Genomic DNA, 56514 nt, shown 5'->3' with positions numbered 1-56514 from the left:
GATGGCCAGCCGCTGCTTCATGCCGAGGGAGTAGGACTTGTAGCGGTCCTTGTCACGGCCGGTGAGGCCAACGGTCTCGACCGCGGCGTCGACCCGCGTGGTGGGCGCACCGATCGAGCGGGCCAGCAATGTGAGGTTCTGGCGGCCGGTGAAGTTCGGGGAGAACTTCGGGCTCTCGACAACAGCGCCGATCCGGTCGATCACGGCGGGCAGCCGCCGGGGGACCTCCTCACCGAACAGCCGCATGCTGCCCGCGCTCGCGCGGGCCAGGCCCAGCAGCATCCGGATCGTCGTGGTCTTGCCCGACCCGTTCGGCCCCAGGAACCCGTGCACCCCGCCCCGTGGGACGGCCAGGTCCAGGTCCTGGACCGCCACCCGCCGTCCGCGGCGAGTGCGGAACTCCTTGCGCAGGCCCGTGGCCTCGATCACCAGCTCGCTCAAAACCGACCCCCGAAATCGTCGTACTGCGTCTGCTGTTCGACGATCCAAGCAGGCATCAGGTTGCGCGCCGCCGGGGCGCGCCGGGAAGCCGGGCCTACGGCGTGAGGATCTCGATGCGCGGGTGCTTGGCCGGGTCGGGGCGCGCGTCGTAGTCGGGCGTAGGGACGTACGGCGCCCACCCGAGGAACTCGGTCAGGTGCCGCTCCACCACCGGGGTCACCTCGGAGACCGTCACGTCACGTCCGAGCTCACGGCTCAGGGACGTCACACCTGCGTCCGCGATGCCGCAGGGGACGAACCGGTCGTACCACCCCAGGTCGACGTCGCAGTTGAGGGCGAAGCCGTGCATGGTCACGCCGCGGCTCACCCGGATGCCGAGCGCGGCCACCTTGCGCTCCGGGCCACGGTCGTCGGCCCGGAGCCAGACGCCGCTGCGGCCGGGCACGCGCGCGGTGGTGACGCCGAGGTCGGCACACACCTGGATCAGCGCCTCCTCGACCCGGCGCACGTAGTCGACGACCTTGACGTGGTCAGGCAGCGTGACGATCGGGTAGCCGACCAGCTGGCCTGGTCCGTGGAACGTGATCTTGCCGCCGCGGTCGACGTCGATGACCGGCGCGCCGCCTGGGTCGGCCGGCCGCTCGTGGGGCTCGGTGCGCTTGCCGGCGGTGAACACCGGTGGGTGTTCGAGGAACAGCACCGTGTCCGGCTGCGCCCCGTCCGCGACCCGCGTGTGGACCTCGCGCTGGAGGTCCCACGCCGCGACGTACTCGACGAGCCCGACGTCTTGGAAGATCACGCGCTCGAGCCTACTGCGGTCCCCAGGAAGGCCAGCTGGTCAGGCAGCATGCGCCGCCAGTACGCCGTGTCGTGGGCGCCCGGCTCGAACGTGCTCGTCACGTGCGCGTCGTCGGGGAAGCCCGCCACGTAGTCCTGCACGTCGCGATAGAGCGGGTCGCCGGTGCCGCAGTCGACCCGGACGGGGATGGCCTCGAGGTCCCTCTGGTGGCCCACCACCGTGAACCTCTCGTACTCCGCGGCGTCCGCGAATCCCGACCGGGACGCCTCGTCGGGGTCGCTCCAGATCGCCGGGCTCGAGGCGACCACGCCGCTGACCCGGCTGGCGCCGAGGAGGCCGCCCAGCCGAAGGGCGCCGTACCCGCCCATCGACCAGCCGATCAAGCCGATGCGGTCGGTCGTCGCGGCGCGCAGGCCCTGTCGCGCCAGGAGCGGCAGCAGCTCGTCGACGACCATGGCACCCGCGTCCTCGCCGTCGGGTCGCGGGTGCCAGTAGGACGTGCCACCGTCGGCGGCGGCGATCGCGAACGGGGCGACGCCGGCCGCCGACGCGGCGGCCAGGTAGCGGTCGAGCCCGAACGACGGACCGATGAGGGTCGCGGCCTTCTCGTGCAGCCCGTGGAGCGCGACCACGACCGGCAGGTCGGAGCCGGCGCCCGGCGGCCGGATCACGCACCAGCCCACCTCGGCGCCGAGGCGGTGCTCGGACACGAAGCTGCCGGTGGTGACCCGCCCGGGCGCGACATCGGGCACCACGCCCGCCTCGCCGTTGAGGCCGAGGTGGGCCTGCAGCCAGGGCCGGCCGGGCAGCACGCCCTGCTCGACTCCCACGCCGCCGGCGGCGACCGCCGCGACGGCGACGCCAGCTCCACCGAGCAGCACCCCGCGACGGCTCAGCACCCGGCCATCCTCCCAGGCCTGTGGATGACGCACGGCCCGGCACGCCCGGGTGGGTAGGAGTCGGCGATGACGTTCCTGTCCTTGCTGCTGGCGGCCGTGCTCGGCCTGTCGCCGGCCGCCACGCCCGCGACCTCCGCGGAGGTGCTGCACCACTGGGATGCGCGTCGTGCCGCGGTGTGGGCGGCCGGCGACCCCGGCGCCCTGCGGCGGCTCTACACGCCCGGGAGCAGGGCTGGGGACGCCGACGTGGCGATGCTGCAGACCTGGCGGCAGCGCGGTCTGCGGGTCGAGCACCTGCGGATGCAGCTGCTCTCGGTCGAGACGCGGCGGCGTACGCCGGGCCGGCTCGTGCTCGTGGTCAGCGACCGGGTCGCCTCGGCCGTCGCGGTCGGCGACGGCGTGCGCCGCAGGCTGCCACGCGACGCCGTTTCGACCCGCCGGCTGGTGTTGGTCCGACTGGCAGGGGAGTGGCGGGTCAGGTCGGTGGGAGATATTGACAGTGACTATCAGTTCGGTCATCATCAAACCTGACAGTGACTATCACAATCTTGGAGGCCGCCATGCCCACACCGATCCAGCAGTCACCCCGCCGGTGGTGGGCGCTCCTCTCCTTGGTGCCTGCGGTGCTCGCGGTCGGTCTGGACGGCACGGTCCTCAGCGTCGCGCTCCCCACGCTCGGTGGCGAGTTCGACGCGACCACCGGGCAGTTGCAGTGGTTCGTCACCGCGTACTCGCTCGCGTTCGCCGCCGCGATGATCCCCGCGGGGATGATGGGCGACCGGTGGGGCCGTCGCCGGATCCTGTTGGCCGCACTCGGTGTCTTCGGCCTCGGCTCCGTGGGGTGCGCCGTCGCGACTGGACCGACGACGTTCATCGTGGCCCGCGTGGTCCTGGGTCTGGGTGCCGCCGCGATCCTGCCGATGGCGCTGGCCGCGGCGCCGTACCTCTTCACCGAGGAGGAGCGTCCCCGCGCCCTGGGGGTGCTGATGTCGGTGACGATGCTCGGCTTCCCCCTCGGCCCGCTCCTGGGCGGCTGGCTGCTCAGCCACGCCTGGTGGGGCTGGGTCTTCCTCATCAACGTGCCCGTCGTGGCGATCGGTCTGCTCGCCGTGCGTGCGCTGATGCCGGAGTCGCGCGGCTCGGCCACCGGCCGCGTCGACCTGGGCGGGGTGTTCCTGTCGGCCGCGTCGCTGTCCGTGCTCAGCTACGGCGTGATCGAGGCGGGGGACCACGGGTGGACCGACGGGCGCTCCATGCTCCTCGTGCTCGCCGGCCTCGCACTCGTCGCGGTCTTCGTGTGGTGGCAGCGCCGCGCCGCCGTCCCGCTGGTCGACCTGCGGCTGTTCGCGGACCGCGCGTTCTCCGGTGGTGCGGTCGTGGCGACGGTGGTCTCCTTCGTGATGATGGGTCTGCTGTTCACCCTCCCGCTCTACACGCAGGCCGTGCACGGCCTGGACGCCGAGGGCAGCGGCGTCCGGCTGCTGCCGCTGATCGGGGGCATGCTGCTCACCGCACTGCCTTCGGGGGTGCTCGCCCAGCGGATCGGCCAGCGGTGGACGGTCGCCGCGGGCATGGTCGTGCTCGCGACCGGGCTGGCCTGGGGAGCCACCACCGCCGTCGGCGACGGCAGCTGGGCGGCCCTAGGGTGGACCGTCGTGTGTGGCGCCGGGCTCGGGCTCTCGCTGCCCACGGCCATGGACGCCGCCCTCGGCGTGCTTCCCCCGGACGCCGAGGGCGTCGGGTCCGCGGTGCTTCAGGCGCTCCGCATGGTCGGCAGCTCGTTCGGTGCGGCGATCCTCGGCTCGGTCCTCAACTCGGGCTACCGAGGCCAGCTCGCGACCGACGCGCCGCCGCTGAGGGACCTCAGTCCTGACCTGGCGGCGGCCGCGCGGGACAGCGTGGTGGCAGCGACCGGGATCGCCCACCGGCTCGGGTCGGCGGACCTGCTGCACGCGGCCCGGTCGGCCTTCGTGCACGGCATGGACCTGACGCTGTGGGTCTCCTCGATCTTGGCGCTCGCCGGCGCCGCGCTCGCCGTGCTCGCGCTGGCGGGTCGCGAGAACGCAGCGTCGACGGTCAGGGCAGACTCGGTCCATGAGCACGACCCGATCGGCTGAGGACCGGACCCCGCGCACGCCCGGCCTGCGCGAGCGCAAGAAGGCCCGCACCCGGTTCGAGATCCAGCAGCGCGCCCTGGTGCTGTTCGAGCAGAAGGGCTACGCCGCGACGACGGTCGAGCAGATCGCCGAGGCCGCCGAGGTCTCGCCGAGCACGTTCTTCCGCTACTTCCCGACCAAGGCGTCCCTCGTGCTCACCGACGACTTCGACCCGGTGTTCATCGCGAACTTCCGCGCTCAACCGGCCGAGCTCGGCGTGGTGGCGGCGATGCGTACGGCGGTGCGCTCGACGTTCGGAGACATCCCGTCCGACCAGGAGGAGGCGGCCATCCAGCGCAACGCCCTCCTGCGTTCCGAGCCGGAGCTGCGAGGGGCGTTCGCGGAGTTCCTCATCGACTCCACCCAGCAGCTGATCGAGCTCGTGGCCGAGCGCACCGCGCGGCCTCTGGACGACCCGGAGTCGGTCGCCGTCAGCGGCGCCATCATGGGGGTGATGCTCTCGTCGCTGGCGCTCTCCGGGCTGTCGTTGCGCGAGCAGATCGAGGTCCTCGACCAGCAGCTGGGGCACCTGGAGACCGGGTTCAGGCTGTGATCCCCAGGCCGGCTGCGACCACGTCGTCGACCGTGCGGTCGCGGAAGCGGTAGCCCGCCTCCTCCAACGCGGCCGGGCGCAGGTTGATCGATCCCAGGGCCTCCGGGGCGAGGTCGCCGGCGCCTGCTCGGATCGCCAGCCGCGGTACGGCGAGCAACGCCTTGCGGTGCACCGCGCGGGCGAGCGCCTGGGTGAACTCGGCGTTGGTCGGGGTCTGGGGACAGCAGATGTTGAACGGGCCGCTGGCGGTCTCGTGCTCGACCAGGAAGGCCACCGCGCCGACCCAGTCGCGCAGCGAGACCATGGCCATCCGCTGGCGCCCGTCGCCCAGGCGCGCTCCCAGCCCGAGCCGGGTCACCAGCTGCAGCTGCTTGAGCGGGGCAGCCCGTCGATCCATCACCGGCGGGGTGCGCAGCAGGCACAGGCGCGCGCCCGCGTCGGCTGCTGGCGTGGCGGCGTCCTGCCACTCGCGGGTGACCCGGGTGAGGAGGCTGTTGCCGACGCTCTCGCTCTCCTCGGTCACGACCTGCTCGCCGTGGTCGCCGTACCAGGCGATCGCGTTGCCCGCGAGGAACGCGGGCTTGTGCGCGCTGTCCGCGATGGCGCGCGCCAGGACGCGGGTCGTCGTCACCCGGCTCTCGCGCAGCTCGCGGGCCCACTTAGCGGAGTGAGGGTTGCCGACGGTCGGCGCGCCGGCCAGGTTGACCACCACGTCGGCCGCCTCGATGACCGTGCGGTCGTAGACCGCGGCGTACGGGTCCCACGTCGACTCATCCGGACCGGATGCGGGCCGACGCACCAGCGCGACGACCGAGTGGCCGCGCTCGCGCAGCTCGGCGCTCAGGTGGGTGCCCAGGAAGCCGGACGCACCGGCGATCACGACGTTCAGCGGCATGCGGTCAGCCTGTCACGGGGCCGCAAATGCCGTGTCGGGCTCTCGGGCTGGATGTGTGGTGGGTCGGTGTCCTCCCGGTGGCGCCATTGTCCGTCCTCCACCAGGCGCCTCAAGGCCGCTCTGGGCCGGCCGCCAGACGGTGTGGTTGCGGTCGGCACGCGAGCTGCGGGCCCCCGGGACGTCATACGTTCTGAGCAGCAGGGCAACAGGACACACCATCCGTATGACGTCCCGCGACGACCAGACCTCGGAGGCCGCCGACCGCCACCCGAAATGCCGAGTCGGCGCAGTCTGAGGCTCAGACTGCGCCGACTCGGCATGGATCAGGGGTCACACCTCGAACTGGCCCGACTCCAGACGCTGCTTGACGTCGGTCAGGAACCGGCCCGCGTCGGCGCCGTCGACCAGCTGGTGGTCGTAGGTCAGCGCCAGGTAGACCATGTAGCGCACCGCGATCGTCTCGCCGAGGTTCGGGTCGTCGATGACGACCGGACGCTTGACGACCGCGCCCGGGCCGAGGATCGCGACCTGCGGCTTGTTCACGATCGGGGTGTCCCACAGCGCGCCCACGCTGCCGAGGTTGGTGATCGTGAACGTGCCGCCCGAGAGCTCGTCGGGGCCGATCTTGTTGGTGCGCGTGCGCTGGGCGACGTCGCCGATCTTCTTCGCCAGACCCGCGATGGACAGGTCGCCGGCGTCCTTGATTACCGGGGTGATCAGGCCCTTCTCGGTGTCCACGGCGATCGCGAGGTTCTCGCGGTCGTAGTAGGTGACCTCGCCGGCCTCGGTGTCGATCGTCGCGTTCAGCGCCGGGTGGGTCTTGAGCGCGTCGATCGCCGCCTTGGCGAAGAACGGCAGGTACGACAGCTTCACGCCCTCGCGGGCGAGGAAGTCCTGCTTCACGCTGTCGCGCAGCCGCGCGATGTTGGTGACGTCGACCTCGACGACCTGGGTGAGCTGGGCGGAGGTCTGCAGCGACTCGACCATCCGGGACGCGATGATCTTGCGCAGCCGCGACATCTTCACGGTCGTGCCGCGCAGCGGCGACGGCGTGCCCGACGGTGCCGCCGGAGCAGCGGACGATGCGGCGGGCGCGGCCGCAGCGGCGGGGGCCGGCTGCGCGGCCTGCTGCTGGGCGACCTCCTGGGCGCGCGCGGCGTCCAGGACGTCCTGCTTGCGGATCCGGCCACCCACACCGGTGCCGGCGACCTGGGAGAGGTCGACGCCGTGCTGGGCGGCCATCTTTCGCACCAGCGGGGTCACGTAGCCAGGACCGTCGCCGGACGCGGCAGGCGCGGCCGAGGGCTGGGCTGCGGGCTTCGGGGCCTCCGCGGCCGGACGCACGGGCTCGGCCTGGGGTGCCGATGCCGGCGGCGGGGTCTGCTCCTGCTTCGCGGGCTCCGGCTCGGGCTCCGGCTCGGGCTCCGGCTCGGGCTCGGGCTCGGGCTCGGGAGCCGACTGAGCGGGCTGCCCGGACCCGATGACCGCGAGCTCGGCGCCGACCTCGACGGTCTCGTCCTCGGCGACCTTGATCTCCAGGAGCGTGCCGGCGACCGGCGAGGGGATCTCGGTGTCGACCTTGTCGGTGGAGACCTCCAGCAGCGGCTCGTCGACGGCGACGTCGTCGCCCACCGACTTCAGCCAGCGGGTGACGGTGCCCTCCGTCACCGACTCCCCGAGAGCGGGCAGCGTGATCGACGTGCCGGCGCCACCGGACGGCTTGGTCTCGGCGGCCGGCTTCTCGGCCTCCTCGGCGGCGGGCGCCGGCTCGGCGGCGGCCGCCGGCTCCTTGGCCTTCTGCTCCTCGGGCTCCGGCTGGGCCTCGGGCTGCGCCTCGGGCTGGCCGCCGGACTCGCCGGCACCGGAGTCGGCCGAGGACTCGTTCGCGTCGCCGATCACCGCGAGGACCGCGCCGACCTCGACGGTGTCGTCCTCGTTGGCCCGGATCTCCAGCAGCGTGCCCGCGATGGGGGAGGGGATCTCGGTGTCGACCTTGTCCGTGGAGACCTCCAGCAGCGGCTCGTCGACCGCGACCGTGTCACCGACCTGCTTGAGCCAGCGGGTGACGGTGCCTTCGGTGACGGACTCGCCGAGTGCCGGCAGGTTGACTTCGGTGGCCATGGACTTCCTTCGCTTGCGTGTCGGGGAGATGCTGGTGGATCGGTCAGGAGTGAGCGTGGAGTGGCTTGCCGGCCAGGGCGAGGTGGGCCTCGCCGAGGGCCTCGTTCTGCGTGGGGTGTGCGTGGACGAGCGGCGCGACGTCCTCCGGGTACCCCTCCCAGTTGTAGATCATCTGGGCCTCGCCGATGAGCTCGCCCACCCGGTCGCCGACCATGTGGACGCCCACGATCGGGCCGTCCTTGCGGCGCACGAGCTTGACGAAGCCCTGGGTCTTGAGGATCTGGCTCTTGCCGTTGCCGCCGAGGTCGTAGGTCAGCGTCTCGATGCCGTCGGCGCCATAGGCCTCGGCCGCATGGGACTCGTTGAGCCCGACCGAGGCGACCTCGGGGTGGGAGTAGGTGACCCGCGGGATGCCGGACTCGTCGATGGGACTCGGGTCGAGGCCGGCGATGTCCTCGGCCACGAAGATGCCCTGCTGGAAGCCGCGGTGGGCGAGCTGGAGGCCCGGCACGATGTCGCCGACGGCGTACACGCCCTCGAGGTTGGTGCGGCAGCGCTCGTCGGTGAGGACGAACCCCCGGTCCATGGTGATGCCCTGCTCGTCGTAGCCGAGGCCCTCGGTGACCGGCCCGCGGCCGACGGCGACGAGCAGCAGGTCCGCCTCGATGGTGTCGCCGCCCTCGACGGTCACGACCACGCCGGTGTCGGAGTGCTTGACGCTCTGGAACGGCGTGGAGGTCAAGAACTTGATGCCGCGCTTGCGGAACGCACGCTCGAGCGCCTTCGACGACGCCTCGTCCTCGACCGCGACCAGGCGCGGCAGCGCCTCGACGATCGTGACCTCGGCGCCGAAGCTGCGCCACACGCTGGCGAACTCGCAGCCGATCACGCCGCCGCCGAGCACGACGACGGAGGCAGGCACCCGGTCGAGGCGCAGCGCGTGGTCGGAGGTGATCACCCGTTCGCCGTCGATCTCGAGGCCGGGGAGCGAACGGGCGTAGGAGCCCGAGGCGAGCACCACGTGCCGCCCGGAGTACGTCGTGTCGCCGACCGTGACGGTGCGGGGACCGGTGAGCTTGCCGGCGCCCTCGATCACCGTGATGCCCCGGCCCTTGATGAGCCCGGTCAGCCCCTTGAACAGCCGGGAGACCACGCCGTCCTTGTAGGCGTTGACCCCCGCCATGTCGATGCCCTCGAGGGTGGCGCGGACGCCGAACGACTCGGCCTCACGCGCCTGGTCGGCGACCTCGGCGGCATGCAGGAGAGCCTTCGTCGGGATGCAGCCGATGTGCAGGCAGGTGCCGCCCAGGTTGGCCTTCTCGACCAGACCCACCGTCAGGCCCAGCTGTGCCGCGCGGAGTGCGCAGGCGTAACCACCCGAGCCTGCACCGAGGATGAGTACGTCGAAGTCGGCGTCGGCCACTCGCCCATCCTTGCACTTGTGCCCAATGTGTCCACACCGGCCTCCAGGGTTGCGGACGGCATGCCAGGGGCTACTGGAGAGTCACATCCCGGCGATCCGTCGCGGGCTTCGCCCGGGTTGTTGGCACACTGGACGCCATGTCATGGATGGACCGGTTCCGACGAGGCCCGGGAACGAAGATGCGGCGGCCGGCGCGTGACGCGTTCCGCACCGGGTCGACCCGGGTGCGCGCCTCGGACTCGGTCGACCAGGAGCACCTGCACGCCTGGGTCGCCGAGCGTCGTGGGGTCGAGGGCTTCGTCGAGCCGCGCACCGCGGTCAGCGACGTGACGCTCCTGCTCGTGGCGCACGACGGCGAGTGGACCCGGCGCCGCGTGCCGTCGGTCGCCTGGGCGCACGACTTCTGCAACGGCCACCAGGTGCCGTCGTACGACGCCGCCGTGGTCGGCATCCCGCAGCGGATGCGCGACTACAACCGGCGAAAGAAGCTCGAGGGCGGGCTCTGACGCGTCAGGCTAGCGCCCGGACGTAGTCGACCAGGGTCGCGACGGCGACGCCGGTGCCGCCGGGGGTGACGTGGCCCCACGCACCACCGGAGTTGAACGACGGCCCGGCGATGTCGAGGTGGGCCCAGGGCAGGCCCCCGGTGAACTCGCGCAGGAAGGCCGCGGCGTACAGCCCGCCGCCCCACCGGATCCAGTCGTGCTGGGAGAGGTCGGCGATCCGGCTCGAGGTGATCCGCTCGCGCATCACCTCGGGGATCGGCATCGGCCACATCTCCTCGCCGGCGGTGGCCGCGGCCGCGAGCACGTCGTCCACGACCTCCGGTGAGCCCATCACGCCGCCGACCCGGTCGCCGAGCGCGACCACCATGTGCCCGGTCAGCGTCGCCACGTCGAGGATCACGTCGGGCTCCGCCTCGGTCGCGCGGACCAGGGCGTCGGCGAGGATCAGCCGGCCCTCGGCGTCGGTGTTGAGCACCTCGACGGTCGTGCCGCCATAGATCGTGAGGACGTCACCCGGTCGCATCGCCGCGCCCGACAGCATGTTCTCGGCCATCGGCACGTACGTCGAGATCCGCACGGGCAGGCCGAGCCGGGCGATCGCGAACGTCGCCTGCACGACCGCGGCCGCGCCGGCCATGTCGGACTTCATCTCGCCCATGCTCTGCGCAGGCTTGATCGTCAGACCGCCGGAGTCGAAGGTGATGCCCTTGCCGACGAGCGCGACGTGGCGCTCGGCGTCCTTCGGGGCATAGCTGAGCTCGACGAGCCGCGGCGGTGCCGCCGAGCCCGCCCCCACGCCGAGGATGCCGCCGCAACCGAGCTCGGCCAGCTCGGCCTCGTCGAGAACGCGGATCGAGACCTGGGGCGCTCCGCGACCGTGGGTGAGCTCCTTGGTGGCCGCGGCCACCGCGTCGGCGAAGGCCGGGGGAGTCAGGTCGACCGGCGGGGTGTTCACCCAGTCGCGCGTCGTCGCGATCGCAGCGGTCACGATGCGGGCCTCCTCGAAGGCCGCGACCACCTCCTTCTTGCGGGCGGCCGGGCTGAGCACGATCACGTCGGCGGGCGCATCGGCCTTCTCCGAGTCGCGGGACTTCTTGTACGTCGTGAACGTGTAGCCGCCCAGCTCGTAGCCCTCGGCGACGGCCCGGACGAGCTCGGGGGTGCCGGCGGGCAGCGCGATCGCCACCGAGGCCGCGTTGGTCACGGCTCGAGCGGCGACGCCGGCGGCCCGGCGTACGGCGTCGGTGTCCGGGGTGCCGCCGAGCCCGACCAGCACGAGCAGGGGAGTGGTCAGCGCTCCGCCGGTGGGCACCTTGGTCACCTCGCCCGCCTTGCCCTTGACCCCGAGCGTCGCGAGCAGCGGCCGCAGCTTGCGCCCGTAGGCGGCTGCGACGTCCTCGGCGCCCTCGGCCAGCTCCGGGCCCTTGGCACCTTGCACGACCCCCACCACCACGGCCTCGCTGCGGGTCTTGGCGGGGCTGGCGCTGCGCAGGGTGTACGACGTCACCGGGGAAGGATAGTCCCGTCGTTCGTGCGCGAGGCTGCGGTAGGTTCGCGCCATGGTGGACCCCCAGGACGGCGACCAGAACCACGAGCTGCACTCCCCGCTCCACGCCCGGCACGAGGCCCTCGGGGCCAAGTTCGCTGCCTTCGGCGGCTGGTCGATGCCGCTGGAGTACTCGACCGGGGTGGTCAAGGAGCACACCGCGGTCCGTGAGTCCGTCGGCATCTTCGACGTCAGCCACCTCGGCAAGGCCACGGTGGAGGGCCCGGGTGCGGCGGCGTTCGTCAACAGCACCCTCACCAACGACCTGGGCCGGATCGGGCCGGGTCAGGCGCAGTACACGCTGTGCTGCGACGAGGAGACCGGTGGCGTGGTCGACGACCTGATCGTCTACCTCCACGACGACGACCGGGTGCTGCTCGTGCCCAACGCCGCCAACACCGCCGAGGTCGTACGCCGGCTGTCCGCGGCCGCCCCCGACGGGGTGACCGTGACCAACCGGCACCGCGACTTCGTCGTGCTCGCCGTGCAGGGCACCCGCTCGGACGAGGTGCTGGCGAAGGTCGGACTGCCCACCGGGCACGACTACATGTCCTTCGCCGAGCAGACCTTCGCCGACGAGACCGTCGTCGTGTGCCGCACCGGCTACACCGGCGAACGTGGCTACGAGCTGATCGCCCCCAACGCGGTCGCCGAGCCGCTCTGGGACGCCCTGCTCGCCGCGGGCGAGGAGTTCGGGATGCTGGCCTGCGGGCTCGGGGCCCGCGACACCCTGCGCACCGAGATGGGCTACCCGCTGCACGGTCAGGACATCTCGCTCGCCGTGACCCCCAACGAGGCGCGCCTGGGCTGGGCCGTCGGCTGGTCCAAGGATGCGTTCTGGGGTCGTGAGATCCTCACCGCCGAGCGGGCGGCCGGTCCGCAGCGCCAGCTCCGCGGCCTGGTCGCCACGGGGCGCGGCATCCCGCGCCCGCACATGAGCGTCAGCCTCACCCCCGACGTACTCCTGGGCGAGGTCACTTCCGGCACGTTCTCCCCGACCTTGCGCAAGGGGATCGGCCTGGCGCTGGTGCCGTCGTTCGTCGCCCCGGACGCCGAGGTCGGGGTCGACATCCGGGGCCGCCGGGAGGTCTTCCAGCTCGTGAAGCCGCCCTTCGTCGACCCGTCCGTGCGGGAGGCCTGAGATGAACCTGCCCGACCAGCCGCCGACGTTCCGGCCGCCGTCGCCCGCCGAGCGCCCGTGGTGGTGGCGCCTCGAGAACGCCTCGGGCGAGGAGGTGAGCGTCGGTCCGGACCTCGCGGAGGAGCGGTTCGCCAGCCAGGCCGACGCCGAGTCGTGGGTGGGCGAGGTCTGGCCGGACCTGGCCGCCGAGGGCGTCGACGCGGTCACCCTGTTCGAGCAGGAGCGCCGGGTCTACGGCCCCATGTCGCTGCACGCGTAGGCGGCCAGCCGGGCCGCGAGCGCCCAGCAACGTCATACGGAAGGAGCAGGCGGACACACCATCCGTATGACGTCCCTGGTGCCGCAGCCCGCGCGCCCACCGCAACCACACCGTCTGGAGTCCGAGCCAAGAGCGATCCCGCGAGACGCGGGCTTTCTGCCCTGGCCGGTCGCGCCGGGGAGGAGAAAGATGGTGTCATGCGGAACGACGCCGACTTCGTCGCCTACATGGCGGCGCGCTGGCCGTTCCTCGTTCGCGCGCTGGTGCTCCTCGGGAGCCCCCGGCCCGAGGCGGAGTCCGTCGCCCGGACGGGACTGGCGCGTTGCTACGCCGCCTGGGACACCGTGCTCGAGGCCGACGACGTCGACGTCTGCGTCTACCGCGTGGTGCTGGAGTGCTGGCACAGGAGCCGGCAGGGCCGCCGGTGGGTCCACCGGCGGGGCGAGACCGCGGACGCCGTCGCGCCGGACCCGGAGGCCGGCCCTGCCGCCCCCGGCGACGCGCTGCTGCTGCGCCGCGCGCTCGAGGCGGACCTGGACCGGCTCGCCCCGGAGCAGCGCGAGGTGCTGGTGCTGCGGTTCGTCGCCGACCTGTCGGAGGCACAGGTCGCCGACGTGCTGGAGGTGACGAACGGCGTGATCAGGGGCCGGACGGCCCAGGCGCTCGCGCACATCGACCTCGCCGCCCTGCGCGAGATGACCGGGCGGTGACCCGGCGATGAGCGAGCTCGCGGCGGCCGAGGTGTTCCGACTCGCGCGGGAGTCGATCGAGGTCCTGCCGCCACCCTTCGACGACGTCGTCGCCGAGTCCCGTGCACAGCTGCGCCGGCACCGCCGGGTCGTGGCTGCCTCGGTCGCCGCTGCGGTGGCCGCCGTGGGTGCGGTCGGGTGGCTGGCGACCCGCCCGGCTCCGGAGTCCTCCGACCTGCGCTGGACCGTCGTACGTCAGCACAACCCCGTGGACGTCGCGTGGTACGCCGGAGGCCGCCTGCACCTGACCTGGGTCACCGTCGAGATGCCCGCGATCGAGCAGCTGGTCGCGGTCGGTGACGGAGCGGTGGTCACCGACGCCGCGGGGAAGGTGATCTTCGTGGCCGGCGACGGGAAGGCGACCGATCTCGGACGCACCGGCGTCGACGGCACCGTGGCCGCGGCGGACCAGACCGACTGGGTCGCGTGGATCGACCCGACCGGCGCCGTACCTCGCCTGGTCGTCCACAACCTCGTCTCCCACCGGGACTTCGCGACCCGCGAGCTGCCCGTCGGCTCGACCCTGATCGCGGTGGACCAGGCGCGGGTCTTCTACGCGACGCCGGAGGGCGAGTTCGAGTGGGAGCCCGGTCAGGACCCGCAGGAGCTCCAGCAGCCGCACCTCCTCGCCGTCGAGTCCGGGTCGCAGGCCTACGCGGTGCCGGGCGGCATCGAGGTGACGGAAGCGGTCTACAGCCTCTCGTTCCACCGGCCGGGGACCGGCGCGGAGATCTCGCCGGGCGCCGGCTTCGTGCTGACCCGAGCCGGCGACGGCGGCGTGCCCTTCCGGCCGGTGGTGTACGACGTCCGCTCGGGCAGACGGGTGCACTCCGGGCTCGACCATGGGGAGCTCGCCCTGGACGCGGCGTTCGGGCCCAACCACACGATCAGCTATCTGGTCGTCCCGATCGCCGACCTCGCGTCCGGTCCGGACCTCGACGGCAACACCGCGCCGCTGGTCGTGCTGCGCACCTGCGACCTGGACCCGATGGTCTGCCACGACGTGATCCCGCTGGCGCGCGCGGGGGAGCGGCCCCTCCTCGCGCACTGAGCCCGCACTGCCACAATCCGCGCATGCGCTTCAGCCAGGTCGACGTGTTCTCCAGCGAGCCCCTGCTCGGCAACCCCGTCGCGGTCGTCCACGACGCCGACGGCGTGACCGACGACCAGATGGCGGCCTTCGCCCGCTGGACGAACCTGTCCGAGACCACGTTCCTGCTCTCCCCGACGCTGCCGGGCGCCGACTATCGCCTGCGGATCTGGACCCCGGGCGGCGAGCTGCCCTTCGCCGGCCACCCCACGCTCGGCAGCGCGCACGCGTGGCTCGAGGCCGGTGGGATCCCCGCCGCCGAGGGCGTCGTGGTTCAGGAGTGTGGTGCCGGGCTCGTGCAGGTGCGCACGGGCGCCCGGCTGTCCTTCGCCGCGCCACCGCTGACCCGGTCCGGTCCGGTCGACGAGGCCGACCTGGGCCGGATCGCGGCGGTGCTCGGGGTCTCGCGGGAGGACCTCCGCGATGCCGCGTGGATCGACAACGGCCCCGGGTGGGTGGGCGTGCTGCTCCCCGACGCGGAGGCCGTGCTCGCCCTCGAGCCGGACCTCGCGGCGTTCGGCGACCTCAAGATCGGCGTCGTGGGTGAATACGCCCGGGGACCGGCCGCCGTCGAGGTGCGGGCGTTCTGCCCCGGCTACGGCATGCCCGAGGACCCGGTCACCGGCAGCCTCAACGCCGGGGTCGGCCAGTGGCTGGCGGGGCGCCGGCTGCCCGCGTCGTACGTCGCCTCGCAGGGGACCGTCCTGGGGCGCGCCGGCCGCGTGCACGTCGAGACCGTCGACGGCCAGATCTGGGTAGGCGGGGACACCCGCACCACTGTCTCAGGATCCGTGGATCTGTGAGTCCGGCCCACTAGGCTCACCTTCGTGCGGGCCTACCTCGATCTCCTCCAGCGCATCCTCGACGAGGGCGTGCCCAAGGACGACCGCACCGGCACCGGGACGCTGAGCGTCTTCGGCCACCAGATGCGGTTCGACCTGGCCGAGGGCTTCCCGCTGGTGACCACGAAGAAGGTGCACACCCGCTCGGTGTTCGGCGAGCTGCTGTGGTTCCTGCGCGGCGACACCAACGTGAAGTGGCTCCAGGACCGTGGCATCACGATCTGGGACGAGTGGGCCGACGACAACGGCGACCTGGGGCCGGTCTACGGCTACCAGTGGCGGTCGTGGCCGACCCCCGACGGTCGGCACGTCGACCAGATCGCCCAGGTGATCGAGCAGATCCGCGACAACCCGGACTCCAGGCGGCACATCGTGTCGGCGTGGAACGTCGCCGACGTGCCCGAGATGGCTCTCGCTCCGTGCCACACGATGTTCCAGTTCTACGTGGCCCCGCAGGCATCCGGCCCCGGCCGGCTCAGCTGCCAGCTCTACCAGCGGTCCGCGGACGTGTTCCTGGGCGTGCCGTTCAACATCGCGTCGTACGCCCTGCTCACCCACATGGTCGCCCAGGTCACCGGGCTCGAGGTCGGGGACTTCGTGCACACGCTCGGCGACGCGCACCTCTACACCAACCACCTCGACCAGGCGCGCCTCCAGCTGACCCGCGACCCGCGGCCGCTCCCGCGGCTGGTGCTCGACCCGTCAGTCACCGAGATCGACGCGTTCGACCTCGAGCACATCGCGGTCGAGGGCTACGACCCGCACCCCGGGATCAAGGCCCCCATTGCGGTCTGAGCGCTGGTTGACCTCCGGATGACTCCCGGTGGCAAGCGCGTGGTGATGGTCGCCGCCGTTGCGCGCAACGGCGTGATCGGCAACGGCCCCGACATCCCCTGGCAGCTGCCGGGTGAGCAGCGGCTCTTCAAGGGGCTGACCTGGGGCCACACGCTGGTGATGGGCCGCGCGACGTACGAGTCGATCGGCCGGCCGCTGCCCGGCCGCACCACGATCGTGCTGACCCGCACCGCCGGCTGGTCGGCCGACGGGGTGCTCGTCGCCCACGGCGTCGCCGAGGCGCTCGCGCTCGCCGACACCTTCGACGGTCAGGTCATGGTCGCCGGCGGTGGCCAGGTCTACGCGTCGGCGCTGCCGTACGCCGACGAGCAGGTGCTCAGCGAGGTCGACCTCGAGCCCGCCGGCGACGCGTTCTACCCGGCGTTCGACCGCACCGAGTGGCGCGAGACCACCCGCGAGCAGCACGAGGGGTACGCCCGCGTGGTGCTTGTGCGCGCCTGACAGGCTGTCGCCATGGAGCTGCGCGTCTTCACCGAACCCCAGCAGGGAGCCACCTACAACGACCTGGTCCGGGTCGCCCAGGAGGCCGAGCGACTCGGCTTCGGGGCGTTCTTCCGGTCCGACCACTACCTGGGCATGGGCACCGACGGCCTGCCCGGGCCGAGCGACGCCTGGGTGACGCTGGCGGGTCTCGCCCGCGAGACGAGCACGATCCGGCTCGGCACGATGATGACGAGCGCGACGTTCCGCCACCCCGGCCCGCTCGCGATCTCGGTCGCGAACGTCGACCAGATGAGCGGCGGCCGGGTCGAGCTCGGCATCGGGGCGGGCTGGTTCGAGGCGGAGCACACGGCGTACGGCATCCCGTTCCCGAGCACCGCCGAGCGCTTCGACCGGTTCGAGGAACAGCTCGCGGTGATCACCGGGCTGTGGGCGACGCCGGTTGGGGAGCGGTTCGACTTCGCGGGCACCCACTACCAGCTGGAGGGGTCGCCGGCGCTGCCGAAGCCCGTCCAGGCCAGGCCGCCGGTGCTGATCGGCGGCCTGGGCAAGCGGCGTACGCCGGAGCTGGCCGCCCGCTACGCCGACGAGTTCAACCTGCCGTTCGTCGACGAGGCGACCACCGCCGCCCAGTTCGCCCGGGTGCGAGAGGCCTGTGCGGCGCAGGGCCGTGACGCCGACGAGCTGACCTGGTCCAACGCGCTGGTGCTGTGCGTGGGCGCCGACGAGGCCGAGGTCGAACGGCGCGCCGCGGCCATCGGGCGGGAGGCCGGCGAGCTGCGCGTCAACGGGCTCGCGGGCACGCCCGCGGAGGTCGTCGAGAAGATCGGACGGTACGCCGAGCTGGGGGCCCAGCGGCTCTACCTGCAGGTGCTGGACCTGGCCGACCTCGACCACCTGCGGCTGGTCGCCGCGGAGGTCATGCCGCAGGTGTGACCTGGCCCTTCTCCTCCTCTGGTACCGACCTGCGAGACCCAGGTACCGCGTGCGTCCGAGCCGGTGGAAGGGGCCTGCGTCGGCGTCGATGATCGAGGCGTGCACAACTTCCGCCGCGTCGTCCTGCCCGCGCTCGCCCTCGTCGGCGCCAGCCTGCTGCTCGGCGGCCTGACGTCCTGGGCCCAGGGCGTGCTGCCGGACGCGCTGGAGTCGTTCGCGAACTCGCCGTCGGGCTGGACGGTGCTGACCGCGCTGTTGGTGGCGTCGGCGCGACCGACGCTCGGCGGAGGCGCGGTGCTCGGCGTGGCCTCGTTCGTGAGCCTGGTGCTGGGCTACACCGTCGCCTCCGAGCTGCGGGGGCTCAGCTACGACCCCGTGCTCTGGAGCGCCGTCGGCGTCATCGCCGGCCCGTTCGTCGGAGCCGCGGCCGCGGCGGTCGTCGGACGCCACGCCGTCCAGGCCGCGCTCGGAGCGGGTGCGCTCGCGGGTGTGGTCGTGGCGGACGGGATCTACGGCCTGACGGTCGTCGGCGACAGCACCAGCCCGGTGTACTGGACCCTGTGCCTGGTCGCCGGCGCCGCGCTCGTCGGGGGGACGGTCCTGCGGCTCCGCACCCCCGTCGCCGCGGCAGGCGTGCTCGCCAGCACGGTCGTGACCACGGGCGTCCTGTCGCTGGGCTACGCCGCGCTCAACGCGGTCTTGTGACGCGCGGCGCTCAGGCCATGGTGGAGGCGGCCAGGTCGACCGCGATCTGGTGCGCCCACTCCTGGATGCCGACCCAGTCCCGGTAGTCACCCGGGCGCAAGGCCCGGCGCCGCGTCGGGTTGAGCCGCAGCACGCGGTCGACGAGGTCGAGCCGCCGCACCTCGAGGGCGCCCGCGAAGACCTTGCGGTCGCGGGCGCCGAGCAGGTCGGCGTACGTCGCCAGCTCCACCGGTGCCCCTTCGGCACCGAGGAGCCCGCTGCTGAACAACCAGGTCGGCCGCTCCGCGAGAGCATCGCGGTGCTGCTCGACGAACGAGGTCGCCTGGTCCATCCAGTGACCGCGGTAGACCGAGCTGCCCAGGATCACCGCCTCATAGGCCCGGACGTGGGTGACGTCCGTGGCGGGACGCACCCGTACGTCGAGCCCGGCCACGCTGAGCACCGCTCCGATCTGCTGGGCGATCTGGCGCGTCGCGCCGTACCTGCTGGCGAATGCGACGAGTACCGGCATGTCGTCCAGCCTTCCCGGCGCGGGCGGTCGAGCCCAGGGAACAAAGACCCCCGTGGGCGGGGTCCGAAGGACCTGGGCCGCGGAGCGATAGCCTGGGCCCATGACCTCCGCGCCCGCCGCTCCCTTCGGTCGCATGCTCACCGCCATGGCCACCGCGTTCCACGACGACGGCTCGGTCGACCTCGAGGGCACCGCTCGGATCGCGGCACACCTCGTCGACCACGGCCACGACGGCGTCGTGGTGTCCGGCACCACCGGTGAGTCGCCGACCACCACCACCGCCGAGGACGGCGCGATCCTCTCGGCCGTCAAGGACGCCGTCGGCGACCGCGCGGTCGTCGTGGCCGGTGTGGGCACCAACTCCACCGCGCACTCGGTCGAGCTCGCGGAGCAGGCCGCCAAGCTCGGCGCCGACGGCCTGCTGCTGGTGACGCCGTACTACAACAAGCCCGGCCAGGCCGGCGTGCTGCACCACTTCGCGTCGGTCGCCGAGGCCAGCGATGTGCCGGTGATGCTCTACGACGTCCCGGGCCGCACCGGCACCCAGATCGCGCTCGAGACCTACGAGGCCGCGATGCGGATCGACACGGTCGTCGCGGTCAAGGACGCGGTCGGCGACTTCGCCCGCGGGGTCAAGGTCATGCAGATGGGCTACGCGCTCTACTCCGGCGACGACGCCAGCAACCTGGGCTGGCTTGCGCACGGCGCCGCCGGGTTCGTCTCCGTCGTCGGGCACGCGGCCGGTGACCAGTTCAGGTCGCTGATCGACACCTTCGACACCGGCGACCACGCCGGCGCTCTCGAGATCTTCACGCGGCTGCTCCCCGCGATCGACGCCGTCATGGGCGTCCCCAACTACGGAGCGACCACCGCCAAGGCAGCACTCCAGCTGCTCGGCGTCCTCGACAACCGCAATGTCCGGGCACCGCTGGTGCCGTTGGACGACGACGAGGTGGCCGCGCTGCGAGCAGGACTCGCAGCCTCCGGCCTCCTGTAAAGGAACCAGATGAGTCATCCCCACCCTGAGCTCTCCGAACCGGCCGCACTACCGACGGGGGGCCTGCGGGTCACGCCTCTCGGTGGACTCGGCGAGGTCGGCCGCAACATGACGGTCTTCGAGTACGACGGCCGGCTGCTGATCGTCGACTGCGGCGTGCTGTTCCCGGAGGACCACCACCCGGGCGTCGACCTGATCCTCCCGGACTGGTCCTCCATCCGCGACCGTCTCGACGAGGTCGAGGCGCTCGTGCTGACCCACGGCCACGAGGACCACATCGGCGCCACGCCGTACCTCCTGCGCGAGCGGGGCAACATCCCGCTGGTCGGCTCCGAGCTGACGCTGGCCCTGCTCGGCAGCAAGCTGCGCGAGCACCGGCTCAAGGAGACCGTCCACCACGTGGTCAAGGAAGGCGACCGGGTCACCTTCGGGCCGTTCGACCTCGAGTTCGTGGCCGTCAACCACTCCATCCCCGACGCGCTGGCCGTCGCGATCCGCACCGGTGCCGGCATGGTGCTGCACACCGGCGACTTCAAGATGGACCAGCTGCCGCTCGACGGGCGGATCACCGACCTGCGGTCGTTCGCCCGGCTGGGGGAGGAGGGCGTCGACCTCTTCCTCACCGACTCCACCAACGCGGAGACCCCCGGCTTCACCCCGGCCGAGAAGTCCATCACGCCGGTCATCGACCAGGTGTTCCGCGAGTCCCAGCAGCGCATCATCGTGGCCTGCTTCGCCTCCCACGTGCACCGCGTCCAGCAGGTGCTCGACGCGGCGTACGCCCACGAGCGCCAGGTCGCGTACGTCGGCCGCTCGATGGTCCGCAACATGGGCATCGCCCGCGACCTGGGCTACCTCCGGGTCCCGCCGAGCGTGCTGGTGGACGCCAAGGACCTGGCCGACCTGCCGCCCGAGCGCCAGGTGCTGATCTCGACCGGCTCGCAGGGCGAGCCGATGAGCGCGCTGTCGCGGATCGCCCAGCGCAACCACAACTTCGTGCACATCGAGGAGGGCGACACCGTCCTGCTCGCCTCGAGCCTGATCCCCGGCAACGAGAACGCCGTCTACCGGGTGATCAACGGGTTGGCCCGCTGGGGCGCCCGGGTCGTGCACAAGGGCAACGCGCTCGTCCACGTCTCCGGGCACGCGAGCGCCGGCGAGCTGCTCTACTGCTACAACATCGTCCGGCCGCGCAACGTGCTGCCGGTGCACGGCGAGATCCGGCACATGCTCGCCAACGCCCAGCTGGCCCGCGACACCGGCATCGAGAACGTCGTGATCGCCGAGGACGGCGTGGTCGTCGACCTGGTCGACGGCGTGGCCACGATCGTCGGCAAGGTCGACTGCGGCTACGTCTTCGTCGACGGCTCGTCGGTGGGCGACATCACCGAGTCCGACCTCAAGGACCGCCGGATCCTCGGCGAGGAGGGCTTCATCTCGGTGATCGTCGTCGTCGACTCGGTCAGCGGCAAGGTCGCCGGCGGACCCGAGATCCACGCGCGCGGCAACGCCCTGGACGGCTCGAACTTCGATGACCTCAAGCAGCCGATCATCGACGCGCTCGACCGCGCGATCGCCGAGGGCAACACCGACTCCTACCAGCTCCAGCAGACCGTACGCCGGGTCGTCGGCCGATGGGTGAGCAGCACCCACCGCCGCCGGCCGATGATCATCCCGGTCGTCATCGAAGCCTGATCCGAGTCTTTGGGGGGCGTTGATCGAGCAGCGAAGGCCCCCAGGGCCTGAGCGCCCGTCGAGATCCCCGCAGCCGGTGCCGCATTGACCTGCGCGGTCGGAGCCCTGCGCGGGCTGCGGGGATCTCGACAAGCTCGATCACCGGTGCGGCGCCCTCAGCCCGGCGGCGGGTGGGCGACTCGTGTGCGGCCGCCGCGACCTGCGGGGCCTCCACGAGCGACCGCCGGTGGCCGGCGACGGGGATCCGGCGGTGGCACTGCGGTCCGACAGCCGAGCGTGAACGTCGTGGCAATCGCGGGGCTGCGGAGCAGGCGGTGTCTCGGGACGATCACCAGGTGTGGCTCATGTTCCACGAGACACGCACTCCTGTGGTCCCTGTGACTGGTGGGGCGTACGCCTAGGGTGGGGACCATGGCGACCCGTACGTCTTCCCCGCCGGGGTCGCGGAGCAAGAGCACGTCCACGACACGCACCACGTCAGGAAGCTCGAGCACCCGATCCCGGAGTACCAGCCCGAAGCGCAAGCCTGCCCCGAAGAAGGCGGCACCGAAGAAGTCGACCCGAGGATCGTCGGCTCGCGGGTCGTCGGCTCGGGGCAAGGCTCCCGCCCGGCGCCCCGCCGCCCGGCCCGCCCCGCGGGCCGTGCGCAGCGGGCCCGGCCCGGTCGCACGGGTCTTCGGACTGGTCTGGCGGGGGATCGCGGCGATCTGGCTCGGCATCGCCCATGGCGTGGGCGCGGTCGCACGCAGCATCGGCCACACGGCGCGCGACCTCGAGCCGGAGCACCGGCGCGACGGCGCCGGGCTGACGCTCTTCGGTCTCGCGGTCGTGGTCGCCGCCGCCGTCTGGTGGCAGCTGCCCGGCTCGGTCATGGACGCCGCCCGCACGGTGGTGGAGGGTTCGGTCGGCAAGGTCGGCTTCCTCGTCCCGCTGGCCATGGTCTACGTCGGCTGGCGCACCATGCGCGATCCCGAGCACAGCGGCCCGGTGGGCCGCCAGGTGGTCGGCTGGGCCGGGTTCTCGCTCGGTCTGCTGGGCATCGTCCAGATCGCCGGCGGCAACCCGCAGCCGGTGCTCGGCGACACCAGCGACCTGCGCACGGCCGGCGGGGCCGTCGGGTACGTCGTGGCCAGCCTGCTGCTCGACCTGCTCCGCTCGGAGTACGTCGTGATGCCGCTGCTCGCGCTCCTCGGGTTCTTCGGCGTGCTCATCATCACCGCCACCCCGCTCTACCAGGTGCCGGCCAAGCTCGCCGACACCCGCGACCGGCTGCTCGGGCGCACCGTGCCCGAGGAGGACCCGGACGCCACGCAGGCCATGCCCGCCGTACGCGGCCGCCGGCACCGCTCGCACGACGACGAGATCGACCCCGACATGGGCGACCCGGCGTACGACAGCCCGGTCCTGGCCGAGCGTGAGCTCAAGAAGCGCCGCAAGAAGCAGGTCGCCGACCCCGACGAGGGGATCGACGCCGGCATCGATCTGTTCGCACCGACCGAGGTCACCCCGGCCGTGCCGGACCTGGCGATGGAGGAGGCCGAGGAGCACCACGACCTCGAGCCGCCGCCGCACGCGCCGCTCCCGGCCCGCGTCGAGCAGCTCGAGCTGTCCGGCGACATCGCCTACGTGCTGCCGCCCAACGAGGTCCTCAAGCCCGGCTCGCCCCACAAGCCCAGGTCGCGCGCCAGCGACGCGGTCGTCGACCGGCTCACCCAGGTGATGGAGGAGTTCGGCATCGACGCGCAGGTCACGGGCTACACCCGCGGCCCGACGGTCACCCGCTACGAGGTCGAGCTCGGCCCCGCGGTCAAGGTCGAGAAGGTCACCGCGCTGTCGAAGAACATCGCGTACGCCGTCGCCTCGGCCGACGTGCGGATCCTCAGCCCGATCCCGGGCAAGTCCGCTATCGGCATCGAGATCCCCAACTCCGACAAGGAGATCGTCTCCCTCGGTGACGTGCTCCGCTCCAACACCGCGCGGTCCGACCACCACCCGATGGTGGCCGGGCTCGGCAAGGACGTGGAGGGCGGCTTCGTCGTCGCCAACCTCGCGAAGATGCCGCACCTGCTGGTCGCCGGCGCCACCGGATCCGGCAAGTCGAGCTTCATCAACTCGATGATCTGCTCGGTGCTGATGCGCTCCACTCCGGACGAGGTGCGGATGATCATGGTCGACCCCAAGCGGGTCGAGCTGAACGCCTACGAGGGCGTCCCGCACCTGATCACCCCGATCATCACCAGCCCCAAGAAGGCCGCCGAGGCCCTGGCGTGGGTCGTGCGCGAGATGGACCTGCGCTACGACGACCTCGCGAACTTCGGGTTCCGCCACATCGACGACTTCAACAAGGCGGTGCGCGCGGGCAAGGTGCAGGTGCCGCCGGGCAGCGAGCGGGTGCTCACGCCGTACCCGTACCTGCTGGTGATCGTCGACGAGCTCGCGGACCTGATGATGGTCGCCCCGCGGGACGTGGAGGACGCGGTCGTCCGCATCACCCAGCTCGCGCGTGCCGCCGGTATCCACCTGGTGCTCGCCACGCAGCGTCCCTCGGTCGACGTCGTGACCGGTCTGATCAAGGCCAACGTCCCGTCGCGGCTGGCGTTCGCGACCTCGAGCCTGGCCGACAGCCGGGTCATCCTCGACCAGCCGGGTGCGGAGAAGCTGGTCGGGCAGGGTGACGGGCTGTTCCTGCCGATGGGTGCGTCCAAGGCCGTGCGTGTGCAGGGCTCCTGGGTCACCGAGGCCGAGATCCACCAGGTCGTCAAGCACTGCAAGACCCAGCTGGAGCCGTCGTACCGCGAGGACGTCACCGCCCCCGCGGCCGCCAAGCGCGACCTGGACGACGACATCGGCGACGACATGGACCTGGTGATCCAGGCCATCGAGCTCGTGGTCTCAACCCAGTTCGGGTCGACCTCGATGCTGCAGCGCAAGCTCCGGGTCGGCTTCGCGAAGGCGGGACGACTGATGGACATCCTCGAGAGCCGGGGCGTGGTCGGGCCGAGCGAAGGCTCCAAGGCCCGCGACGTGCTGGTCAAGCCCGACGAGATCGACTCCGTGATCGCGACCCTCCAGGGGGAGATGTGAGCATCCTCAGCAGTGACCTGCAGGAGACCACCGAGACCGGGCGGACGCCGGTCGAGATCCGCGTCGACGCCCGCCTCGCGGCGCCCGTCGGCGGGATCTCCGCGCTGGTCGCGATCGCCTACCTGTCCCGGGTCATCGGCGGCGGGAGCTGGCTGGACTGGGCGCTCGCGCTGGTCACCGGCGCCATCGCCGCCGCGCATCTGCAGTCGCTCGTCGACTCCCGGGTGCCGTTGCTCGTCGTCGACGAGCAGGGCGTGCGGCTGCGCCGCCGCGGGACCTGGCACGGCCTGCCGTGGCACGACATCGAGCGCGTTGAGCACGAGCCGCGTCACGGCCTGCTCCACGACGGTCGTGTGGTGCTGGTGCCCCGCGACCCCGAGGTGCCGGTGCTGTCGGTGCCGCTCTCGCTCTCCACCCGGGTGGTCGGTGCAGACGACGGACTCACCGAGGCCCTGGAGCGGCTGGCCGCCGACCCCGAGCAGGTCGTCGAGCTCGTGGACGACGAGGTCGAGCACGCCGACGAGGTCGAGCACGATGAGGACGAAGCTCTCGGCGAGGAGTATGACCACGTCGCGGACGACGACACGGACTGGGACGAGCACCACGACGAGCTCGAGCACGACCACCAGGACGGGCACGACCCGCACCACCCGATGCTGCACGACCCGCGCCCGAGCCTCGCTCGCGGCATCGGGTTCCTCGCGGCCCGGCTCCGGTTGACCCCGGGCACGCCGGTGGACCAGCCCGAGACGGGGCCGGCCGTCGCCCCCGAGCCCACGGTCGCGCTGCCCCTGGTCGCGAGCGCGACCCCCCTCCCGCTGCGGGACCCGGTGACTGCCGTGCGTGCGGAGGTGCGCTTCGACGGCGCCGCTGCCCTGGCTGCCGACCCCGGCGACTCGGAGGCGACGGCGTTCATGACGCTGCCGGAGGCCGGTCAGCTGCGCCGTGGCGACGACGTCGTCATCGACGACCTGGTGTTCGACCAGCTCGCGGTCGAGCCGGCGCCCGACCCGGTGATCGGGCCGGAGCTGGTGTCGGCGCGCACCCGGCTCGGGCTCACCGTCGACCAGCTGGCCGAGCGGACCCGCATCCGTCCCCACGTCATCGAGTCCATCGAGGTCGACGACTTCGCGCCGTGCGGTGGCGACTTCTACGCCCGCGGCCACCTGCGCACCCTGGCGCGGGTCCTCGGCCTCGACGCCGCGCCGCTGCTGGCGTCGTACGACGAGCGCTACGCCGACGCCCCGATCGATGCCCGGCGGGTGTTCGAGGCCGAGCTGGCCACCGGTGTCGACGGCCCGATCCGGGGCACCCGGGGTGGGCCGAACTGGTCGGTGCTGGTCGCCGCCGTGATGGCGATCGTGCTGGCCTGGTCGATCGCCCGCCTGGTGATGGACAGCCCGGTCGAGCTCAGCCACAAGCCGGTGCTCAACGGCTCGCCGTCGAACGCCGCCAAGCTGGGTCCGCCGGTCCCCGTGGTGCTCGAGGCGGCTGCCGGTGGGGCGCACGTCAAGGTGTTCGACGCCACCGGCGCGGTGGTGTTCTCCGGCGACCTGGCCTTCGGTGACTCCAAGGCGCTCAAGGCCTCGCCTCCGGTGCGTGTGCAATCCTCCGACGGGGCGCTCCAGGTGAGCATCGACGGCAAGGACCGGGGCGCACTGGGCGAGGAGGGCCAGCCGGCCCAGAACACGTTCGCCGCGAGCGCCGACTGAGGCGCTGAGGGACGCCTGGTCGGGGTCGCCGTTTCGACGCGACCCTTGCTCGGTTGACATACTCGACGACGACTATGACCACAGACTCGAGCCCCGTCCCCGTCCGCGAACTGCTGTCGGTGGCGATGGTGACCCTCGGCTGCGCCCGCAACGAGGTCGACTCCGAGGAGCTGGCCGGGCGGCTGGAGGCCGACGGCTTCCTGCTCGTCGACGACCCGGCGGACGCCGACACGGTCGTCGTCAACACCTGTGGATTCGTCGAGGCCGCGAAGAAGGACTCCGTCGACACCCTGCTCGAGGCGGCCGACCTCAGGGAGCACGGCCGCCCCCAGGCGGTCGTCGCGGTGGGCTGCATGGCCGAGCGCTACGGCAAGGACCTCGCCGCCTCGCTGCCCGAGGCCGACGCCGTGCTCGGCTTCGACGACTACCCCGACATCGCCGCGCGGCTGCGGTCGATCGTGGCGGGGGAGGCGCACGAGGCGCACACGCCCCAGGACCGCCGCACGCTGCTGCCGATCACACCCGTCGAGCGGGCACTCTCGACGACACCGGTGCCGGGCCACGCCTCCGGCCCGGCGTCCGTACGCCGGCGCCTGGACGCTGGTCCGACCGCCGCACTCAAGCTCGCGAGCGGGTGCGACCGGCGCTGCTCGTTCTGCGCGATCCCGGCGTTCCGTGGCTCGTTCGTGAGCCGTCGGCCCAGCGACGTGCTGCAGGAGGCGCGCTGGCTGGCCGAGCAGGGCGTCCGCGAGCTCTTCCTCGTCAGTGAGAACTCCACGTCCTACGGCAAGGACCTCGGCGACCTGCGGCTGCTCGAGACGCTCCTGCCCGAACTGGCGGCCGTCGACGGGATTTCGCGGGTGCGGGTGTCGTACCTGCAGCCGGCCGAGACCCGCCCCGGGCTGGTCGAGGCCATCGCGGCGACGCCGGGCGTCACGCCCTACTTCGACCTCTCCTTCCAGCACGCCAGCGCCTCGGTGCTGCGACGGATGCGCCGGTTCGGCGACCCGGAGAGCTTCCTCGGCCTGCTCGAGCAGGTCCGCTCGCTCGCGCCCGCCGCGGGGGTGCGCAGCAACGTGATCGTCGGGTTCCCGGGGGAGACCGAGGACGACCTCGAGGTGTTGTGCGACTTCCTGGTCGCCGCGCGGCTCGACGTCACCGGGGTCTTCGGCTACTCCGACGAGGACGGGACCGAGGCTGCGACGTACGCCGGCAAGCTCGACGAGGACGAGGTCCGAGCCCGCGCCGAGCACGTGAGCTCGCTGGTTGAGGAGCTGACCTCGCAGCGGGCCGCGGAGCGTGTCGGTGACGAGGTCGAGGTGCTCGTCGAACGGATCGACGGCGAGTCGACCGAGGGCCGCTCCGCCCACCAGGGCCCGGAGGTCGACGGCTCGACCTACCTGCTCGACGGCATCGTCAGCGTCGGTGACGTCGTACGCGCCGTCGTGGTCGACAGCGATGGCGCCGACCTCTACGCGAAGGCACTGTGATGACCGAGGTGCAGGCGCCGCCCAGCAACTGGAACGTCCCCAACGTGCTGACCACGCTGCGGATCGTGCTCGTCCCGTTCTTCGGGTGGGCGCTGCTGGTCGACGGCGGTGACTCGGCGACCTGGCGGATCGTGGCGTACGTCGTGTTCGCCGTCGCGATGATCACCGACAAGGTCGACGGGGACCTGGCCCGCAAGCACAACCTCGTCACGAACTTCGGCAAGATCGCGGACCCCATCGCGGACAAGGCGATCACCGGGATGGCCTTCATCGGCCTCTCGGTGGTCGGCGACGTCTGGTGGTGGGTGACCATCGTCGTGCTCGTGCGCGAGTGGAGCGTCACTCTGCTGCGGCTCTCGATCCTGCGGAAGGTCGTGATCGCGGCCGCCGACCTCGGCAAGCTCAAGACCACGGTCCAGGCCTTGGCCCTCGGCGCCCTCTGCCTGCCGCTGCGCGATCCCGACCTGCCGGGCTGGGCCGAGACGCCCGGCGAGGTGCTCTTCTACGTCGCCCAGGTGAGCCTGGCGGTCGCGGTCGGGCTGACCCTCTGGTCGGGCTGGGAGTTCTTCCACGGGGTGTGGAAGCAGCGCCACCAGCTGCGCGCCGGCTGACCCGACGGGCGACAACTGCCGGACGGGTGACGGCACGGTCGTCGAGATGTGCCGTTGTCACGCGGTGCTGGCGGCCCATTCCTTCCTGCGGCCCCCCCTGTGGTGGCCGAACCGTTACGTCTGGGGCACTTGGACTCTGGATTTCTTCCTGCCGGGTGGGGTTAGGTACCGGCACCACCCTTTCTCCATCTGTCGAAAGGTCATCTCAGTGCCCACCAGTAGGACTCGGACGCGAAGGGGCATTCGTGCCCTGACCGCCACCACCGGACTCGCGCTCGTCGCGTCGTCCTTCGCTCTCGTCGCAGCCACGGGCACCACCGCCCACGCTGCCGACCCCGTCACGCTGAACCTGCTCGGCGTGAACGACTTCCACGGCCGTATCAACGCCAACACCGTCAAGTGGGCCGGCACCGTCGAGCAGCTGACCGAGGCAGGTGGCGCTGCCGACACCCTGCTCGTCGGCGCCGGCGACCTCATCGGCGCCTCCGAGTTCGCCTCGGCCGTCGCTGACGACCAGCCGACCATCGACATGTTCAACGCGCTCGGCCTGGACGCCTCCGCCGTGGGCAACCACGAGTTCGACAAGGGCTTCAGCGACCTCACCGACCGGGTGATCGGCGCCGAGGGCCACCGCAACGCGACGTGGGCCTACCTCGGCGCGAACGTGTACAAGAAGGGCACCACCACTCCCGCCCTGCCGGAGTACGCCGAGTTCGACGTCGACGGTGTCTCCGTCGCCGTCGTCGGCGCGGTCACCGAGGAGACCAAGTCCCTGGTCAGCCCCGGTGGCATCACCCAGATCGACTTCGGTGACCCGATCGAGGCCGTCAACCGGGTGGCGGGTGAGCTCAGCGACGGCAACGACGCCAACGGCGAGGCCGACGTGATCGTGGCCAGCTTCCACTCCGGTGCCGCCGTGGGCGCGGGCTCGACGTACGCCGCCGAGGTGGCCAAGGGCGGCGAGTTCGCCGAGATGACCAACCTCGACCCGGCCGTCAACGTGATCTTCAACGGTCACACCCACCAGACCTACGCCTGGGACGCGCCGGTGCCCGGCGAGCCCGGCGTGACGCGGCCGATCCTGCAGACCGGCTCCTACGGGGCCAACGTCGGCCAGGTCCAGCTGACCGTCGACCCGGCCACGGGCGACGTCACCAGCTACGTCGCCAAGAACGTCGCCCGCACCACCACCGCCGACAGTGACCTCGTCGCGAAGTACCCCCAGGTCGCGAAGGTCAAGCAGATCGTCGACGCGGCCCTCGCGCACGCGGCCGAGGTGGGCAACCAGCCGGTCGGCTCGGTGACGGGCTCGATCACGACCGCCTTCACCGGTGGCACCTGGACCGACGGGACCTACTCCGGCGGCACCCGCGACGACCGGGCGTCGGAGTCGACGCTCGGCGACCTCGTCGGCAACGCCCTGCGTGACGGGATCCCCGCCGACATGGGCACGCCCGACCTCGGCATCACCAACCCGGGTGGCCTGCGCACCGACCTGACGTACGCCGGCGACACCTCGTCCAACCCGGCGAACACCGACGGCGTCGTGACGTACGCCGAGGCCAACAGCGTGCTGCCGTTCGTCAACAACATCTGGTTGGTCAAGCTCACCGGCGAGCAGCTCAAGTCGGTGCTCGAGCAGCAGTGGCAGCCCGACGGCTCGTCGCGGCCGTTCCTCGCCCTCGGCCTGTCCGACAACGTGCGGGTGACCCAGGACCCGACGGAGCCCCGCGGATCGCGGATCACCGGCGTGTGGATCGACGGCCAGCCCCTGGACGCGACCAAGACCTACACGGTCTCGACGTTCAGCTTCCTCGGCACGGGTGGCGACAACTTCACCGCTTTCACCGGCGGCAAGTCCAGCGACACCGGCCTCGTCGACCGCGACCTGTGGATCAAGTACCTGAAGGACCACTCGAGCCTGGCCCCGGACTACGCCCGCCAGCAGGTCGTGGCGAAGGGGATCCCGGGCTCGGTCTCCGCCGGTGACCCGGTCTCGTTCTCGGTCTCGAACCTGAACCTGACCTCGCAGGGCTCGCCCGCGAACACCACGCTGTCGGTCTACCTGACCAAGGGCTACCAGCACGTCGAGGTCGGGGACTTCCCGGTCACCGACGGGGCCGCCACCGTCGCGTTCACCGCACCGGCCGGGCTCGACGGGGCCTGGCAGGTCGGCGCGGTCGCGAAGCCCAGCGGCACCGTGGTCGGAGCTCCGATGCTCCAGCGCGCGGCCGCGACCATCCGGGCGCACGTGACGCCGAAGACCATCGTCGCCAACTTGACCCGCGGCACGCTGACCGCCGTCGTGCGGGCCGCCGGCGCCCCTGCGACCGGCAAGATCCGGTTCAAGGTCGCCGGGCACACCTACCGGGCCACGCTCGAGAACGGCAAGGCCTCGGTGAAGCTCCGTGCGTTCAAGCACACCGGACGCATGAAGTTCACCGTGAGCTACCTCGGCAACGAGTCCACGACGCCCGCGACCACCACCGTGGTCATCAAGGTCGTCAAGAAGTAGACCGTCACACCTCGCCGGGGGCCTGCCGTCAGGCAGGCCCCCGGCGGGTCGGCTCCTCACCCCCCTCGGAAGGTTCCCCATGTCCACGACGTCTCGGGCGTCGCGACGAGGTCTGGCGGCTCTTGCCACCCTCGCCGCGGCGGTCACCGGTCTCACGCTGTCCCCACTTCCCACCGCCCAGGCCGCGAGCACCGGCCTCGTCATCAGCGAGGTGTACGGCGGTGGCGGCAACTCCGGCGCCACCTACACCAACGACTTCATCGAGCTCTACAACCCGACCTCGGCGCCGATCAGCGTCGACGGCATGTCCGTGCAGTACCGCAGCAGCGGCAGCACCGCGGCCGCCACGGGCGTCACGGCCCTGAGCGGGTCCGTCCCAGCGGGCGGCCACTACCTCGTCCAGGAGGCGGCCGGCACGAGCGGAACGACGGCCCTGCCGACGCCGGACGCCACCGGGACGATCGCGATGAGCGGGTCCGCCTTCACGGTCTGGCTCGCCACCGGGACGACCGCGCTCAACCCGGCCGCCGACGGCACCGCCGTTCGCGACGGCATCGTCGACCTGGTCGGGGTCAACAGCAACACGTTCGAGACCGCCAAGGCCGCCGGCCTGAGCAACACGACCTCCAGCAGCCGCACCGCCGGTGACACCGACAACAACGCGACGGACTTCGCGGCCGGCGCGCCGAGCCCGCAGGCCGGCGGCGGCACGACCGAGCCACCGGCCGAGCCGACCGACGCCACCATCGCCGAGATCCAGGGCACCGGCGACACCTCGCCCCTGGTCGGCGACACGGTGCACACCGAGGGCGTCGTGACCGCGGCGTACCCCACCGGCGGCTACAACGGCTTCTACATCGAGACCCCCGGCTCGCCGGCGACGCCCGGCGCCTCGGACGCGGTGTTCGTCTACGGCTCCGCGGCGACCGCGAAGGTCGCGGTCGGCGACAGCGTCGACGTCACCGGTCCGGTCAGTGAGTTCAACGGCACCACCGAGATCACGGCAGCGGCCGCGGACGTCTCCGTGCTGGCCACGTCGCTCGGCACCGTGGCCCCCCTGGCGGCTCCATGGACCGAGCTCGACACGGCCGCGGAGAAGGAGTCCCACGAGGGTGAGCTGATCCAGCCCCAGGGTGCCTTCACTGTCACCGACAACTACGACACGAACTACTACGCCTCGTTCACGCTCGCGGCCGGGGACCACCCGCTGGTCCAGCCGACCGACGTCGCCGACGCGCAGGACACCGCCGCGGTCGCGGCCATCCAGGCCGACAACGCCGCCCGGGCGATCACGCTCGACGACGGGGCGAGCATCAACTTCAACTCCACCGCCAACAAGTCGATCCCGTTGCCGTGGCTCTCGAAGGCCAACCCGGTGCGCGTCGGCTCGGCCGTCATGTTCCACCAGCCGCTGGTGCTCGAGTACCGCAACAGCATGTGGAACCTGCAGCCCACCCACCAGGTGACCGGTGACGGTGCCGATGTCGCGACGTTCTCCAACACCCGCACCGCCGCCCCGGAGGCGGTCGGTGGCGACATCCGGCTGGCGACGTTCAACGTGCTCAACTACTTCCCGACCACGGGCGCGGACTACGAGGCCGCCGGCCTGGGGACCTGCACCTACTACAACGACCGCGACGGCAACCACGTGACGGTCAACCGTTGCGGCACGGACGCCTCCCCGGGGCCGCGCGGTGCGGCCGACGCCGCCAACCTGGCGCGCCAGCAGGCCAAGATCGTCGCGGCGATCAACGGCCTCGGCGCCAGCATCGTGTCGCTCGAGGAGATCGAGAACTCGGTGAAGTTCGGCAAGGACCGCGACTCCGCGGTGTCGACGCTGGTCGACGCGCTGAACGCCGCCGCGGGTGCCGGCACCTGGGCCTACGCGCCCTCGCCCGCAGCCGCGGACCTGCCCTCGGTCGAGGAGCAGGACGTGATCCGTACGGCGTTCATCTACAAGCCCGCCGCCGTCAGCCTCGTCGGGCCGTCACACGTGCTCACCGGCTCCGCCCCGTTCGCGGACGCCCGTGAGCCGCTCGCCCAGGGGTTCAAGGCGACCGGTGCACCGGACTCCGACGCGTTCGCGGTGATCGTCAACCACTTCAAGTCCAAGGGCTCCGGCGTCGACGACGGCACCGGCCAGGGCAACGCCAACCCCGACCGGGTCGCCCAGGCCCAGGCGCTGCGCGACTTCGCCGACACCGTCGCCGCGGGCCTCGACACCGACGCGGTGTTCCTGACCGGTGACTTCAACTCCTACACCCAGGAGGACCCGCTGCAGGTCCTGTACGCCGCCGGCTACGACAACCTCGAGTCGACCACCGACCCGACGGAGACGACGTACAGCTTCGACGGGCTCGCTGGCTCGCTGGACCACGTGCTGGCCAGCCCGGCCGCCGCGGCGATGGTGACCGGGGTCGACATCTGGAACATCAACGCCGACGAGTCGATCGCGTTCGAGTACAGCCGCTACAACTACAACGCGACCGACTTCTACGCCGCCGACCCCTACCGGGCCTCCGACCACGACCCGGAGGTCGTCGGGATCGACCTGCCCGCGATCGTGCCGCCCAAGGCCGCCGCGACCGTGACGGCGACGGCGGTGCCGTCGACGACGATCGCCAAGCTGCTGCCGGTCGGGCTGGTCGTCCGGGTCCAGGCCGCCGGGGGCATCCCGGCCACGGGCACGGTGACCGCGACGTACGACGGCAAGACGCGCCAGGCCAAGCTCGTCCAGGGCTACGCGGTGCTGAACCTCGGCACCTTCGCCACCGCGGGCACCCACCACGTCGACGTGGCCTACTCCGGCAGTGACACCGTCGCCCCGGCCACCGGCGGCGTGGACGTCCGGGTGATCAAGCTGTTCTAGTGCCGCGTCTCAGAAGCTCTTGGGCGCTTCGCGCCCCCAGGGCACGCACCTCGCTGCGTTGCCGACGCTTGCGAGACGAGCGGGTATGGCGGCGCGCCGGCGCCTGGCGATGCACCCACCCTGAGAACGCCAACCGGTCAACAACTTCCGAGACGCGACACTAGGTTGACCCGCCCGAAACTCTCGGGCGGGTCAACCTGCGCGGAGGTCGAACGCCGCGCGCACGAGGGCCAGGTGACTGAACGCCTGCGGGAAGTTGCCGATCATCCTCGTGTGCGCGGCGTCGTACTCCTCCGGGAGGAGCCCGACGTCGTTGGCCAGGCCGCACAGCCGGTCGAACAGCGCGGCCGCGTCGTCGGCGCGGCCGGCCCGGGCGTACGCCGAGACCAGCCAGAACGAGCAGGCCAGGAACGGGTGCTCGCCACCGGGCAGGCCGTCGACGCCCGACTCGGTGCGATAGCGCAGCACCAGGCCGTCGCGGATCAGGTCCTCCTCGATGGCCGCGATCGTGCCGAGCATGCGGGGGTCGTCGCCGGCGATGAAGCCGATCTGTGGCAACACCAGCAGCGAGGCGTCGACCTCGGTCGTGTCGTAGTGCTGCACGAAGGTCCCGCGGCCTCGGTCGAAGCCCCGGTCGAGCACCTCGGCGTGGACGGTGTCACGCAGCTCGCGCCACTCCTCGAGCGGCCCCTCGAGGTCGAAGTCCTCCATCGCGCGGACTGCCCGGTCGAACGCCGCCCACACCATCGCCTGGGAGTGGGTGAACCGCTGCTGCGGGCCCCTGATCTCCCACAGCCCGTGGTCGGGCTCCTGCCAGGTCTTCGCGAGGTTCTCGACCAGCGCGCGTTGGACCGCCCAGGCGCTGGTGTCGGCGTGGCCAGTGGCCTGGCGGGTCTGCTCGAGCGCGATCATCACCTCGCCGAGCACGTCGAGCTGGCGCTGCAGCGAGGCGCCGTTGCCGATGCGGACCGGGCGCGAGTCGGCGTAGCCGGGCAGGTGGGGGAGGTCCAGCTCGGTCAACCGGCGGCTGCCGTCGACGGCGTACACGATCTGCAGGTCGGCCGGGTCGCCGGCCACCGCGCGCAGCAGCCAGCCGCGCCACAGCTGCGCCTCGGCGGTGTAGCCCGCCTCGATCAGCGCGCCGATCGTGAGCGCGGCGTCGCGCAGCCAGCAGAACCGGTAGTCCCAGTTGCGCTCGCCGCCGGGGTCCTCCGGCAGTGAGGTCGTGGGGGCGGCGACGATGCCGCCGGTCTCGGCGTCGGTGAGCAGCCGCAGGGTCGTGAGCGATCGGCGCACCAGCTCGGGGTGCGGCATGTCCGCGCGGCAGCGGCCGGCCCAGTCCTCGGACTCGGCGATGCTCGCGTCGACCCGGTCGTCCAGCACCCCGAGGTCGGCGAGCGGCACGTGGGAAGGCAGCCAGGTCGTCGAGAACGTGAGGACGGCGCCTTCCTGCACCTCGAACTCGTCGGTGTGGCGGTGGTCGCTGGCCCGGGGGAGCCGCGGTCCCCGGAGCACCAGCCGATCGGGCCCGCCGATCGCGGTGATCACCGCCTCCCCGTCGACGGTCTCCCGCCGCACCCAGGGCAGGATCGCGCCGTAGTCGAGGCGCACCAGCCACTCGTGCCGCATCCGGACCGTGCCGCTCACCCCGCGGACCCGGCGTACGACGTCCGCGCGATCGTCACCGGGTGGCATCACGTCGGTGAGGTTCACCACCCCGGTCGCGGTGGTGAACGTGGTCTCGAGGGCCGAGGAGGCACCCACGTAGCGGCGGCTCACCTCGTAGTCGCCGACCGGGCAGAGCTGCCAGTGCCCGTGCTCGTCGGTGCCGAGCAGGCCGGCGAAGCAGGCCGAGGAGTCGAAGCGGGGCAGGCAGAGCCAGTCGATCGAGCCGTTGTTGCCGACCAGGGCACCGGTCCGCCGGTCGCCGATGAGTGCATAGTCCGCGATCGGGAGCGCCATGAGGCCGAGGCTAGCCTTTGCTCCGTGACGGACCTGCTGACCCGCGTGCACCTCCTCCTCCGCGCCGGGGGGAGCACGATCGCGACCGCGGAGTCGCTGACCGGCGGCCGACTGGCGGTCGCGTTGACCGACGTGCCCGGCGCCTCGGAGACCTACCTGGGCGGCGTGGTGACGTACGCGACCGAGATCAAGGCGTCGCTGCTCGACGTGGACCAGGCGATCATCGACCAGCACGGCGTCGTCTCCGCCGAGTGCGCCCGGGCGATGGCCTCCGGGGTGCGTGCGCTCCTGGGGGCGACGTACGGACTCTCCACGACAGGTGTCGCGGGGCCCACCGAGCAGGAGGGGAAGGCCCCGGGCACCGTCTTCGTCGGGATCGCCGGGCCCGGGCTGGTGGAGGCGGTCGCGCTCGAGCTCAGCGGCGACCGCGGCAAGATCCAGCGGCGCACCTGCGACGAGGCCTTCGAGGCGTTGGAGGCGGTCCTGCGACGGGAAGAAACCACTCTCGGGTAGCGTTGTTGGCCACAGACCCACAGTCCACGAGCCCCCGCGAGCAAGGAGACCCCGCATGGTGCTGTTCCGTCGGCTACTCGGCGACGTGCTCCGCGACCTGCGGATGCAGCGGGGCATGACCCTGCGCGAGGTCTCCGCGGTGGCTCGGGTGAGCCTGGGCTACATCTCCGAGATCGAGCGAGGCCAGAAGGAAGCGTCCTCGGAGTTGCTCGCCTCGCTGTGCTCGGCGCTGGACGTGCCGCTCTCCGACGTGCTGCGCGACGTCTCCGACGCCGTGGCGCTCGAAGAGGCTGCGGTCGCGCTGGCGGTCGTCCCTGCCGCCTGACCCGCTCAAGCCTGCCGGCGCGGCTGGCAGGACGGGCACCAGTACGCGATGCGCTCGCGTCCTGGCTCGCCGAGCTGGTCGTGCTCGATGACGGTGCCGCACCGCAGGCAGCGCTCGCCGGAGCGGCCGTAGACCCAGAGGCTGCGGCCCCGGCGCTTGTCGCCGGTGGTGCAGATCTGTGGCTGGTGGCGGTTCTGGTCGAGCATCGACCGGGCCAGCCGCACCATCCGCAGTGGGTCCGCCACCACGTTGACCGGGTCGCGGGGGTCGTAGCCGGTCAGGAAGCACAGCTCGGTGCGGTAGATCGTGCCGATCCCGGCGAGGTTGCGCTGGTCGAGCAGCGCCTCGCCGAGCGGGCGGATGGGGTCGGCGGTGAGCCGGCGGACGGCCTCCTCCTCGTCCCAGTCGGGGCCGAGCAGGTCGGGGCCGAGGTGGCCGACCAGCTCGTGCTCGCGTTCGCGGGGCACCAGGTCGACCACGCCGAGCTGGAACCCGACAGCGGTGCGCCCCGGGACCTCGAGCACGGCCCGCGCCAAGTGGGCCGGCTTGCTCCAGCGCTCGCCGGGGCGATAGACCCGCCACGAGCCCTCCATCTTGAGGTGGGTGTGCAGGGTCCAGTCGCGATCGTGGGAGATCCGGGTGAGCAGGTGCTTGCCCCGGGAGACGGTCTCGACGATGGTGCCGCCCGACAGGTCGGCGGTGGCGTGCTGTGGCACGCGCAGGTCGGTGCGCACCAGCGGTCGGCCGTCCAGGGCTCGCCGGAGTCGCTCGGCGGTGCGCCAGACGGCGTCGCCCTCAGGCACCGACGCCCGTCCGCAGGCGCAGCCCCTTGGGGGTCGCGACGAACCCGGCAGCCTGAAGGGCCTCGCGCAGCGGCGTGGATCCCGACCCCAGCAGCTGCTCGCCGTCGGCGCGCTCGACGGTCATCCGTCCCAGTGAGCCACGCCGCGCGGCCTCGGCCAGGGCGGCGGTCGCGGGCCCGAGCCGCTCAGCCTCGTCGGACCAGGTGAGCAGCGTGCGGCCACCGCGCTCGACGTACATCGTGAGGACACCGTCGACGAGCACGACGATCGCCCCGGCCTTGCGCCCCGGCCGGTGTCCTCGAGCCTCGGTGGCCGAGCCCGTCGAGACCGGCCACGGGAGCGCTGATCCGTAGGGGTTGGCCGGGTCGGTGGCGGCGAGTGCCACGGCCGTCGGCTTGGCCTCGGCCGGCACCTCCGCGAACGTGCGCAGGCGATCGACCGCTCCGGCCGTGCCGAACTGCGCGGCGCCCAGCCCGGCGACGAAGTAGCCCCGGCGGCAGCGTCCGGAGTCCTCGAACGCGGACAGCACCTTGTAGACGGCCGCGAAGCCGCCGGGCACGCGCTCGCTGACCACCGCGCCGCGAGTCACGACGCCGTGGCGCTCGAGCATCCGCTCGGCGGTCGCGTGGCCGCGCCGGGTGGCGTCGGTGTCGACGGCCGGCAGCAGCGCCCACCGGCCGGCGGTCTCCGGCGGACCGGTGCGCAGCGGGCGCCCGGCGCGCGGCGGCGGCCGGCGGGTGCGGTGCGCGGGCGTGCCGGACCGGGTGAGCGCCCGGAGCGGGGCGAGCGTGTCGTTGCTGATGCGCCCCGCCCACACGAGGTCCCAGATGGCTGCGGAGAGAGCGGTGTCGTTGGTCGAGCCGACGGCGTCGGAGAGCTGGCGGAAGAACCACGCACCACCGGGGGCGAGGGCATCGAGGACGGATTGATGTAGTTCAGAGTGTTCAAAGGGTTGCGACTCGGGCAACGTCAGGTGGGCCTGGTCCGAGAGGTGCAGCGAGACCCACCCGTCGGAGCCGGGCAGCGCCGCGTGGCCGGCCCACACCACCTCGCCCGACGCGGTGAGCTCGTCGAGGTAGGACGGCTCGTAGTCGCGCACCCGGGCGCCGAGCACGAGCGGCTCGAGTGCGGAGGCGGGTACGGCGCAGCCGGCGAGCTGGTCGATCGTCGCCAGCACCCCATCGACGCCGCGGCGTCCCTGGGTCGTGATGTGCTGCCAGGCGCCCAGGAAGCGGCCGAGCGCCTCGGGCTCGACGGGCTCGATCTCCTGGCGCAGCCGGGCCAGGGAGCGGCGCCGCAGCCGGCGCAGCACCTCGGCGTCGCACCACTCGGTGCCGCTCCCGGAGGGCCGGAACTCCCCGTCGAGCACCCGGCCCTGGGCGGCGAGCCGCTGCAGGGTGTGGCGCACGACGGCCGCGCCGAGCCCGAGTCGTGCGGCGACCTCGTCGGTGGTGAACGGCCCGTGGGTGCGGGCGTACCGCGAGACGAGGTCGGCCAGCGGGTCGGCCACGGGCTCGGCGAACACGTCGGCGACGCCTGGCGGGACCGGCACGCCCAGCCCGTCGCGCAGCCGCCCGACGTCCTCGACGGCAGCCCAGCGCTCCTCGCCGGCCATCCGCACCTGCACGAGCCGGCGGCTCAGCGCCAGCGAGTCGAGCCAGTCGCCGACGTCGGCGCCCGCGATGGAGCGGGCCACCACCTCGTCGGTGGACAGCGGGCCGATCATGCGGACCAGGTCGACGACACCCTCGGGGTCGCGGGCGCGGCGGTCGGTTGCGAGTCGCTGGAGCTCGGCCTCGACCTCGGCGAGCACCTCGGGGTCGAGCAGCTCGCGGAGCTCAGCGCGGCCGAGCAGCTCGGCGAGCAGCCCCTGGTCGAGCGCCAGCGCCGCGGCCCGGCGCTCGGCGATGGGGGAGTCGCCCTCGTACATGAACTGGGCGACGTAGCCGAACAGCAGGCTGCGGGCGAACGGCGAGGGCGACTGCGTCGACACGTCGACGACCTGGACCTCGCGGCGTTCGACCCCGCGCATCAGGGCCAGCAGCGAGGGCAGGTCGTAGACGTCCTGGAGGCACTCGCGCACGGCCTCGAGCACGATCGGGAAGGACGGGTACTTGACCGCCACCTCGAGCAGCGCGGCGGAGCGCTGCCGCTGCTGCCACAGGGGCGAGCGGCGGCCGGGGTCGCGGCGGGGGAGCAGCAGCGCCCGGGCGGCGCACTCGCGGAACCGCGACGCGAACAGGGCGGAGCCGCCGACCTCGGTGGTGACGATCCCCTCGATCTCGTCGGGCTCGAACACGATGACCTCGCCGCTGGGCGGCTCGGCCTCGGTGTCGGGGATGCGGATCACGATGCCGTCGTCGGAGGCCACCGCCTGGCCGTCGACGCCGTACCGCTCCCGCAGTCGGGCGTTGATCGCGAGCGCCCATGGCGCGTGCACCGGCGTGCCGTAGGGGGAGTGGACGACCAGGCGCCAGTCGCCGAGCTCATCGCGGAAGCGCTCGACGAGCAGCGTGCGGTCGCTGGGCAGCACGTTGGTGGCCTCGAGCTGCTCGTGGAGGTAGCTCAGCAGGTTGCCGGCGGCGTACTCGTCGAGGCCGTCGCGTACGGCGCGCGCGGTGGCCTGGTCACGTGGCAGGGCGGCCAGCTCGCGGGTGAATGCACCGATCGCGGCGCCCAGCTCGGCGGGCCGGCCCAGCGCGTCGCCCTTCCAGAACGGCAGCCGGCCCGGGATGCCGGGTGCTGGGGTCACCAGGACCCGGTCGTGGGTGATGTCCTCGATGCGCCAGCTGGTCGCTCCGAGCGCGAACACGTCGCCGACCCGGGACTCGTAGACCATCTCCTCGTCGAGCTCACCGACCCGCCGCCCGGGTCCGGTGCCGCCGACGAGGAAGACCCCGAACAGGCCACGGTCGGGGATCGTGCCGCCGCTGGTGACGGCCAGGCGCTGCGCGCCGGGGCGGCCCGTGAGCATGCCGGTGACCCGGTCCCAGACGACCCGGGGGCGCAGCTCGGCGAACTCGTCGGAGGGGTAGCGACCGGCGAGCAGGTCGAGCGTGGCGTCGTAGGCGCTGCGCGGCAGCTGGGTGAACGGCGCGCTGCGGCGGACGAGGTCGAAGAGCTCGTCGACCGGCCAGGCGTCCAGCGCCGTGGCGGCCACCACCTGCTGGGCGAGGACGTCGAGCGGGTTGGCGGGCACCCGCAGCGACTCGATCGCACCCGTACGCATCCGCTCGACCGCGACCGCGGTCTGGGCGAGGTCGCCGCGGTGCTTGGGGAACAGCACGCCCCGCGACACCTCGCCGACCTGGTGACCGGCGCGGCCGACCCGCTGGAGCGCGCTGGCCACGCTGGGCGGGCTCTCGATCTGGATGACCAGGTCGACCGCGCCCATGTCGATGCCGAGCTCGAGGCTGCTGGTCGCGACCACGCAGGGCAGCCGCCCGCGCTTGAGGTCGTCCTCGATCAGCGCACGCTGCTCCTTGGACACCGAGCCGTGGTGGGCCTTCGCGATCACGGTCTCGGCGCCGTGGCTCTGCCCGGACTGAGCCATGACCTGCGCGGGGGCGCTCCCGGTGGTTGAGGTGCGAGCGGAGCGAGCCTCGAAACCACCCTCGGCACGCTCGGTCGCGATCTCGTTGAGCCGGGCGGTGAGCCGCTCGGCGAGGCGTCGTGAGTTGGCGAACACGATCGTGGAGCGGTGCTGCTCGACGAGGTCGACGACCCGCTCCTCGACGTGCGGCCAGATCGACTGCGCGCGCTGAGGGTCGTCCTCGTCCTCGTCGTAGTCCGCGGGGGCGGTCATGTCCTCGACCGGCACGACGACCCGGAGGTCCCACTGCTTCTCGCTCGGGGGCGCGACGATGTCGACCGGCGCCGTGCCGCCGAGGAAGCGGGCGACCTCCTCGAGGGGACGCACGGTGGCGCTGAGCCCGATGCGCTGGGCCGGGCGCTCGAGCAGGGCGTCGAGGCGCTCGAGGCTGACCGCGAGATGAGCGCCGCGCTTGCCGCCGGCGACCGCGTGGACCTCATCGACGATCACGGTCTCGATGCCGCGCAACGACTCGCGTGCCTGGCTGGTGAGCATCAGGAACAGCGACTCGGGCGTCGTGATCAAGATGTCGGGCGGGGCGGTGGTGAGCTTGCGCCGGTCGGCCGCCGGGGTGTCGCCCGAGCGCACCCCCACCCGGACCTCGGGAACCGGAGTGCCGAGCCGGTCGGCGGTGTGCCGGATGCCGGTCAGCGGGGCCCGCAGGTTGCGCTCGACGTCGACGCCCAGCGCCTTGAGCGGAGAGATGTAGAGAACCCGGCAGCGGTGCCGCTTGTCCTCGGGCGGGGGAGTCGTCAGCAGCCGGTCGAGACTCCACAGGAACGCGCTGAGCGTCTTGCCCGAGCCGGTGGGCGCCACGACCAGGGCGTGCCGGCCGGCGCCGATCGCGTCCCACGCGCCTTCCTGGGCGGGCGTGGGGGTCGCGAACGCCGCACCGAACCAGGTGCGGGTCGGCTCGCTGAACCGGTCGAGTGCTGCCACCCGACCATCCTTGCTCACGCCACCGACAGCGGGCGGAGGGCGACCGTCGTGGTCGCCCTCCGCCCGGTGGCTGCCGGCGTACCTGCCGTGGTGTCAGCGCGCCGTCAGCGCGGCGGGAGGGGCTGGTGGCGCTCCTCGACGACCGTCGTCGAGCGCGTCCGCTGCTGGTTCACGATCAGCGAGACGACGATGGCCAGCACGCCGGCCAGCAGCAGGATCCAGCCGAGCGTCCCCGTGTCCACCGCGGAGGTGTCGATGTTCACCACGTCGAGGACGAGGACGAGTCCGGCGACGATCAGCACGATGCCGAGTCCGATGGCCATGATGTTCTCCTTCTGCGAGTCCCCCGACCGTTGTCGTCGGGTCAGTACCCGCAGGACCGCACCGGTGAACCTGGCTCCGCGCGCTCGTGGTTCAGCGGCTCGGCAGCCGCAGACCGGGGGTCCAGCCCTCGCCGGCGTGCGGCATCGGGACCGGTGCAGGTGCCTGGGGCCGCGCGTGGGGCATCGGCACCGGCGGCACGCCGCGCGGGCGTACGAGCGGGATCGGCACGGGCTGGTCGAGCAGGTACGGCGGAACCACGTGGCGAGGCGCCGGCAGTGGCGGCCGCAGGGGCTGGGCCCGAGGCGCCGGCGGCACCGGGTCCGGCGTACCCCTGGTCTGGGCCTGCGCCGAGACGCCCGGGGCGAGCACGCCCACCGCCAGGACCAGCGCGGCGAGTGCGGGCAGACTCCTCATGAGATCGATCGTAACTCCGGCTCGACGGAGGAGGCGGGCGATCGTGAGCCTGCGTCGGCCCCCGGCCACTGCACGAACAGGACCGTCCCGAGCACGAGCACGCCCCCGAGCGCCTGCTGTGCCGAGAGGGACTCGCTGAAGACCACCGCGGCACTGGTGACGGTGACGACCGGCTCGAGGATCGAGAGGAGCGCGGCGACCGACGGCCCCACCCTGGCCAGCCCGGCGAAGAACAGGAGGATCGCGCCGACGGTGCTCACGACGGCGATCAGGCCGAGCCAGAGCCAGCCCTGCGGCGCGAAGCCCAGGTCGGGTGCGCCGTGCAGCACCGACCAGACCGCGAACGTCGCGAACGCCCCGCAGCAGACGAGCGTGGCGAAGGCCAGGGGGTCGGCGCCGGCGACGCGATCGCCGACCAGGATGTAGCAGGTGTAGACGACTGCGGACCCGAGCGCGCAGGCCGACCCGGCGACGTCGAAGCTGCTCGTCGAGGCGCCACCGAGCACGAGCGCCACACCCACGAGGGCCACGGCCAGGCCGGCCGCCCGCCTCCGGGTCGCCGGCTCGCGTCGGGTCAGCACCGCCATCACCATCACCAGCAGCGGGTAGACGCTGAAGACCAGCGCCACCTGGGAGGCATCGACCCGGGTGAGGGCAGCGAAGTAGAGCCCGGCCTGCGTGGCGTACCCGACCGACCCCATGAGCAGCCCCGCGACCACGGCGCGGCGGCCCAGGCCCCGGAGCCGGCCGCGGGCGTGGGCGACGGCGAGCAGCAGGAGCCCGGCGATCCCGAAGCGCACCAGGAGGAGGGCGTCGAGCTCGACGCCGTCGTCGTACGCGAGCTTCGCGAACACCGCCATCACGCCGAACCCGACGGCGGAGAGCAGGCACGCGAGCGATCCCATGGCGCCAGTCTCCGAGCCGAAAACGTTCAGGTCCAGCGCGAGTATGTGGCCGATGTTGTTCAGATATCCTGAACAGATGATCGACGTACGCCGGTTGCGGATCCTGCGCGAGGTGCATGTCCGAGGCACGCTCCACGCCGCTGCGGCGGCGCTGGGCTACACCCCGAGTGCGGTCTCCCAGCAGCTCGCCGCGCTGGAGCGCGAGGCGGGCGCCCCGCTGCTCGAGCGTGCCGGGCGCAACGTCCGGCTCACCGAGGCCGGCCAGGTGCTCGTGCGCCATGCCGACACGCTGCTGGAGGGGGTGGAGACGGCCACCGCGGAGGTGGCCGCCGTGACGGCGGGCCGGCTGGCGGGCGTCGTGCGGGTCGCGGCGTTCCAGTCCGCCTTCCTGCGCATCGTCTCGCCGACCGTCCGGGTGCTCGGCGAGCGGCATCCCGCCATCCGCGTCGAGGCGACCGAGACCGAGGTCGAGCAGGCGGTGCCGGAGCTCCGCCTGCGCCAGCTGGACGTGCTGGTGGGAGATGAGTACGAGGCGCAGCCCCGGGCGATCCACCCCGAGTTCCAGCGCCAGGTCGCCCTGCGCGAGCGGATCCGCATCGTGCTGCCGGCCGGCCACCCGCTGGCCGCCGCGCAGCGGATCCGTCTCGCCGACCTGGCCGACCTGCCCTGGGCGGTCTGTCAGCCCGGCACCGGGCACCACGAGATGCACCTGCGGGCGTGCCGCCAGATCGGTGGTTTCGAGCCGGACGTCCGCTACACCTCCGACGACTTCCTCATCCTGCTCGAGATGGTGCGCACCACCGGCGCGGGCGCCCTGCTGCCCGACCTCGTGGTCGGCTTCGAGCCGCCCGGAGTCGCGGTGCGGCCGTTCGAGTCCGGGGGAGTGGGGCGGGAGGTCTTCCTGCTCACCCGGCGGACCCGGACGCCCACCGTGCATGCGGTGGTAGACGCGTTGCAGGCTGCTGCCGGCGCTGCTGCGCCGCGTTGAAGCGTGAGGCGGCTGGGGGCCGGCGGCGTGCGGGGTTCGGCTGCCAAGTGGTACGTGAGGTGCTGGTGTGACGGGCCGCCGGCGGAGCACGTCGTTCGCGCTCGCCTCGCCCGCGGCCTCCTCCTCGCTGCTGGTGACGCGGGCACCAGGACCTGGTGCGGCGGATGTTCACGAGCCCGGTCACCGGGGAGCGGTGCCGGCTCCGACGTCGACCGCGACGGTCGTGGGTCCGCATCCCCGCGATCGGAGAATCGCCACGTCGCGGTCGGGTCCGGCGTCCTCCTTGTCGTCATAGCTCGCGATGTGGACCGGCCAAGGTCCTCTCGCTCGATGGAGGCGACCTCGTCGATCCGCCAGCCCGAGGACGTCGTCGACATGCCCGGACGATTACGCGCTCGAGCTGCGACTCGGCTACGTCAGCTTCTCGAAGACCATCGTCGTCTGGATCCGGTCACCGCCGCCGAGCCCTTTGCTGCCGGAGGCGGCTGTCGTGATGGTGTGGAGGCGGTATCCGAGTGCCGCCTGCGCATTCAGGGTTCCCTCCAGCTCGGTGAGGTTGCCCGAGCCTGTGCCCCACAGCTTCTCCTTCAAGATGACCTGGAGCACCACGTAGCTCGCGCCTGGTGACGCGGCCTGCGGTCCCGAGGCGGTGCCCGCCGTCGGCGGCTGCTCGTTGTGGTCGGCCCACCTCTCACCGTCCCACCAGCGCTTCGTCCCGGTGCCTGATCCGTCGTCGTACCAGCCTGCTGGGGTAGTGGTCACGATCTTCCTCTCCGAGCCGAGCGAGTCCGCGTCGACATGGTAGGTCGGCTCGAGACGATCGGACGGCACGTGTGCCGCGACCTTGCTAGGCGGGTGGGAGCTCCCGTACGTCCGCATACGCCGTGCGCGGGTGACCCGTCAGCGCGTGGATGAGCACCTCGTGGCAGACGACCAGGACCGACCGATCCGGCTCGCCGTGCCGGCGTATCGCGCCGTGGGCGCGCTTCCGAACTGACTCCAAGGGCTCCCAAAGGTCGGCCCCACCGCGCACGCCTCCGCGCTCCAGCATGGAGGCATACGCCTCTTGGACCTCGCCCGCGGACGTCCACTGGTAGGTCTCATCCGGCAGCCACTCGCGCAGGTCGAGGTCGACGCGGAGCTCGACGTCAAGCGCTGCGCTGATGATCGCGGCTGTCTGCAGCGCCCTGGTCATGGGGGAGGAGAGAACGAGGTCCGGAGGGTCCGCGCGCAGCAGGTGTGCGGCGGTCCTGGCCTGGTGCTCCCCGAGCTCCGTCAGCGGCGCGAGATCGTTCGCGGCGCCTCGCCAGCCGTCGCCTTCGACGAGCGCCCAGTCGGGCTCGGCGTGCCGCATCAGTCGGATCGTCACGTGCGCAGTCTCTCGCGTCGTTGAGTGCGAGCCTGCCGTGCCGGCCCCGACGCGTGGACCCGGCCAAGGTGGTTACCGGGCTGCATCTGCCAAGACGAGAGGACGATTCACATGACGACCACTGCGGACACGGTTCGCCGCATGACCGAGACCTACCCCGCCGAGATCAACCTCGACCGTGAGCTCATCGCGCGGGTGGTGACGGCCTGTGGCGAGTGCTCACAAGCATGCACGGCATGCGCCGACGCGTGCCTGAGTGAGGACATGGTGGCGGAGCTGCGCAAGTGCATCCGCACCGACCTCGACTGCGCCGACGTGTGTGACCTGACGGCACGCGTGCTGTCGCGACACACGGCGTACGACGCCAACATCACCCGGGCCGTGCTGGCGGCGTGCGCTCAGGTGTGCGCCTCCTGTGCCGACGAGTGCGAACGCCACGCTGAGATGCACGAGCACTGCCGCATCTGCGCGGAGGCATGCCGCCGGTGCCAGCAAGCGTGCGAGGAACTGCTCGCGTTGATCGCCTGACGGACCACACGCCTCGGCCGGCAGTGATGGTGATGGTCCCTGCGCTCGCCGTCATGCGCCCGCCGGATCCCCCCTTCGCCGATCCACGGCTCGTCGAGCTGGACGTCGAGCTGGTGGTCGGGGTCGACCCCGCCGGAGCCTCCCCGGACGTGGCCCAGGCGCAGCCGTTCGACGAGCCGGTGACCTGGATCCGCGGCGACTGGAGCGGCACCTTCGCAGCGGGGCACGGGTGCCTGCGGTCCGGCGGCTGGCTGGTGTTCGCGACGCGCCGGACCGGCTCGGCAAGGAGAACGTCGTCCTCGCGCGCCGCGCCGGTCCGCCGCGGAGCGCACGCCGTGCGTGACGTCAGCGCCGCTTCAGCAGCCAGACCACCACCGCGACGACCAGCACCAGGAGGATGAGCTCCGGGAACCCGACACCGAACATCCGACGATCGTAGGTCGGTCAGGCATCGGCCTGCGGGGACAGCACCAGGTGGCGACTCCGTCGGTGAGGCGGGCCGTCAGCGGATGGTTGTCGGGATGGTCGGGGCACTGCGGCCAGTTCGTGGGCTGGCGCTGAGCGCACAGCTCCTCGACCGCCCAGTCCTGCACCTGGTCGGCGAGCGTCACGAGCTGCTCGGCCGGCGCGAGCGCGGGGTCGACGAACACTCCCATGCCCGAGCCGTCGGGTGCGCGGAGGAACGCCGACTCCGCCCCCGGCCAGGTCTGCCAGTCCGACGGCTCCACGCGCGGAGCCGGGAGGCCCTCGAGGTCGCGGAGGACCAGGTCGAGGGCCGACCCGAGGTGCTTGCCCAGCCCGTCCCCGCCGGCCATCAGAACCCCACGGCCGCCGTCGGCGCGACGTCGGTGCGCAGCGCGTTCCACAGCTCGCGGGTCGCCCCCGGCCGCCGCTCGGCCACGAGCCCGGACCGCTGAGCCGCGACGAGGTTGCCGCCACCGAGGTACGCCGCGCCCAGCACGGCGACGTCGAGGACCAGGTCGGCCTCAGCGGTGGTGCGCTCGACGACGGCCGCGCCGGAGGAGTCCGCGACGATCCGCCAGCTGCCCTGGTTCCACGGCGCGGCGCGGTCGGCCACCTCGACGACCACGTCGCACGGCGCGCTCCACGTGCGGTCCGGCAACGCGGCGGGCAGGTCGACGAGTCGCACCCACAGGCCGTCGTACACCGCCACGTCGGAGGCGCCCCGCGGCCCGCCGACCCAGGAGAGCAGCGGGTCGTCCGCGCCGACGGTGCCGACCTTGATGGACGACACGAGGTCGAAGTCGACGATGCGCTGCATCAGGGCCAGACGCGCCGCGGGGTCGCCCACGACCGCCCACACCTCGAGCGTGCTGGCGGGCCTTGCCTTCTCCCACTTCTCGTTGCGCCGGAACAGCGCGAACCCGACGTCGGCGCCCTCGCGCTGGGCGAACAGCACGCGCCACGGCTCCTTGCCGCGCAGGTGCTCGGGCAGCTCGGTGCAGATCCGGGCGTAGTAGCCCAGGTCGCCGACGACCGACCCCAGCTCGGCCTGGGCGAGGTGGCAGGCCTGCAGGCGCGCGGGTACGTCGGCGTCCGAGACCGACGCCATCCGCGTGACGACGCCCGAGCCCGGCAGGTGCGGCGCCGTCAGGGTCGTGCCCCGGCCGAGCGTGACCTCGAGCTCGAGCGCCGCGAGGCCGTAGCCGTGCCGGCCGTAGATGGCCGGCTCGCTCGCGTGCAGCGCCGAGACGTGCACGCCCTCGGAGCGCGTCTGCTCGAAGTGGTGGCGCAGCATCGCGGTCAGGATGCCCTTGCGCCGCTGGTCCGGGTGGACGCCCACCCAGGTGAGGCCGGCGCACGGGACCTGCCGCCGACCGGCGTCCGGCCCGGGGATCGCGAGGGTCATGGGGTAGACGCCGTACACGCCGGCGTACGTCGACGGGTCGCCGCCCGGGAGGTCCACCGCGAACCGGTGCTCGGGCGCCAGCCCGGTGAGCTGCACCTCCGTCGGAGCGCCCGAGACCTCCGCGAACCAGACCAGCTGGTCGGTGGCGAGGTAGCGGTCGGGGTCGGTGGCGCGGTCGACGTGGATCGGGTCGGTGCTCATGCCCCCAGCCAACCCTCGCGAGGGGGCCGGCAACAAGCGGTTTGACTACGCTCCGGGGCGTGACGGCACCGCACCAGCTCACAAGCGCCGACGCGCGCCGGATCTCGGTGCGCGCCCAGCTGCTCGACGCGCCGCGACCCACTGACCTGATGGCGGTGCTCCGCCACCTGACCGTGCTGCAGCACGACCCGATCAGCGCGGTCGCGCCCAGCGCCGACCTGGTGCTGTGGAGCCGGCTCGGCTCGGCGTACGACCCCGCCGAGCTGCGCGACGCGGTCGACGAGCAGCGCGTGATCGACCTGCACGGCCTGCTGCGGCCGGCCGAGGACCTCGCGCTGTTCCGGGCGGAGATGGCGCAGTGGCCGGGCCCGGGCGAGCTGCGGGACTGGCAGGTCCAGCGGGTCGGGTGGGTCGAGGCCAACGAGGCCTGCCGGCTCGACATCCTCGAACGGCTGCGTGCCGACGGCCCGCTGCCGGTCCGCGAGCTGCCCGACACCTGCGAGGTGCCCTGGGGGTCGAGCGGGTGGACCAACAACAAGAACGTCCAGCGGATGCTGGGATTCATGGTGCAGCGCGGCGAGGTCGCCACCGCTGGCGGCTGGGGCAAGGACCGGCTCTGGGACCTCGCGGAGCGGGTCTACCCGGACGATCCGGTGCCGCCGGTGGAGGAGGCCGACCGGGTGCTCCGCGAGCGCCGTCTCCGCGCGCTCGGCATCGCGCGGCCCCGCGTGGCCGAGGCGCCGGGTGAGCCGTACGACGTAGGGGATGCCGGCGAGCCGGCCGTGGTCGAAGGCGTGAAGGGGGAGTGGCGAGTCGACCCGGCGTACGTCGACGGCACCCCGTTCACGGGCCGCGCCGCGCTGCTCTCGCCGTTCGACCGGCTCGTCGCGGACCGCAAACGGCTGGCCGAGCTGTTCGACTACGAGTACCTGCTGGAGATGTACAAGCCTGCCGCGAAGCGCCGCTGGGGCTACTACGCGCTGCCGGTCCTGTACGGCGAGCGCCTGGTCGGCAAGCTCGACTGCACCGCCGACCGCGGGTCCGGAGTGCTGCGGGTGACGGCACTGCACGAGGACGAACCGTTCACCGCCGAGGTCCGCGCGGCCGTCGAGGCCGAGATCGACGACCTGGCCCGCTGGCTGGCGCTCGAGCGCGGCTAGGGCTCGAGCACCGCGTCCAGCTCGACCTCGACCTTCCACCGCGGATCGAGCAACCCCGCGACGACCACCATCGTCGAGGCAGGACGGACCTCCCCGAACACCTCGCCGTGGACCGCGCCGATCGCATCGGCGTCGCCCGCGGAGACGACGTACTGCCGAGTGCGAACGACGTCGGCGACCGACCCGCCGAGCTCGGTGAGCGCGGCCAGGCAGATCTCCCAGCAGCGGCGGGCCTGGACGGCCGGGTCGGGATCGACCGTGCCGTCCGGCCACACCGGCGCCGTGCCGCTCACCGCGACCGTCGACCCGACGCGGACCGCGCGGCTGAACCCGATGGAGGCCTCGAACGGCGACCCGGATCGGGCCGAGGAGCGTGTCATGGCGGGATCGTAGGGCTCCGGCCTGGAAACGCAGAATGGTCGACAGGTCACCGCCGACCGGGGTGGCTGCGGGGGGACGCCTTCACCGACTCCGCGAGCTCGGGGCGGAGGCGCGGGTCACCCTGCGGGACGGGACGACCCGTCTCCAGCGGACGAGCCGGTGAGCCGCAGCTCCCACAGCTCGGTGTCGATCCACCGGCCGAACTTGTGCCCGACCTCGTGCAGCACCCCGGCGCGGGTGAAGCCGCACGCCCGGTGCAGCCCTTGGCTGCCGGGGTTGGGCAGGGCGACGACCGCCACGACCAGGTGCACGCCGTCGGCGCGCATGAGTCGCAGCAGCTCGTCGTACAACGCCCGGCCGGCGCCGCCACCACGAGCCTGCGAGGCGAGGTAGACCGACGTCTCGCGGGTCCGGGCGTACGCCGCTCGTGGGCGGTAGCTGCCCGAGAACGCGTACCCGATCACCGCGCCGTCGCGCTCCGCCACCAGCAGGTGGTCACCGGTCTCGGTGCTCGTGAGCCGCATGGTCCAGTAGTCCAGCGGCGGCGGCTCGGTGGCGAACGTCGAGATCCCGTGCCGGACCTCCTCGTCGTAGATCGCCGCGATCGCGGGCAGGTCCGCCTCCGTCGCGGGGCGGATCACCGCACCCGTCGATGCACCGGTCAGCGCAGCAGTCATGGCGCCATCTTCGCGGAGGCTGGCCGGAAGTCGCGCGCGGCCCGTCGGTGGCGGCTGGGAGGATGTCCGCCATGAGCAGCGACACGGCCGGGGGCGGCGCGATCGTCCCCGACACCAAGGACTGGACCTGGGTCCTCGACCGGCCCTGCCCCGAGTGCGGGTTCGAGGCCTCGCACGTCACCCCCGACCGGCTGGCCGAGGTCGTCCGCGACAACGCGACGACGTGGCAGGCCGTGCTCACGGTCGACGGGGCGGCCGTGCGGCCCGACCCGACCACCTGGTCGGCGCTCGAGTACGCCTGCCACGTCCGCGACGTGCACCGCATCTTCGACCTGCGCCTCGAGCTGTTGCTCGACGAGACCGACCCGCTGTTCCCCAACTGGGACCAGGACCACACCGCGGTCGCGGAGAAGTACGCCGAGCAGGACCCGGCCACGGTCTCCGCCGAGCTGCTGGAGGCGGCTGCGGTGGTCGCCGACCGCTACGAGTCGGTGCCGCCCGACGCCTGGGGCCGGCGCGGGTTCCGCAGCGACGGCAGCGAGTTCACCGTCGAGAGCCTCGGGCGCTACCACCTCCACGACATCGTCCACCACGCCTGGGACGTCCGGGCGCTTGTCGCGCGCGCCACCGTCGAGTCCTACGACGGCCACGCGGCCGCCTACCGCGACGCCTCTGCCGACCTGTCCGCCGAGTCGCTCGCGCAGATCGCCGACCTCGCCGGCGAGCTCGGTCCCGGAGCCAGGGTGCTCGAGATCGGCAGCGGGGGAGGGCGAGACGCCCGCGCCCTGGAGGCGGCCGGGCTGAGCGTGCGCTGCACCGACATCACCCCGGCGTTCGTCGAGCTGCTGCGCGGGGCGGGCCACGAGGCCGACGTGCTCGACCCCCTCACCGACGACCTCGACGACCCGGCCCGGCCGAGCACGCCGTACGACGGTGTCTGGGCCAGCGCCAGCCTGCTCCACGTCGCCCGGGCCGACCTGCCGGTGGTGCTGAGCCGCCTGGCCGAGGCCACCCGGGCCGGCGGCGTCCTCATGCTGTGGGTCAAGGAGGGCGACGGGGACGCCTGGTCGACCCACGGCTCGGTGGGCGCCCCGCGGCACTTCGTCTACTGGCGTGAGGCTCCGCTGCGTGAGGCCCTGGAGTCTGCCGGTTGGAACGTCTCCCGCCTCGACCACACCACCAGCAGCTTCACCGGCGAGCCGTGGCTCGACGTGCGGGCCGTGCGCTCGGCCGGGTGAGGCACCCATGAGACACACCGAGTTCTGGGCCCGGATGGACCACGCGCTGGGGCCGGCGTACTCCCGTTCCTGGGCGGACATGTTCGTGATGGCCGACCTCGGTGGCCGGACCGCGTCGCAGGCGCTCGCCGCGGGGGTGCCGCCCAAGCAGGTCTGGGCCGCCGTCTGGCAGGCGCTCGGGCTGCCGGCGACCCAGCGGTGAGCGTCCGGACCCTGCCCGACCTCGCGCTCGTCCAGCGCCGCACGATCCGCACGCTGGTCGCCGCCCAGGCGGTCGGGGCGATCGGCATCACGATCGGCATCGCCACGGCCTCGCTGCTGGCCCGTGACATCTCCGGGTCGGAGAGCGAGGCCGGCCTCGCCCAGACGTTCCAGGTGCTCGGCACCGCGGTCGCGGCGTACGTCCTGGCCCGGCTGATGTCACAGCGCGGCCGGCGCGTGGGGCTGGTCACCGGCTACCTGGCCGGCGCGTCGGGTGCCGTGCTCGCCGTGCTGGCCGGCGTCATCGACTCGATGCTGCTCCTCCTCGTGGGTGCGGTGCTGCTCGGCGCGACCAGCGCGGCCAACAGCAGCGCCCGCTACGCCGCGACCGACCTCGCGGAGGACGCCCACAAGGGCCGGGCCCTGTCGACCGTCGTGTGGGCGACCACGGTCGGTGCGGTCGTCGGGCCCAACCTGACCGGGCCCGCGGGCGCCCTGGCCGGCTGGCTCGGCATCCCCGAGCTGACCGGACCGTTCGCGCTCGGCAGCCTCGGCATGCTCGGCGCCGCCCTGATCACGGGCCTGCTGCTGCGCCCCGACCCGCTGCTGCTGGCCCGCGAGGCCGCCGGCGTACCACCCTCAGCGCCCGCCGGCACGGCCTGGGGGCGGGCGGTGGCGGCCGCCCGCGAGCGGCCCGTCCTGGCGTTCGCCGCGCTGTCGATGGGCTGCTCGCACGCCGCGATGGTGGCGGTGATGGTGATGACCCCGCTGCACATGGAGCACGGCCACGCCGAGCTGCGGGCCATCGGCGTCGTGATCAGCGTCCACGTGCTCGGGATGTTCGCGTTCTCACCGCTGGTCGGCATGCTCGCCGACCGTGTCGGCCGGCCCGTCGTGATCGTCGAGGGCGCACTCCTGCTGCTCGGCGCGCTGCTGCTGTGCGCCCGGGCGCCCGAGGGCAGCTCGTGGCAGATCTTCGCGGGCCTGTTCCTGCTCGGGCTGGGCTGGTCGTTCGTCACCGTCGCCTCGTCCACGCTGATCGCGCAGCACGCACCGCTGGAGGAACGCACCGACGTCCAGGGCGCCGCCGACCTGGTGATGGGGCTGACTGCCGCAGCTGCCGGCGGCCTCGCCGGGCTGGTGGTCGGCGCCTGGGGCTACCCCGCGCTCGCGATCTGCTCCATCGGGCTGGTCGCACTCGTGGCGATCGGCGGCCTCGGGGCGCGTTCATCGGGCTGAAGCGCCTTCGTCTGATTGAATCATGGTCTTCCTCGGGAAGGGGGCCCATGCTCATCGGAGACGTGGATCTCGACCTCGCGCGGCGCCCCCGGTTGCCCGTGCTGCCCCAGCTGCTCTTCGCGGCCTGCTCGATGGTGGTCGTCGTGGTCGTCGTGATCGCGATGCCGGCCGGGCGCGCCAGCGAGATGTTCTGGGCCGGCGCGCTGCTGATCGTGCTGGCGACGTTCGCGACCGCTGCCGCGCCGTGGCGGCGGCTCGGGACCGACTGGCTGCTGGTGATCCCGTGCCTGGACATGGTCGCGATCGCCCTGCTGCGCCACGACCTCCTCCCCGAGCTCGCGTTCGTGTGGGCGCTGGCGACGATCCCGATCATCTGGATGGGCGTCGACTTCGGTCTGCGCGGCGTGTCCGCCGCGGTGGTGACGGCACTGCTGACGGCGTTCTTCGCTCCTTTCCTCGCGGGCCCGCTCTCGAACCAGACCGCTACGTCGGTGCGTGCCGCGGTCGTCGGCGTCCAGGCGCTGGGGCTCGCCGGCTTCGGGCACCTCTTCGCCGTCCAGCTGCGCGAGCGCCGCCGCAGCCTCGACTGTCAGCTCGAGCAGTCGCAGCGCACGACCCGGCTGGGCCGGGCGATCCTGCACACGGTGGGGTCGGGCATCTGCTTCTACGACGCCGACGGCTCGCTGGCGTTCGCGAACTCCCAGGCACACGCGCTGGCGGCTCGCGGCGGGTACGACCTGGAGCATCCCGAACGCCCCGGCACCCGGGTCTGGGCCGCCGACGGCCGCACCCCGCTCGGGCCTGACGGGCAGGCGCTCCTGCACGCCCTCGCCGTGGAGCGGCTCACCGATGCGATCGAGTGGGTCGGCCCCTCGAACGACCTGACCGCGGTGACCTGGAACAGCCGCCAGGTGCTCGGCAACGACGGCAGCTCCCTGGGCACCGTGGTCGTGTCGCACGACGTCACCTCGCTGCTGGCCGCCCACCAGACGCAGGAACGGTTCCTCGGAACGGTGTCCCACGAGCTCCGTACGCCGCTGACCTCGATCATCGGTTTCGTGGAGGTCGCCGAGACGCTCGCTCCCGGCGACGCCGAGGTCCTGCGACGGGCACTCGCCGCGATCCGTCGCAACTCCGACTCACTCGCCTCGCACGTGAGCGACCTGATCACCGTCGCCGAGGACCGGCCGCGGCCCCTGCGGGAGCCCATCGACGTCTCCGTGCTCGTCTCGGACGCGCTGCAGCGGTCGGCTGCCCAGTTCCACGACCTCGGGCTGCGCGTGAGCCCCCAGGTCCAGCGAGGAGTGATCGCCGACGTCGACCCGCACCAGCTGTCCCGGGTGGTCGACTCGCTGATCTCCAACGCGATCAAGTTCACCCCGCCTGGGGGTGAGGTCCGGGTGTCGCTCAGCGTGACCGACCGCGAGGTGCTGCTCGAGGTGGCTGACACCGGCGCCGGCATGAGTGCCGTCGACCGCGACCGAGCATTCGAGTGGTTCCACCGCGGCGACCTCGCCCGATCCGACCACATCCGGGGGATGGGCATGGGCCTCCCGACGGTGAAGAAGGTCGTCGAGGCCCACGGGGGGCACGTCCAGGTCGCCAGCGACCAGGGCCGCGGGACCGTCGTCACCGTGCGAGTCCCGAGCGCGCACGGTTGACCGGCTGGCAGGCTGGGGCCATGAGCCCCCAGGTCGCTGACGTCGCCGTGATCGGCGGCACCGGCTTCTACTCCTTCCTCGACGACGCCGAGGGCGACGTGGTCCAGCACGTCGTGGAGACGCCGTACGGCGCACCCTCGGCGCCGGTCTCGGTCGGCACGGTCGCCGGGCGCCGGGTCGCGTTCCTGCCGCGCCACGGTCCGCACCACGAGCACCCGCCGCACGGCATCCCCTACCGCGCGAACCTCTGGGCGCTGCGCTCGCTCGGCGTCCGCCAGGTCCTCGCGCCGTGCGCGGTCGGCGGCCTGCGCGACGAGGTCCAGCCCGGCGACGTCGTCGTCCCCGACCAGCTCGTCGACCGCACCCACCGCCGCATCGGCAGCTTCGTGGAGACCGGTGCGGTGCACCTGCCCTTCGCCGACCCCTACTGCCCACGCGTCTCGGCGGCCGTGCTCGCAGCCGACCCGGGCATCAAGTCCGGGGGAGCGATGGTCGTCATCGAGGGCCCGCGGTTCTCCACGCGCGCCGAGTCGCGCCACTACGCCGACCAGGGCTGGACGCTGATCAACATGACCGGCGCCCCCGAGGCGGCGCTCGCCCGCGAGCTCCGCATGTGCTACTCCGCGATCGCGCTCGTCACCGACATGGACGCCGGGGCCGAGTCCGGTGAGGGCGTCGGCCAGGAGGAGGTGTTCGCGCTGTTCCGCGCCAACCTCGAGCGGCTCACCGGGCTGCTCGCTCGCAGCGTCGCCGGCCTGCCCGACCCGACCGGGTGCACGTGCTCGACCTGGGCCGACGGCATCGAGCTCACCTACGACGTCCCGGGCCCGGAGAGCAGATGAGGGTGCTGCTGACCGGCGCTGCCGGCTTCATCGGGACCGCCATCGGGGCCGTGCTCGAGGAGGCCGGGCACGAGGTCGTCCGGGTCGACCTGATGCTGCCGATGGCGCACGGGGCCACCGAGCCGCCCGCGGGCACGCACCGGCTCGACGTCCGCGAGGCCGGGGAGTGGACCGATCTGCTGACCGGCGTCGACGCGGTCTGCCACCAGGCCGCGATGGTCGGCGCCGGCATCCGTGTCGGCGACCTTCCGCACTTCGCGTCCCACAACGACCTGGGCACCGCGGTGCTGCTCGCGGCGATGCACGAGGCCGGCGTCGGCCGGCTCGTGCTCGCCTCCTCGATGGTGGTCTACGGCGAGGGCCGCTACACCTGCCCCGAGCACGGCGACCAGGTGCCGCCGCCGCGCACCCGCGCGGCGCTCGAGTCCGGCGACGTGGACAACCACTGCCCCGCGTGCGGCCGGGTGCTCGGCTGGGCGCTGGTCGACGAGGACGCCCGCTTCGACCCGCGCTCGTCGTACGCCGCCAGCAAGGTCGCCCA

Annotated in this window: 52 protein-coding genes and 1 pseudogene (2 of these 53 only partly in view); 33 read left to right on the top strand and 20 right to left on the bottom strand. The window is 72.6% G+C overall.

Features of this window, described 5'->3' with window-relative positions:
• The 3 genes from AC3ANS_RS12750 to AC3ANS_RS12740 all read right to left on the bottom strand — a co-directional run.
• A protein-coding gene (locus AC3ANS_RS12750; RefSeq protein ID WP_488291963.1) for an ABC transporter ATP-binding protein crosses the window boundary here: on the bottom strand, positions 1-441 show its 5' end (the start). It extends 471 nt beyond the left edge of the window; only the first 441 of its 912 coding nucleotides appear in the window; the start codon lies at positions 439-441; its stop codon lies beyond the left edge, outside the window.
• 94 nt (positions 442-535) lie between these two features.
• Positions 536-1240 (bottom strand): lipoyl(octanoyl) transferase LipB, encoded by a 705-nt coding sequence (lipB, locus tag AC3ANS_RS12745; RefSeq protein ID WP_488291962.1) that lies wholly within the window; start codon positions 1238-1240, stop codon positions 536-538.
• Positions 1237-2139, bottom strand: a complete 903-nt coding sequence (locus AC3ANS_RS12740) for an alpha/beta hydrolase-fold protein (RefSeq protein ID WP_488291961.1) — start codon at positions 2137-2139, stop codon at positions 1237-1239. The genes lipB and AC3ANS_RS12740 overlap by 4 nt, the downstream gene beginning before the upstream one ends.
• 66 nt (positions 2140-2205) lie before the next feature.
• Between AC3ANS_RS12740 and AC3ANS_RS12735 the strand changes: the two genes are divergently transcribed.
• The 3 genes from AC3ANS_RS12735 to AC3ANS_RS12725 are packed head-to-tail and all read left to right on the top strand — an operon-like array spanning position 2206 to position 4848.
• The gene (locus AC3ANS_RS12735; protein WP_488291960.1) at positions 2206-2670 is read left to right on the top strand and encodes a hypothetical protein; all 465 of its coding nucleotides are present in this window, start codon (positions 2206-2208) and stop codon (positions 2668-2670) included.
• Between the two features lie 29 nt (positions 2671-2699).
• Positions 2700-4256, top strand: coding sequence for an MFS transporter (locus tag AC3ANS_RS12730; protein ID WP_488291959.1), 1557 nt, complete (start codon positions 2700-2702; stop codon positions 4254-4256).
• Positions 4234-4848 carry a TetR family transcriptional regulator gene (locus AC3ANS_RS12725; RefSeq protein ID WP_488291958.1) on the top strand — a complete coding sequence of 205 codons (615 nt, stop codon included), beginning with the start codon at positions 4234-4236 and terminating at the stop codon, positions 4846-4848. Before AC3ANS_RS12730 ends, AC3ANS_RS12725 begins: the two co-directional genes overlap by 23 nt.
• Here the strand turns inward: AC3ANS_RS12725 and AC3ANS_RS12720 are convergent.
• The 3 genes from AC3ANS_RS12720 to lpdA form a co-directional block, all read right to left on the bottom strand.
• Positions 4838-5743, bottom strand: coding sequence for a TIGR01777 family oxidoreductase (locus AC3ANS_RS12720; protein WP_488291957.1), 906 nt, complete (start codon positions 5741-5743; stop codon positions 4838-4840). The two genes, AC3ANS_RS12725 and AC3ANS_RS12720, sit on opposite strands and share 11 nt — an antisense overlap.
• 330 nt (positions 5744-6073) lie before the next feature.
• Complete coding sequence (gene sucB, locus AC3ANS_RS12715) at positions 6074-7864, bottom strand: 2-oxoglutarate dehydrogenase, E2 component, dihydrolipoamide succinyltransferase (protein WP_488291956.1); 1791 nt, start codon at positions 7862-7864, stop codon at positions 6074-6076.
• Positions 7865-7907: 43 nt separating this feature from the next.
• The gene (lpdA, locus tag AC3ANS_RS12710; RefSeq protein ID WP_488291955.1) at positions 7908-9287 is read right to left on the bottom strand and encodes a dihydrolipoyl dehydrogenase; all 1380 of its coding nucleotides are present in this window, start codon (positions 9285-9287) and stop codon (positions 7908-7910) included.
• Between the two features lie 137 nt (positions 9288-9424).
• Between lpdA and AC3ANS_RS12705 the strand changes: the two genes are divergently transcribed.
• A complete protein-coding gene (locus AC3ANS_RS12705) occupies positions 9425-9793 on the top strand; it encodes an oxidoreductase (protein WP_488291954.1) in 369 nt (122 codons plus the stop codon).
• A gap of 4 nt (positions 9794-9797) precedes the next feature.
• Here AC3ANS_RS12705 and AC3ANS_RS12700 read toward each other — a convergent pair whose 3' ends face one another.
• Positions 9798-11300 (bottom strand): leucyl aminopeptidase, encoded by a 1503-nt coding sequence (locus tag AC3ANS_RS12700; RefSeq protein ID WP_488291953.1) that lies wholly within the window; start codon positions 11298-11300, stop codon positions 9798-9800.
• Positions 11301-11352: 52 nt separating this feature from the next.
• Here AC3ANS_RS12700 and gcvT point away from each other — a divergent pair, with 52 nt between their 5' ends.
• The 9 genes from gcvT to AC3ANS_RS12655 all read left to right on the top strand — a co-directional run bounded on the left by gcvT (position 11353) and on the right by AC3ANS_RS12655 (position 18357).
• Positions 11353-12480, top strand: a complete 1128-nt coding sequence (gcvT, locus tag AC3ANS_RS12695; protein WP_488291952.1) for a glycine cleavage system aminomethyltransferase GcvT — start codon at positions 11353-11355, stop codon at positions 12478-12480.
• A 1-nt stretch (position 12481) separates the two neighbouring features.
• On the top strand, positions 12482-12739 hold the full coding sequence (locus tag AC3ANS_RS12690) for a hypothetical protein (protein WP_488291951.1): 258 nt from the start codon (positions 12482-12484) through the stop codon (positions 12737-12739).
• A gap of 197 nt (positions 12740-12936) precedes the next feature.
• Entirely contained in the window at positions 12937-13449 is a 513-nt protein-coding gene (locus tag AC3ANS_RS12685) for a sigma factor-like helix-turn-helix DNA-binding protein (RefSeq protein WP_488291950.1), read from the top strand.
• 7 nt (positions 13450-13456) lie between these two features.
• Complete coding sequence (locus AC3ANS_RS12680; protein WP_488291949.1) at positions 13457-14539, top strand: hypothetical protein; 1083 nt, start codon at positions 13457-13459, stop codon at positions 14537-14539.
• 23 nt (positions 14540-14562) lie between these two features.
• Positions 14563-15381, top strand: coding sequence for a PhzF family phenazine biosynthesis protein (locus tag AC3ANS_RS12675; RefSeq protein WP_488291948.1), 819 nt, complete (start codon positions 14563-14565; stop codon positions 15379-15381).
• A 24-nt stretch (positions 15382-15405) separates the two neighbouring features.
• Positions 15406-16215 carry a thymidylate synthase gene (locus AC3ANS_RS12670; protein ID WP_488291947.1) on the top strand — a complete coding sequence of 270 codons (810 nt, stop codon included), beginning with the start codon at positions 15406-15408 and terminating at the stop codon, positions 16213-16215.
• Positions 16216-16233: 18 nt separating this feature from the next.
• A complete protein-coding gene (locus AC3ANS_RS12665; protein WP_488291946.1) occupies positions 16234-16716 on the top strand; it encodes a dihydrofolate reductase in 483 nt (160 codons plus the stop codon).
• 12 nt (positions 16717-16728) lie between these two features.
• A complete protein-coding gene (locus AC3ANS_RS12660) occupies positions 16729-17652 on the top strand; it encodes an LLM class F420-dependent oxidoreductase (RefSeq protein WP_488291945.1) in 924 nt (307 codons plus the stop codon).
• A gap of 99 nt (positions 17653-17751) precedes the next feature.
• Positions 17752-18357, top strand: a complete 606-nt coding sequence (locus AC3ANS_RS12655; protein WP_488291944.1) for a DUF6518 family protein — start codon at positions 17752-17754, stop codon at positions 18355-18357.
• A gap of 10 nt (positions 18358-18367) precedes the next feature.
• Here the strand turns inward: AC3ANS_RS12655 and AC3ANS_RS12650 are convergent, their stop codons facing one another.
• The gene (locus tag AC3ANS_RS12650) at positions 18368-18868 is read right to left on the bottom strand and encodes a flavodoxin domain-containing protein (RefSeq protein ID WP_488291943.1); all 501 of its coding nucleotides are present in this window, start codon (positions 18866-18868) and stop codon (positions 18368-18370) included.
• 100 nt (positions 18869-18968) lie between these two features.
• Here AC3ANS_RS12650 and dapA point away from each other — a divergent pair, with 100 nt between their 5' ends.
• From dapA to AC3ANS_RS12610, 8 genes are all read left to right on the top strand, one after another.
• Positions 18969-19865 (top strand): 4-hydroxy-tetrahydrodipicolinate synthase, encoded by an 897-nt coding sequence (gene dapA, locus AC3ANS_RS12645; RefSeq protein WP_488291942.1) that lies wholly within the window; start codon positions 18969-18971, stop codon positions 19863-19865.
• Between the two features lie 108 nt (positions 19866-19973).
• A complete protein-coding gene (locus tag AC3ANS_RS12640) occupies positions 19974-21560 on the top strand; it encodes a ribonuclease J (protein WP_488291941.1) in 1587 nt (528 codons plus the stop codon).
• 411 nt (positions 21561-21971) lie between these two features.
• The gene (locus AC3ANS_RS12635) at positions 21972-24644 is read left to right on the top strand and encodes an FtsK/SpoIIIE family DNA translocase (protein ID WP_488291940.1); all 2673 of its coding nucleotides are present in this window, start codon (positions 21972-21974) and stop codon (positions 24642-24644) included.
• Complete coding sequence (locus AC3ANS_RS12630) at positions 24641-26356, top strand: helix-turn-helix domain-containing protein (protein WP_488291939.1); 1716 nt, start codon at positions 24641-24643, stop codon at positions 26354-26356. The genes AC3ANS_RS12635 and AC3ANS_RS12630 overlap by 4 nt, the downstream gene beginning before the upstream one ends.
• Before the next feature lie 74 nt (positions 26357-26430).
• A complete protein-coding gene (gene rimO / locus AC3ANS_RS12625) occupies positions 26431-27846 on the top strand; it encodes a 30S ribosomal protein S12 methylthiotransferase RimO (RefSeq protein ID WP_488291938.1) in 1416 nt (471 codons plus the stop codon).
• The gene (gene pgsA / locus AC3ANS_RS12620) at positions 27846-28457 is read left to right on the top strand and encodes a CDP-diacylglycerol--glycerol-3-phosphate 3-phosphatidyltransferase (protein ID WP_488291937.1); all 612 of its coding nucleotides are present in this window, start codon (positions 27846-27848) and stop codon (positions 28455-28457) included. The genes rimO and pgsA overlap by 1 nt, the downstream gene beginning before the upstream one ends.
• Positions 28458-28665: 208 nt before the next feature.
• The gene (locus AC3ANS_RS12615; RefSeq protein WP_488291936.1) at positions 28666-30972 is read left to right on the top strand and encodes a bifunctional metallophosphatase/5'-nucleotidase; all 2307 of its coding nucleotides are present in this window, start codon (positions 28666-28668) and stop codon (positions 30970-30972) included.
• Between the two features lie 79 nt (positions 30973-31051).
• Positions 31052-33841, top strand: a complete 2790-nt coding sequence (locus AC3ANS_RS12610; RefSeq protein ID WP_488291935.1) for an ExeM/NucH family extracellular endonuclease — start codon at positions 31052-31054, stop codon at positions 33839-33841.
• 192 nt (positions 33842-34033) lie between these two features.
• Here AC3ANS_RS12610 and AC3ANS_RS12605 read toward each other — a convergent pair whose 3' ends face one another.
• The gene (locus AC3ANS_RS12605) at positions 34034-35803 is read right to left on the bottom strand and encodes a glycoside hydrolase family 15 protein (protein WP_488291934.1); all 1770 of its coding nucleotides are present in this window, start codon (positions 35801-35803) and stop codon (positions 34034-34036) included.
• Between the two features lie 24 nt (positions 35804-35827).
• Here AC3ANS_RS12605 and AC3ANS_RS12600 point away from each other — a divergent pair, with 24 nt between their 5' ends.
• On the top strand, positions 35828-36316 hold the full coding sequence (locus tag AC3ANS_RS12600; protein ID WP_488291933.1) for a CinA family protein: 489 nt from the start codon (positions 35828-35830) through the stop codon (positions 36314-36316).
• Positions 36317-36371: 55 nt separating this feature from the next.
• Positions 36372-36641, top strand: coding sequence for a helix-turn-helix domain-containing protein (locus AC3ANS_RS12595; RefSeq protein WP_488291932.1), 270 nt, complete (start codon positions 36372-36374; stop codon positions 36639-36641).
• 5 nt (positions 36642-36646) lie between these two features.
• Here the strand turns inward: AC3ANS_RS12595 and AC3ANS_RS12590 are convergent, their stop codons facing one another.
• The 5 genes from AC3ANS_RS12590 to AC3ANS_RS12570 form a co-directional block, all read right to left on the bottom strand.
• Positions 36647-37444 (bottom strand): DNA-formamidopyrimidine glycosylase family protein, encoded by a 798-nt coding sequence (locus AC3ANS_RS12590; protein WP_488291931.1) that lies wholly within the window; start codon positions 37442-37444, stop codon positions 36647-36649.
• The gene (locus AC3ANS_RS12585; protein ID WP_488291930.1) at positions 37437-41975 is read right to left on the bottom strand and encodes an ATP-dependent helicase; all 4539 of its coding nucleotides are present in this window, start codon (positions 41973-41975) and stop codon (positions 37437-37439) included. Before AC3ANS_RS12585 ends, AC3ANS_RS12590 begins: the two co-directional genes overlap by 8 nt.
• 104 nt (positions 41976-42079) lie before the next feature.
• The gene (locus tag AC3ANS_RS12580) at positions 42080-42298 is read right to left on the bottom strand and encodes a DUF6458 family protein (protein WP_488291929.1); all 219 of its coding nucleotides are present in this window, start codon (positions 42296-42298) and stop codon (positions 42080-42082) included.
• A gap of 91 nt (positions 42299-42389) precedes the next feature.
• Entirely contained in the window at positions 42390-42713 is a 324-nt protein-coding gene (locus tag AC3ANS_RS12575) for a hypothetical protein (protein WP_488291928.1), read from the bottom strand.
• A complete protein-coding gene (locus tag AC3ANS_RS12570) occupies positions 42710-43618 on the bottom strand; it encodes a DMT family transporter (RefSeq protein WP_488291927.1) in 909 nt (302 codons plus the stop codon). The genes AC3ANS_RS12575 and AC3ANS_RS12570 overlap by 4 nt, the downstream gene beginning before the upstream one ends.
• 76 nt (positions 43619-43694) lie before the next feature.
• Here AC3ANS_RS12570 and AC3ANS_RS12565 point away from each other — a divergent pair, with 76 nt between their 5' ends.
• Complete coding sequence (locus tag AC3ANS_RS12565; protein ID WP_488291926.1) at positions 43695-44606, top strand: LysR family transcriptional regulator; 912 nt, start codon at positions 43695-43697, stop codon at positions 44604-44606.
• Between the two features lie 411 nt (positions 44607-45017).
• Here the strand turns inward: AC3ANS_RS12565 and AC3ANS_RS12560 are convergent, their stop codons facing one another.
• Entirely contained in the window at positions 45018-45368 is a 351-nt protein-coding gene (locus AC3ANS_RS12560) for a DUF2510 domain-containing protein (RefSeq protein ID WP_488291925.1), read from the bottom strand.
• Between the two features lie 85 nt (positions 45369-45453).
• The gene (locus AC3ANS_RS12555) at positions 45454-45975 is read right to left on the bottom strand and encodes a histidine phosphatase family protein (RefSeq protein WP_488291924.1); all 522 of its coding nucleotides are present in this window, start codon (positions 45973-45975) and stop codon (positions 45454-45456) included.
• A gap of 141 nt (positions 45976-46116) precedes the next feature.
• Between AC3ANS_RS12555 and AC3ANS_RS12550 the strand changes: the two genes are divergently transcribed.
• Positions 46117-46503, top strand: a complete 387-nt coding sequence (locus AC3ANS_RS12550; protein ID WP_488291923.1) for a four-helix bundle copper-binding protein — start codon at positions 46117-46119, stop codon at positions 46501-46503.
• Between the two features lie 356 nt (positions 46504-46859).
• Here the strand turns inward: AC3ANS_RS12550 and AC3ANS_RS12545 are convergent, their stop codons facing one another.
• Both AC3ANS_RS12545 and AC3ANS_RS12540 read right to left on the bottom strand, forming a co-directional pair.
• Positions 46860-47318 carry a hypothetical protein gene (locus tag AC3ANS_RS12545; RefSeq protein WP_488291922.1) on the bottom strand — a complete coding sequence of 153 codons (459 nt, stop codon included), beginning with the start codon at positions 47316-47318 and terminating at the stop codon, positions 46860-46862.
• A complete protein-coding gene (locus tag AC3ANS_RS12540) occupies positions 47318-48574 on the bottom strand; it encodes a GNAT family N-acetyltransferase (protein WP_488291921.1) in 1257 nt (418 codons plus the stop codon). Before AC3ANS_RS12540 ends, AC3ANS_RS12545 begins: the two co-directional genes overlap by 1 nt.
• 59 nt (positions 48575-48633) lie before the next feature.
• Between AC3ANS_RS12540 and AC3ANS_RS12535 the strand changes: the two genes are divergently transcribed.
• Entirely contained in the window at positions 48634-49734 is a 1101-nt protein-coding gene (locus AC3ANS_RS12535; RefSeq protein ID WP_488291920.1) for a DNA glycosylase AlkZ-like family protein, read from the top strand.
• Here AC3ANS_RS12535 and AC3ANS_RS12530 read toward each other — a convergent pair.
• Complete coding sequence (locus AC3ANS_RS12530; protein ID WP_488291919.1) at positions 49731-50114, bottom strand: RidA family protein; 384 nt, start codon at positions 50112-50114, stop codon at positions 49731-49733. The genes AC3ANS_RS12535 and AC3ANS_RS12530 overlap by 4 nt on opposite strands.
• Before the next feature lie 117 nt (positions 50115-50231).
• Positions 50232-50792, bottom strand: coding sequence for a GNAT family N-acetyltransferase (locus AC3ANS_RS12525; protein WP_488291918.1), 561 nt, complete (start codon positions 50790-50792; stop codon positions 50232-50234).
• Positions 50793-50863: 71 nt separating this feature from the next.
• Here AC3ANS_RS12525 and AC3ANS_RS12520 point away from each other — a divergent pair.
• The 7 genes and pseudogenes from AC3ANS_RS12520 to AC3ANS_RS12490 form a co-directional block, all read left to right on the top strand.
• A pseudogene (locus AC3ANS_RS12520) lies at positions 50864-51397 on the top strand (DinB family protein); the annotation flags it as partial.
• Positions 51374-52030, top strand: coding sequence for a class I SAM-dependent methyltransferase (locus AC3ANS_RS12515; protein WP_488296491.1), 657 nt, complete (start codon positions 51374-51376; stop codon positions 52028-52030). The pseudogene AC3ANS_RS12520 and the gene AC3ANS_RS12515, both read left to right, overlap by 24 nt.
• Before the next feature lie 7 nt (positions 52031-52037).
• The gene (locus tag AC3ANS_RS12510) at positions 52038-52232 is read left to right on the top strand and encodes a DUF3046 domain-containing protein (RefSeq protein ID WP_488291917.1); all 195 of its coding nucleotides are present in this window, start codon (positions 52038-52040) and stop codon (positions 52230-52232) included.
• Positions 52229-53470: an MFS transporter gene (locus tag AC3ANS_RS12505; RefSeq protein ID WP_488291916.1), complete on the top strand. Its 1242-nt coding sequence runs from the start codon at positions 52229-52231 to the stop codon at positions 53468-53470. Before AC3ANS_RS12510 ends, AC3ANS_RS12505 begins: the two co-directional genes overlap by 4 nt.
• A gap of 47 nt (positions 53471-53517) precedes the next feature.
• Positions 53518-55131 carry a sensor histidine kinase gene (locus AC3ANS_RS12500; RefSeq protein WP_488291915.1) on the top strand — a complete coding sequence of 538 codons (1614 nt, stop codon included), beginning with the start codon at positions 53518-53520 and terminating at the stop codon, positions 55129-55131.
• 20 nt (positions 55132-55151) lie between these two features.
• Positions 55152-55973, top strand: a complete 822-nt coding sequence (locus AC3ANS_RS12495) for an S-methyl-5'-thioadenosine phosphorylase (protein ID WP_488291914.1) — start codon at positions 55152-55154, stop codon at positions 55971-55973.
• Positions 55970-56514, top strand: the 5' portion of a protein-coding gene (locus tag AC3ANS_RS12490) for an NAD-dependent epimerase/dehydratase family protein (RefSeq protein WP_488291913.1). It continues 493 nt past the right edge of the window; only the first 545 of its 1038 coding nucleotides appear in the window; it begins with the start codon at positions 55970-55972; its stop codon lies beyond the right edge, outside the window. Before AC3ANS_RS12495 ends, AC3ANS_RS12490 begins: the two co-directional genes overlap by 4 nt.

Source organism: Nocardia sp. 149-1B (assembly GCF_057747975.1).
Note: the sequence above shows the minus strand (reverse complement) of the source record. Positions and strands in the feature narration are given on the sequence as shown.

Bases quoted from the DNA above. Each gene is read 5' to 3' on its own strand.
- AC3ANS_RS12605 (WP_488291934.1), bottom strand. From the start codon at position 35,803: ATGGCGCTCCCGATCGCGGACTATGCACTCATCGGCGACCGGCGGACC.
- AC3ANS_RS12650 (WP_488291943.1), bottom strand. From the start codon at position 18,868: ATGCCGGTACTCGTCGCATTCGCCAGCAGGTACGGCGCGACGCGCCAG.
- rimO (WP_488291938.1), top strand. From the start codon at position 26,431: ATGACCACAGACTCGAGCCCCGTCCCCGTCCGCGAACTGCTGTCGGTG.
- AC3ANS_RS12665 (WP_488291946.1), top strand. From the start codon at position 16,234: ATGACTCCCGGTGGCAAGCGCGTGGTGATGGTCGCCGCCGTTGCGCGC.
- AC3ANS_RS12635 (WP_488291940.1), top strand. From the start codon at position 21,972: ATGGCGACCCGTACGTCTTCCCCGCCGGGGTCGCGGAGCAAGAGCACG.
- AC3ANS_RS12530 (WP_488291919.1), bottom strand. From the start codon at position 50,114: ATGACACGCTCCTCGGCCCGATCCGGGTCGCCGTTCGAGGCCTCCATC.
- AC3ANS_RS12575 (WP_488291928.1), bottom strand. From the start codon at position 42,713: ATGAGGAGTCTGCCCGCACTCGCCGCGCTGGTCCTGGCGGTGGGCGTG.
- AC3ANS_RS12725 (WP_488291958.1), top strand. From the start codon at position 4,234: ATGAGCACGACCCGATCGGCTGAGGACCGGACCCCGCGCACGCCCGGC.
- AC3ANS_RS12540 (WP_488291921.1), bottom strand. From the start codon at position 48,574: ATGAGCACCGACCCGATCCACGTCGACCGCGCCACCGACCCCGACCGC.
- gcvT (WP_488291952.1), top strand. From the start codon at position 11,353: ATGGTGGACCCCCAGGACGGCGACCAGAACCACGAGCTGCACTCCCCG.
- AC3ANS_RS12510 (WP_488291917.1), top strand. From the start codon at position 52,038: ATGAGACACACCGAGTTCTGGGCCCGGATGGACCACGCGCTGGGGCCG.
- AC3ANS_RS12680 (WP_488291949.1), top strand. From the start codon at position 13,457: ATGAGCGAGCTCGCGGCGGCCGAGGTGTTCCGACTCGCGCGGGAGTCG.
- AC3ANS_RS12495 (WP_488291914.1), top strand. From the start codon at position 55,152: ATGAGCCCCCAGGTCGCTGACGTCGCCGTGATCGGCGGCACCGGCTTC.
- AC3ANS_RS12685 (WP_488291950.1), top strand. From the start codon at position 12,937: ATGCGGAACGACGCCGACTTCGTCGCCTACATGGCGGCGCGCTGGCCG.
- AC3ANS_RS12580 (WP_488291929.1), bottom strand. From the start codon at position 42,298: ATGGCCATCGGACTCGGCATCGTGCTGATCGTCGCCGGACTCGTCCTC.
- AC3ANS_RS12660 (WP_488291945.1), top strand. From the start codon at position 16,729: ATGGAGCTGCGCGTCTTCACCGAACCCCAGCAGGGAGCCACCTACAAC.
- pgsA (WP_488291937.1), top strand. From the start codon at position 27,846: ATGACCGAGGTGCAGGCGCCGCCCAGCAACTGGAACGTCCCCAACGTG.
- AC3ANS_RS12640 (WP_488291941.1), top strand. From the start codon at position 19,974: ATGACGGTCTTCGAGTACGACGGCCGGCTGCTGATCGTCGACTGCGGC.
- AC3ANS_RS12730 (WP_488291959.1), top strand. From the start codon at position 2,700: ATGCCCACACCGATCCAGCAGTCACCCCGCCGGTGGTGGGCGCTCCTC.
- AC3ANS_RS12500 (WP_488291915.1), top strand. From the start codon at position 53,518: ATGCTCATCGGAGACGTGGATCTCGACCTCGCGCGGCGCCCCCGGTTG.
- dapA (WP_488291942.1), top strand. From the start codon at position 18,969: ATGACCTCCGCGCCCGCCGCTCCCTTCGGTCGCATGCTCACCGCCATG.
- AC3ANS_RS12690 (WP_488291951.1), top strand. From the start codon at position 12,482: ATGAACCTGCCCGACCAGCCGCCGACGTTCCGGCCGCCGTCGCCCGCC.
- AC3ANS_RS12720 (WP_488291957.1), bottom strand. From the start codon at position 5,743: ATGCCGCTGAACGTCGTGATCGCCGGTGCGTCCGGCTTCCTGGGCACC.
- AC3ANS_RS12735 (WP_488291960.1), top strand. From the start codon at position 2,206: ATGACGTTCCTGTCCTTGCTGCTGGCGGCCGTGCTCGGCCTGTCGCCG.
- AC3ANS_RS12525 (WP_488291918.1), bottom strand. From the start codon at position 50,792: ATGACTGCTGCGCTGACCGGTGCATCGACGGGTGCGGTGATCCGCCCC.
- AC3ANS_RS12705 (WP_488291954.1), top strand. From the start codon at position 9,425: ATGTCATGGATGGACCGGTTCCGACGAGGCCCGGGAACGAAGATGCGG.
- AC3ANS_RS12550 (WP_488291923.1), top strand. From the start codon at position 46,117: ATGACCGAGACCTACCCCGCCGAGATCAACCTCGACCGTGAGCTCATC.
- AC3ANS_RS12570 (WP_488291927.1), bottom strand. From the start codon at position 43,618: ATGGGATCGCTCGCGTGCCTGCTCTCCGCCGTCGGGTTCGGCGTGATG.
- sucB (WP_488291956.1), bottom strand. From the start codon at position 7,864: ATGGCCACCGAAGTCAACCTGCCGGCACTCGGCGAGTCCGTCACCGAA.
- AC3ANS_RS12565 (WP_488291926.1), top strand. From the start codon at position 43,695: ATGATCGACGTACGCCGGTTGCGGATCCTGCGCGAGGTGCATGTCCGA.
- AC3ANS_RS12610 (WP_488291935.1), top strand. From the start codon at position 31,052: ATGTCCACGACGTCTCGGGCGTCGCGACGAGGTCTGGCGGCTCTTGCC.
- AC3ANS_RS12595 (WP_488291932.1), top strand. From the start codon at position 36,372: ATGGTGCTGTTCCGTCGGCTACTCGGCGACGTGCTCCGCGACCTGCGG.
- AC3ANS_RS12545 (WP_488291922.1), bottom strand. From the start codon at position 47,318: ATGGCCGGCGGGGACGGGCTGGGCAAGCACCTCGGGTCGGCCCTCGAC.
- AC3ANS_RS12675 (WP_488291948.1), top strand. From the start codon at position 14,563: ATGCGCTTCAGCCAGGTCGACGTGTTCTCCAGCGAGCCCCTGCTCGGC.